Annotated in this window: 62 protein-coding genes and 1 other RNA gene (2 of these 63 cut by a window edge); 39 read left to right on the top strand and 24 right to left on the bottom strand. The window is 66.1% G+C overall.

Features of this window, described 5'->3' with window-relative positions:
• Positions 1-1562, bottom strand: partial view of a TonB-dependent receptor gene (locus RZN05_RS08510; protein ID WP_317226186.1) — the 5' portion only. It extends 1360 nt beyond the left edge of the window; only the first 1562 of its 2922 coding nucleotides appear in the window; the start codon lies at positions 1560-1562; its stop codon lies off the left edge, out of view.
• Positions 1563-1786: 224 nt separating this feature from the next.
• Here RZN05_RS08510 and RZN05_RS08505 point away from each other — a divergent pair, with 224 nt between their 5' ends.
• The 13 genes from RZN05_RS08505 to RZN05_RS08445 all read left to right on the top strand — a co-directional run bounded on the left by RZN05_RS08505 (position 1787) and on the right by RZN05_RS08445 (position 11496).
• On the top strand, positions 1787-1933 hold the full coding sequence (locus RZN05_RS08505; RefSeq protein WP_317226185.1) for a lmo0937 family membrane protein: 147 nt from the start codon (positions 1787-1789) through the stop codon (positions 1931-1933).
• 70 nt (positions 1934-2003) lie between these two features.
• Positions 2004-2648: a histidine phosphotransferase family protein gene (locus RZN05_RS08500; RefSeq protein WP_317226184.1), complete on the top strand. Its 645-nt coding sequence runs from the start codon at positions 2004-2006 to the stop codon at positions 2646-2648.
• Between the two features lie 63 nt (positions 2649-2711).
• Positions 2712-3773, top strand: a complete 1062-nt coding sequence (locus RZN05_RS08495; protein ID WP_317226183.1) for a serine hydrolase domain-containing protein — start codon at positions 2712-2714, stop codon at positions 3771-3773.
• Between the two features lie 70 nt (positions 3774-3843).
• Positions 3844-6165: a chemotaxis protein CheA gene (locus RZN05_RS08490; RefSeq protein WP_317226182.1), complete on the top strand. Its 2322-nt coding sequence runs from the start codon at positions 3844-3846 to the stop codon at positions 6163-6165.
• Complete coding sequence (locus RZN05_RS08485) at positions 6162-6590, top strand: chemotaxis protein CheW (protein ID WP_317226181.1); 429 nt, start codon at positions 6162-6164, stop codon at positions 6588-6590. Before RZN05_RS08490 ends, RZN05_RS08485 begins: the two co-directional genes overlap by 4 nt.
• Positions 6591-6672: 82 nt before the next feature.
• The gene (locus RZN05_RS08480; RefSeq protein WP_135983567.1) at positions 6673-7038 is read left to right on the top strand and encodes a response regulator; all 366 of its coding nucleotides are present in this window, start codon (positions 6673-6675) and stop codon (positions 7036-7038) included.
• A gap of 15 nt (positions 7039-7053) precedes the next feature.
• Positions 7054-8124, top strand: a complete 1071-nt coding sequence (cheB, locus tag RZN05_RS08475; protein WP_317226180.1) for a chemotaxis-specific protein-glutamate methyltransferase CheB — start codon at positions 7054-7056, stop codon at positions 8122-8124.
• Entirely contained in the window at positions 8124-8987 is an 864-nt protein-coding gene (locus tag RZN05_RS08470) for a CheR family methyltransferase (protein WP_317226179.1), read from the top strand. Before cheB ends, RZN05_RS08470 begins: the two co-directional genes overlap by 1 nt.
• A 44-nt stretch (positions 8988-9031) precedes the next feature.
• On the top strand, positions 9032-9733 hold the full coding sequence (locus RZN05_RS08465; RefSeq protein ID WP_317226178.1) for an N-acetylmuramoyl-L-alanine amidase: 702 nt from the start codon (positions 9032-9034) through the stop codon (positions 9731-9733).
• Between the two features lie 80 nt (positions 9734-9813).
• Entirely contained in the window at positions 9814-10155 is a 342-nt protein-coding gene (locus RZN05_RS08460) for a hypothetical protein (protein WP_317226177.1), read from the top strand.
• 42 nt (positions 10156-10197) lie between these two features.
• An RNA gene (gene rnpB, locus RZN05_RS08455) (RNase P RNA component class A) lies at positions 10198-10583 on the top strand.
• Positions 10584-10642: 59 nt separating this feature from the next.
• The gene (locus RZN05_RS08450) at positions 10643-11179 is read left to right on the top strand and encodes a J domain-containing protein (protein WP_317226176.1); all 537 of its coding nucleotides are present in this window, start codon (positions 10643-10645) and stop codon (positions 11177-11179) included.
• Positions 11176-11496, top strand: coding sequence for a (2Fe-2S) ferredoxin domain-containing protein (locus tag RZN05_RS08445; protein ID WP_317227591.1), 321 nt, complete (start codon positions 11176-11178; stop codon positions 11494-11496). Before RZN05_RS08450 ends, RZN05_RS08445 begins: the two co-directional genes overlap by 4 nt.
• Positions 11497-11499: 3 nt before the next feature.
• On the opposite strand, the gene RZN05_RS08440 is transcribed toward RZN05_RS08445, so the two are convergent.
• From RZN05_RS08440 to RZN05_RS08390, 11 genes are all read right to left on the bottom strand, one after another.
• Positions 11500-11907, bottom strand: coding sequence for a SufE family protein (locus RZN05_RS08440; protein WP_317226175.1), 408 nt, complete (start codon positions 11905-11907; stop codon positions 11500-11502).
• A 25-nt stretch (positions 11908-11932) separates the two neighbouring features.
• Positions 11933-12181, bottom strand: a complete 249-nt coding sequence (locus RZN05_RS08435; RefSeq protein ID WP_317226174.1) for a hypothetical protein — start codon at positions 12179-12181, stop codon at positions 11933-11935.
• Between the two features lie 15 nt (positions 12182-12196).
• Positions 12197-12472, bottom strand: a complete 276-nt coding sequence (locus RZN05_RS08430) for a hypothetical protein (RefSeq protein WP_317226173.1) — start codon at positions 12470-12472, stop codon at positions 12197-12199.
• Positions 12473-12496: 24 nt separating this feature from the next.
• Positions 12497-12622 (bottom strand): hypothetical protein, encoded by a 126-nt coding sequence (locus RZN05_RS08425; protein WP_317226172.1) that lies wholly within the window; start codon positions 12620-12622, stop codon positions 12497-12499.
• A gap of 38 nt (positions 12623-12660) precedes the next feature.
• Positions 12661-12927, bottom strand: a complete 267-nt coding sequence (locus RZN05_RS08420) for a hypothetical protein (RefSeq protein WP_317226171.1) — start codon at positions 12925-12927, stop codon at positions 12661-12663.
• Between the two features lie 10 nt (positions 12928-12937).
• Positions 12938-13261 (bottom strand): hypothetical protein, encoded by a 324-nt coding sequence (locus RZN05_RS08415; protein WP_317226170.1) that lies wholly within the window; start codon positions 13259-13261, stop codon positions 12938-12940.
• 23 nt (positions 13262-13284) lie between these two features.
• On the bottom strand, positions 13285-13575 hold the full coding sequence (locus RZN05_RS08410; protein WP_317226169.1) for a hypothetical protein: 291 nt from the start codon (positions 13573-13575) through the stop codon (positions 13285-13287).
• 29 nt (positions 13576-13604) lie between these two features.
• Positions 13605-13979, bottom strand: a complete 375-nt coding sequence (pspC, locus tag RZN05_RS08405; protein WP_317226168.1) for an envelope stress response membrane protein PspC — start codon at positions 13977-13979, stop codon at positions 13605-13607.
• Between the two features lies 1 nt (position 13980).
• Positions 13981-14253: an envelope stress response membrane protein PspB gene (gene pspB, locus RZN05_RS08400; protein ID WP_317226167.1), complete on the bottom strand. Its 273-nt coding sequence runs from the start codon at positions 14251-14253 to the stop codon at positions 13981-13983.
• Between the two features lie 3 nt (positions 14254-14256).
• The gene (gene pspA / locus RZN05_RS08395; protein WP_317226166.1) at positions 14257-14925 is read right to left on the bottom strand and encodes a phage shock protein PspA; all 669 of its coding nucleotides are present in this window, start codon (positions 14923-14925) and stop codon (positions 14257-14259) included.
• A gap of 104 nt (positions 14926-15029) precedes the next feature.
• Positions 15030-15176, bottom strand: a complete 147-nt coding sequence (locus RZN05_RS08390) for a hypothetical protein (RefSeq protein ID WP_317226165.1) — start codon at positions 15174-15176, stop codon at positions 15030-15032.
• A gap of 136 nt (positions 15177-15312) precedes the next feature.
• Between RZN05_RS08390 and pspF the strand changes: the two genes are divergently transcribed.
• Complete coding sequence (gene pspF / locus RZN05_RS08385) at positions 15313-16350, top strand: phage shock protein operon transcriptional activator (RefSeq protein WP_317226164.1); 1038 nt, start codon at positions 15313-15315, stop codon at positions 16348-16350.
• Positions 16351-16442: 92 nt separating this feature from the next.
• Positions 16443-17057 carry a superoxide dismutase gene (locus tag RZN05_RS08380; protein ID WP_317226163.1) on the top strand — a complete coding sequence of 205 codons (615 nt, stop codon included), beginning with the start codon at positions 16443-16445 and terminating at the stop codon, positions 17055-17057.
• Positions 17058-17256: 199 nt separating this feature from the next.
• Here the strand turns inward: RZN05_RS08380 and RZN05_RS08375 are convergent, their stop codons facing one another.
• From RZN05_RS08375 to mtaB, 3 genes are read right to left on the bottom strand one after another with little or no spacing between them, the layout of a single operon-like run.
• Positions 17257-17880 carry a septation protein A gene (locus tag RZN05_RS08375; protein ID WP_317226162.1) on the bottom strand — a complete coding sequence of 208 codons (624 nt, stop codon included), beginning with the start codon at positions 17878-17880 and terminating at the stop codon, positions 17257-17259.
• Positions 17877-18827 (bottom strand): signal recognition particle-docking protein FtsY, encoded by a 951-nt coding sequence (gene ftsY, locus RZN05_RS08370; RefSeq protein WP_317226161.1) that lies wholly within the window; start codon positions 18825-18827, stop codon positions 17877-17879. The genes RZN05_RS08375 and ftsY overlap by 4 nt, the downstream gene beginning before the upstream one ends.
• Positions 18824-20017, bottom strand: coding sequence for a tRNA (N(6)-L-threonylcarbamoyladenosine(37)-C(2))-methylthiotransferase MtaB (gene mtaB / locus RZN05_RS08365; RefSeq protein ID WP_394804795.1), 1194 nt, complete (start codon positions 20015-20017; stop codon positions 18824-18826). The genes ftsY and mtaB overlap by 4 nt, the downstream gene beginning before the upstream one ends.
• Before the next feature lie 29 nt (positions 20018-20046).
• Here mtaB and RZN05_RS08360 point away from each other — a divergent pair, with 29 nt between their 5' ends.
• The gene (locus tag RZN05_RS08360) at positions 20047-20625 is read left to right on the top strand and encodes a DUF924 family protein (protein WP_317226159.1); all 579 of its coding nucleotides are present in this window, start codon (positions 20047-20049) and stop codon (positions 20623-20625) included.
• Here the strand turns inward: RZN05_RS08360 and RZN05_RS08355 are convergent.
• A complete protein-coding gene (locus RZN05_RS08355) occupies positions 20600-22225 on the bottom strand; it encodes a putative bifunctional diguanylate cyclase/phosphodiesterase (RefSeq protein ID WP_317226157.1) in 1626 nt (541 codons plus the stop codon). The two genes, RZN05_RS08360 and RZN05_RS08355, sit on opposite strands and share 26 nt — an antisense overlap.
• Positions 22226-22493: 268 nt before the next feature.
• Between RZN05_RS08355 and ffh the strand changes: the two genes are divergently transcribed.
• The 8 genes from ffh (at position 22494) to RZN05_RS08315 (ending at position 28588) form a co-directional block, all read left to right on the top strand.
• Complete coding sequence (ffh, locus tag RZN05_RS08350; RefSeq protein ID WP_317226156.1) at positions 22494-23978, top strand: signal recognition particle protein; 1485 nt, start codon at positions 22494-22496, stop codon at positions 23976-23978.
• Between the two features lie 33 nt (positions 23979-24011).
• Positions 24012-24503, top strand: a complete 492-nt coding sequence (gene rpsP, locus RZN05_RS08345; RefSeq protein ID WP_317226155.1) for a 30S ribosomal protein S16 — start codon at positions 24012-24014, stop codon at positions 24501-24503.
• Between the two features lie 57 nt (positions 24504-24560).
• Positions 24561-24710 (top strand): hypothetical protein, encoded by a 150-nt coding sequence (locus tag RZN05_RS08340; RefSeq protein WP_317226154.1) that lies wholly within the window; start codon positions 24561-24563, stop codon positions 24708-24710.
• A gap of 30 nt (positions 24711-24740) precedes the next feature.
• Positions 24741-25232: a ribosome maturation factor RimM gene (gene rimM / locus RZN05_RS08335; protein ID WP_317226153.1), complete on the top strand. Its 492-nt coding sequence runs from the start codon at positions 24741-24743 to the stop codon at positions 25230-25232.
• Complete coding sequence (locus RZN05_RS08330) at positions 25229-25951, top strand: metallophosphoesterase family protein (RefSeq protein ID WP_317226152.1); 723 nt, start codon at positions 25229-25231, stop codon at positions 25949-25951. Before rimM ends, RZN05_RS08330 begins: the two co-directional genes overlap by 4 nt.
• A 223-nt stretch (positions 25952-26174) precedes the next feature.
• On the top strand, positions 26175-27029 hold the full coding sequence (locus RZN05_RS08325; protein ID WP_317226151.1) for a hypothetical protein: 855 nt from the start codon (positions 26175-26177) through the stop codon (positions 27027-27029).
• Positions 27030-27180: 151 nt separating this feature from the next.
• Positions 27181-27762 (top strand): glycine-rich domain-containing protein, encoded by a 582-nt coding sequence (locus tag RZN05_RS08320; protein WP_317226150.1) that lies wholly within the window; start codon positions 27181-27183, stop codon positions 27760-27762.
• Position 27763: 1 nt separating this feature from the next.
• Positions 27764-28588: a TIGR04222 domain-containing membrane protein gene (locus tag RZN05_RS08315; RefSeq protein WP_317226149.1), complete on the top strand. Its 825-nt coding sequence runs from the start codon at positions 27764-27766 to the stop codon at positions 28586-28588.
• On the opposite strand, the gene RZN05_RS08310 is transcribed toward RZN05_RS08315, so the two are convergent.
• A complete protein-coding gene (locus RZN05_RS08310; protein ID WP_317226148.1) occupies positions 28585-29490 on the bottom strand; it encodes an NAD(P)/FAD-dependent oxidoreductase in 906 nt (301 codons plus the stop codon). The two genes, RZN05_RS08315 and RZN05_RS08310, sit on opposite strands and share 4 nt — an antisense overlap.
• Before the next feature lie 85 nt (positions 29491-29575).
• On the opposite strand from RZN05_RS08310, the gene RZN05_RS08305 reads away from it, so the two are divergent.
• The 4 genes from RZN05_RS08305 to rplS are packed head-to-tail and all read left to right on the top strand — an operon-like array spanning position 29576 to position 31320.
• Positions 29576-29830 carry an AbrB/MazE/SpoVT family DNA-binding domain-containing protein gene (locus RZN05_RS08305; RefSeq protein WP_317226147.1) on the top strand — a complete coding sequence of 85 codons (255 nt, stop codon included), beginning with the start codon at positions 29576-29578 and terminating at the stop codon, positions 29828-29830.
• Positions 29823-30200 carry a type II toxin-antitoxin system VapC family toxin gene (locus RZN05_RS08300; RefSeq protein WP_317226146.1) on the top strand — a complete coding sequence of 126 codons (378 nt, stop codon included), beginning with the start codon at positions 29823-29825 and terminating at the stop codon, positions 30198-30200. Before RZN05_RS08305 ends, RZN05_RS08300 begins: the two co-directional genes overlap by 8 nt.
• Positions 30197-30934, top strand: coding sequence for a tRNA (guanosine(37)-N1)-methyltransferase TrmD (gene trmD / locus RZN05_RS08295; protein WP_317226145.1), 738 nt, complete (start codon positions 30197-30199; stop codon positions 30932-30934). Before RZN05_RS08300 ends, trmD begins: the two co-directional genes overlap by 4 nt.
• The gene (rplS, locus tag RZN05_RS08290; RefSeq protein ID WP_317226144.1) at positions 30931-31320 is read left to right on the top strand and encodes a 50S ribosomal protein L19; all 390 of its coding nucleotides are present in this window, start codon (positions 30931-30933) and stop codon (positions 31318-31320) included. Before trmD ends, rplS begins: the two co-directional genes overlap by 4 nt.
• 299 nt (positions 31321-31619) lie before the next feature.
• Here the strand turns inward: rplS and RZN05_RS08285 are convergent, their stop codons facing one another.
• Positions 31620-31997, bottom strand: a complete 378-nt coding sequence (locus RZN05_RS08285) for a VOC family protein (RefSeq protein ID WP_317226143.1) — start codon at positions 31995-31997, stop codon at positions 31620-31622.
• An 86-nt stretch (positions 31998-32083) separates the two neighbouring features.
• On the opposite strand from RZN05_RS08285, the gene soxR reads away from it, so the two are divergent.
• The 3 genes from soxR (at position 32084) to RZN05_RS08270 (ending at position 36153) form a co-directional block, all read left to right on the top strand.
• Positions 32084-32554 (top strand): redox-sensitive transcriptional activator SoxR, encoded by a 471-nt coding sequence (soxR, locus tag RZN05_RS08280; protein ID WP_317226142.1) that lies wholly within the window; start codon positions 32084-32086, stop codon positions 32552-32554.
• 109 nt (positions 32555-32663) lie between these two features.
• Positions 32664-34865 carry a DPP IV N-terminal domain-containing protein gene (locus tag RZN05_RS08275; RefSeq protein WP_317226141.1) on the top strand — a complete coding sequence of 734 codons (2202 nt, stop codon included), beginning with the start codon at positions 32664-32666 and terminating at the stop codon, positions 34863-34865.
• Between the two features lie 259 nt (positions 34866-35124).
• Positions 35125-36153 carry an aspartate-semialdehyde dehydrogenase gene (locus RZN05_RS08270; RefSeq protein ID WP_317226140.1) on the top strand — a complete coding sequence of 343 codons (1029 nt, stop codon included), beginning with the start codon at positions 35125-35127 and terminating at the stop codon, positions 36151-36153.
• Between the two features lie 127 nt (positions 36154-36280).
• On the opposite strand, the gene RZN05_RS08265 is transcribed toward RZN05_RS08270, so the two are convergent.
• From RZN05_RS08265 to RZN05_RS08250, 4 genes are all read right to left on the bottom strand, one after another.
• The gene (locus tag RZN05_RS08265) at positions 36281-38068 is read right to left on the bottom strand and encodes a methyl-accepting chemotaxis protein (RefSeq protein WP_317226139.1); all 1788 of its coding nucleotides are present in this window, start codon (positions 38066-38068) and stop codon (positions 36281-36283) included.
• Between the two features lie 103 nt (positions 38069-38171).
• Positions 38172-39758, bottom strand: a complete 1587-nt coding sequence (locus tag RZN05_RS08260; RefSeq protein ID WP_317226138.1) for a DHA2 family efflux MFS transporter permease subunit — start codon at positions 39756-39758, stop codon at positions 38172-38174.
• Between the two features lie 29 nt (positions 39759-39787).
• Positions 39788-40888, bottom strand: coding sequence for an HlyD family secretion protein (locus RZN05_RS08255; protein WP_317226137.1), 1101 nt, complete (start codon positions 40886-40888; stop codon positions 39788-39790).
• Positions 40881-41327, bottom strand: a complete 447-nt coding sequence (locus RZN05_RS08250; RefSeq protein WP_317226136.1) for a MarR family winged helix-turn-helix transcriptional regulator — start codon at positions 41325-41327, stop codon at positions 40881-40883. Before RZN05_RS08250 ends, RZN05_RS08255 begins: the two co-directional genes overlap by 8 nt.
• Before the next feature lie 74 nt (positions 41328-41401).
• On the opposite strand from RZN05_RS08250, the gene RZN05_RS08245 reads away from it, so the two are divergent.
• The 5 genes from RZN05_RS08245 to RZN05_RS08225 are packed head-to-tail and all read left to right on the top strand — an operon-like array spanning position 41402 to position 45793.
• Complete coding sequence (locus tag RZN05_RS08245) at positions 41402-41842, top strand: GFA family protein (protein WP_317226135.1); 441 nt, start codon at positions 41402-41404, stop codon at positions 41840-41842.
• Complete coding sequence (locus tag RZN05_RS08240) at positions 41823-42584, top strand: alpha/beta fold hydrolase (protein ID WP_317226134.1); 762 nt, start codon at positions 41823-41825, stop codon at positions 42582-42584. Before RZN05_RS08245 ends, RZN05_RS08240 begins: the two co-directional genes overlap by 20 nt.
• 59 nt (positions 42585-42643) lie before the next feature.
• Positions 42644-44467, top strand: coding sequence for a M2 family metallopeptidase (locus tag RZN05_RS08235; protein WP_317226133.1), 1824 nt, complete (start codon positions 42644-42646; stop codon positions 44465-44467).
• Positions 44464-45024, top strand: coding sequence for a hypothetical protein (locus RZN05_RS08230; protein ID WP_317226132.1), 561 nt, complete (start codon positions 44464-44466; stop codon positions 45022-45024). The genes RZN05_RS08235 and RZN05_RS08230 overlap by 4 nt, the downstream gene beginning before the upstream one ends.
• 28 nt (positions 45025-45052) lie before the next feature.
• Complete coding sequence (locus tag RZN05_RS08225; RefSeq protein ID WP_317226131.1) at positions 45053-45793, top strand: SIMPL domain-containing protein; 741 nt, start codon at positions 45053-45055, stop codon at positions 45791-45793.
• 246 nt (positions 45794-46039) lie between these two features.
• Here the strand turns inward: RZN05_RS08225 and RZN05_RS08220 are convergent, their stop codons facing one another.
• Complete coding sequence (locus RZN05_RS08220; RefSeq protein WP_317226130.1) at positions 46040-47221, bottom strand: dipeptidase; 1182 nt, start codon at positions 47219-47221, stop codon at positions 46040-46042.
• A 267-nt stretch (positions 47222-47488) separates the two neighbouring features.
• Here RZN05_RS08220 and RZN05_RS08215 point away from each other — a divergent pair, with 267 nt between their 5' ends.
• The 3 genes from RZN05_RS08215 to RZN05_RS08205 all read left to right on the top strand — a co-directional run bounded on the left by RZN05_RS08215 (position 47489) and on the right by RZN05_RS08205 (position 53649).
• On the top strand, positions 47489-50545 hold the full coding sequence (locus RZN05_RS08215) for a TonB-dependent receptor (RefSeq protein WP_317226129.1): 3057 nt from the start codon (positions 47489-47491) through the stop codon (positions 50543-50545).
• Positions 50546-50626: 81 nt separating this feature from the next.
• Positions 50627-52126, top strand: coding sequence for a tryptophan halogenase family protein (locus RZN05_RS08210; protein WP_317226128.1), 1500 nt, complete (start codon positions 50627-50629; stop codon positions 52124-52126).
• The gene (locus RZN05_RS08205; RefSeq protein WP_317226127.1) at positions 52123-53649 is read left to right on the top strand and encodes a tryptophan halogenase family protein; all 1527 of its coding nucleotides are present in this window, start codon (positions 52123-52125) and stop codon (positions 53647-53649) included. Before RZN05_RS08210 ends, RZN05_RS08205 begins: the two co-directional genes overlap by 4 nt.
• A 76-nt stretch (positions 53650-53725) precedes the next feature.
• On the opposite strand, the gene RZN05_RS08200 is transcribed toward RZN05_RS08205, so the two are convergent.
• Positions 53726-54015 carry the final stretch of a TonB family protein gene (locus RZN05_RS08200; protein ID WP_317226126.1) on the bottom strand. 334 nt of this gene lie beyond the right edge of the window, so the window shows 290 of its 624 coding nt (coding positions 335-624); its start codon lies off the right edge, out of view — the gene reads right to left on this strand; its stop codon occupies positions 53726-53728.

Here is a 54015-nt window from a genome sequence, read left to right as displayed (position 1 = left end):
TTGTTGACGTTGTCGACGAACGACGGCGCGGCGCGGATTTCCGCGCTGCCCGGCGCGAGGGTGAACTGGCTCGGATCGGTGACGTCGAAGCCGAAGCCGATCGTCGGCATGTTGCGGTCGTCGCGGAAGTCGATCGTCTGGCGGGTGTTGTTGCGCCCGAACAGGAAGGTGGTCTGCTCGGTCTGGTCGAAATTGGTGCTCGATTTGCCGGCGAGCACATTGAGCTTGAGCCGATCGGTCAGGTCGAACTTCCCGTAGAGCGAATATTGCGTGAAGCGGCTGCGGAAGCGGTCGTACTGGGTGTCCGAGCGGACATCGACGCCGTCGAACACGCCGTAATCGATGTCGTAGACGGTCTGGCCGAAATTGGCGCCCTGGGTGTTGCTGGTGCCGGCGTTGCGCAGGATCGCCTCGCGGATCGCCGTCTGGGGCTTGCCGAAATTGGGCGAGGCGATTGCGCGCGCGAACGAGAAGCCCTCGAGCCAATTCTCTTCGCGGAACGCCTTGAAGTCCGAATAGAGCACGTCGCCGCCGATCTGGATGCCCGGCGCCGGCTCCCACTGCACCGACCCGGTGACGCCGAGGCGCTCCTGCTCGTGGTGGAAGCGGCCGTAGCGTGGCAGGCGGGGCAGGAAGACGGTCGAGCGATTGACCAGAGCGTAGTTGGTGTCGCCGGCGGCGGGGCGGGGGACACCGGTCGCGCAATTGGTGAGCGTCGTGCCCTGCGCGGGATTGAGGGCCGGCGACGGGACCGCCGCGCCGACCGGGGTGCAGAAGCCGCCGTCCTGCGTCGCCGGGTTCCAGCCGCCCGAGCCGAACTGGTCCTCATAATAATTGCGGCGGGTAAAGGCGGCGGAGGCGAGCACGCCGATCCGGCCGATCCCGGTATCCCAGGTGTTCGAGACGAGGCCGCTGAACTTGGGATCGATATTCTTGGCGAGCGTGTTGTACCCGGCCTGCGCGCCGAGCGCCAAGGTGAAGTCCTTGTAATCGAACGGCCGTGCGACATTGAGGTCGACCGTCGCGCCGAGCGAGCCTTCGATCGTCTCGGCGTCGGCGGTTTTCCGCACGACGAGATTGTTGAACAGCTCCGAGGCGAAGACGTTGAAGTCGAAGCCGCGCCCGGTGTTGGTGCCGCGGTCCGAGGTGGTCGCGCTCGAGATCGCCTGGGCTTCCATCCCGTTGATGCGGACGCGCGTGAAGCTGCCCGAGAGGCCGCGCACGGTGATCGCGCGGCCTTCGCCGCCGGCGCGGTTGATCGACACGCCGGGGACACGCTGGAGCGATTCCGCCAAATTGTTGTCGGGGAAGTCGGCGATGTCCTCGGCCTTGATCACGTCGACGGCGGAGGTTTCGCTGCGCTTGGCGTTGAGTGCGCTGCCCAGGCTGGCGCGGAAGCCGGTGACGACGATCTCGCCTTCCTGATCGATCTGGGGCTCGGCCGAGACTTCCGCGGGCTCCGGCGTGTCGGTTGTCTGCGCGGCGGCCGTGGTGGCTGCCAGCAATGCCAGCGGCGAAGCGCCGCAAATCAGCAGGACGTGTTTGAACCTTGAACCCAGCATCGACCTCTCCCTTTGCCGTACCGGTGCACGCGTAGTGCCCGGTCTCATTTTTCGTAACAACGTCCCATTATATGCAAATTGTAATAGTCTGAGCAATGCGATTGTGGGGCGGCTGCGATTTTTCGGATCCGCGCCGTCCACGCTCGATCGGACGTGGACAAACCTGGCGGAACGTTTCGCCCCCGTGCCACGTTTGCCACCCATAAGAAGAGGGAGTGCCTGAGATGCTTTGGACCATCGTCGTCATCCTGGTCATCCTGTGGCTGCTGGGGTTCACCTTCCATGTCGGCGCAGGGCTGATCCACATCCTGCTGGTGATCGCGCTCGTCATCGGGCTGATCCAGCTCTTCACCGGGCGCCGCGTCGTCTAGCGCTCCGGGCGCAGCTTGCGGCGACGCCGCGGCTGCGCCAAAGAGGCTGGGTTAACCGGAGCCAAAATCCTTGAACATCAGCCCGACCGATTTCGCGAGCCTGCTCTGTTCGAGGCTGTGCCACGACCTGTTGAGCCCGGTGGGCGCGCTCAACAACGGGCTGGAGCTGCTCGCCGACGAGCATGATCCCGAGATGCGCGCGCGCTGCCTGGAATTGCTCAGCGAGAGCGCCAAGGCATCGGCCAACAAGCTCAAGTTCTTCCGCCTGGCGTTCGGCGCGGCGGGCGGCTTTGGCGAGACCGTCGACACGCGCGAGGCGCAGGCGGCGATCGAGGGGCTGTTCGGCGAGAACCACCGCGTCAAGGTTGGCTGGATGGTCGAGGATCCGGTGCTGCCCAAGCAGGCGATCAAGGTGCTGCTCAACCTCGCGCTGATCGGCGGCGACGCGCTGATCCGCGGCGGTCAGCTCGATATCGGCGCCGAGATCGTCGACGGCGTGATCGAGATCGTCGTGCGCGCCGAAGGGCCGCGGATCGTGCTCGATTCCGAGCTGCGCGGTGCGCTGGCCGGCGGGCAGGACGACATGCCGGTCACTCCGCGCGCGGCGGCGGCGTTCCTTGCCCATGCGCTGGTAGTCCAGGGGGGCGGAACGTTGCAGGTCAGCCCGCCGGATTCCGACGTGCTGCTGTTCGGGGCGAGTTTTCGCGTCGGCTGATTCTGTATTGGTTGAATAATACAGTATGGCGTGCCATCCTTGCTTCGATAGCAGGGGGTGCGGATGAAGGCGTTTGTGGCGGCGGCGTTGATCTGGGCGACGCCCGCGGCGGCACAATCCTATCATGACATCGTCGCCGCGGCGGAGGGCTTCAACGGGATCGCGCTGGTCGCCAAAGGCCGGCACGTCGAGATGATCGAGAGCGTCGGCTCCGCCGACGCCGAGCGGGGCATTCCGGTGACCCCGACGACGCGGTTCGAGACGGGATCGGTGTCCAAATGGGTCGCGTCGATCGTCGTGCTCAAGCTGGTCGACCAGAAGAAGCTCGATCTAGACGCGCCGGTTTCCCGCTATCTGCCCGACTATCGCGCCGATACGGGTGCGCGGCTTACGCTCCGGCGGCTGATGAGCCATTCGAGCGGGCTTCCCAACGAGATTCTCAAGGCGCGCCAGGCCGATCCGGCGATTCGCGGCGTAGAGCGCGAGCAGATGGACGCGGTGCGGACCTATGCCAGCGGCGATCTTGCGTTCGAGCCCGGCACCGCCTGGGACTATTCGCATTCGAACTGGCTGGTGGTGAAGGCCGTGGTCGAGCGCGTGTCGGGATTGCCGTATGCGCGACTGATCGACCGGCTGCTGGTGCGACCGCTCGGGCTCAAGGACAGCGGCATCTATCGCGGCGACTCGGCGCAAACCGCCGGGATGGCGGTGGGCTATGCGAAATTGGGGCCGGCGCCCGAGCGCAAGCCCAATCCGACGCCGGATTTCCTGGCGATGGCAGGAGGGTATTACACCAGCGCGCCCGACATGCTGAAGCTGATGGAGGCAGTGCTCGGCGGCACGTTCCTGAGCGCGGCGTCGCGCAAGGCGCTGCTCACCGTCGAGATGCCCGACCAGCATTATGCGCTGGGCGGCCGCGTGCGCGTCGAGCCGGTCGGCGGGCATCCGCGGGAGCTGGCGTGGAATGACGGTTCGAACGGCGGCTTCCGGATGGTCGCGCGGCGGGTGCTCGCCGACGGGCACAGCGTGATCGTGTTCAACAATGCCAGCTACGATCATCGCAAGCTCGGCGAGCTCGCGTCGAAGCTGCTCGACGCGAGCTATGCCCCGCGGCTGGCGCAGTGAGTGCGCCGAGCTAACGCCACCTTAACCACCGACGCGCCACAACGGCCCGGCAAATTTGCTCCGGGGCCCCATGGACGACCTGATTCAGGAATTCATCGCCGAGACGCGCGAGACGCTCGAGGCGCTTTCGGGCGAGATCGTCGCCTGGGAAGCGCATCCCGAGGATCGCGCGCGGCTGGATGCGATCTTCCGCTTCGTGCACACGGTGAAGGGAAGCTGCGGCTTCCTCGACCTGCCGCGGCTCGGCCGGCTGAGCCATGCCGCCGAGGACGTGCTCGCGCAGGTCCGCGAAGGCGAGCGCACCCCCGATCGCCCGCTGGTCAACGCGGTACTCGCGATCGTCGACCGGATCGGCGAACTGGTCGAGGCGATCGATTCGGGGACGAGCCTGCCCGACCAGGGCGACGAGCTGCTGATCGGGGCGCTCGCAGAAGGCGCGCAGGAAATCGTCCAGACGAGCGGGCCGGGGCTGCACCGCGCACCCGCGCGCAGCGTGCGGCTGGGCGTCGACCTCCTCGACCGGATGATGTCGGGCATGTCGGATATGGTGCTGGCGCGCAACGAGCTGGCGCGGCGGCTGCGCGGCGGCGACATCGACCCAACGATCGAGGCTGCCCTGGAGAGGCTCTCGCTCACCGTCGGCGAGATGCGCGACACCGTGACCCGGACCCGGATGCAGAAGATCGACGCGCTGTTCTCGGCACTGCCGCGGATGGTGCGCGACACCGCCGCGGGGCTCGGCAAGTCGGTGCTGCTGAACGTCGAGGGATCGGACGTCGAGCTCGATCGCGAGATGATCGAGATGATGCGCGATCCGCTGGTCCACATCATCCGCAATTCGATCGACCACGGCATCGAAAAGCCGGCCGAGCGCCGCGCCGCGGGCAAGCGCGAGAACGGCCGGCTGGCCGTCTCGGCGCGCCAGTCGGGCAACCAGATCATCATCGAGATCAGCGACGACGGCCGCGGGATCGACACTGAGAAGCTGATCCGCAAGCTCGTGGCCAATGGCCGCGACGAGGCCAAGCTGCGTGCGCTTTCCGAGCGCGGCAAGCTCGAGCTGATCTTCGAGGCCGGGCTTTCGAGCAAGGACGAAGTCAGCGACGTCTCGGGCCGCGGGGTGGGGATGGACATCGTCCGCGCCGCGATCGAGCAGATCGGTGGCCGCGTCGAGCTCGACAGCACGACGGGCAAGGGGTTGCGCCTCGCGATCCATGTGCCGCTGACGCTGTCGATCATCTCGGCGATCGTCGTCGGCGCGGGCGGCCAGCGCTTCGCGATCTCGCGCCAGGCGATCGAGGAAATCGTCACCGATCATGGCGACGCGATCCGGATCGATACGATCGGCGGGGCGGAGGTGCTCAGCGTGCGCGGACGGCGGATGCCGCTGCTCAATCTGTGCGAAGTCCTGGGTATCCAGCGCGCCGTGCATGACGGGCCGCGGATGATCTCGATCGTCAATATCGGCGAGGGGAGCTATGCGCTCGCCGCCGACATGGTGCTCGACAACGAGGAGCTGGTGATCAAGCCGGCCTCGCCCGCGGTGATGTCGACCGGGGTTTATGCCGGGCAGACGTTGCCCGATTCGGGGCTGCCGATGCTGCTGCTCGACTGCGCCGGGATCGCGAATGTCGCCGGGCTCGATTTCCATCGCGACGACGAGCACGTCGAGGACGAGGCGCAGGAAGCGGAGGCCGAATCGGGCATTCCCGCGCTGCTGTTCCAGGATCTCGACGGCACGCGCCGCGCCGTGCCGCTCGCCGCGGTCGACCGTGTCGAGCAGGTGGAAGGGGATGCCGTGCGCTTCGCCGCGGGCCGCTACCGCGTGACGATCGACGACCGCATCCTGCCGCTCGCCGCGCAGGGCGATGTCGAGGGACGCAGCCGGCTCAACGTGCTGCGCCTCAAGGACGGCATCAACGAAGTCAGCTACGCGATCGACGAGGCGCTCGACATCATCACCTTGCCCGAGGAACTCGTCCCCGCGCGCGAGCCGGGGCCGATCGCGGGTGTCGCGCTGGTCGAGGGCGAGCAAGTCGAGCTGCTCGACATCCTCTGGGTGTTCGACGAGCATGCCGACCGCGAGTCCGAGGAAGCCGCGCCGCTCTGCCTGATCGCGGGCGACAAGGACGGCTGGATGGCCTCGTTCGTCCGCCCGCTGCTCGAGACCGCGGGGTATCGCGTCGTCACCAAGCTGGCGACCGGCGAGTTGCCCGCGGTGGTGCTCTCGACGGATGCCGCGCCGGCCGAACTCGCCGCGACGGCGCCGGTTGTCCGGCTGCGCAGCCGCCGCGCCGCGGCGGGGGCGGGCGACGACAGCATCTATCGCTATGACCGCGCGGGGCTGCTCTCCGCGCTCGAGGCCCGCGTGGCCGGGAAGGGCCTCGCATGAGCCATCTCTATCTCATCGCCCAGGTCGCCGGCCGCGCGGTCGCGATCGATTCGGACCAGGTCGAGTCGGTGGTCGATATCGGCGAAGTCACCCAGGTGCCGCTCGCTTCGCAGCATGTCCGCGGCCTCGCCGCGCTGCGGAGCCGCGTGGTGACCGTGGTCGATACGCACAGCGCGCTCGGGCTCGACAGCGCCCATGAAGCGCGCCGCGCCGTCATCACCCATGTCGAGGGGCATCATTATGCGATGCTGGTCGACGCGCTGGACGACGTCGCGCCGTTCGACCTGCTGCCGCTGGCCGGGGGCGTCGCGCTCGATATCGCGTGGCAACGCGCGGGGCGCGGCATCGTCGAACGCGACGGCGAGCCGATCCTGGCGATCGACCTTGCCGCGCTGGTGCCGGGCTATTCGACGTCGCTGAACTGATTTTGTCCGATTAACGCGGCGCTTACACCTGTTGCCGCACTATGATGAAGAAACCAGACACCTGGCTATCGGGGAACAGGGAATGAAGACTTGTCTTGTCGTCGACGACTCCAAGGTAATCCGCAAGGTCGCGCGGCACATCCTCGAGACGCTCGATTTCGAAGTCCGCGAAGCCGGCGACGGTCGTGAGGCACTGGATTCGTGCATGGCGGCGACGCCGGACGTGGTGCTGCTCGACTGGAACATGCCCGTGATGAGCGGGATGGACTTCCTGCGCGCGCTCAAGGATTCGGGGCTTCCCCAGCGTCCCAAGGTGGTGTTCTGCACCACCGAGAACGGCATGGCCTATATCCGCGCCGCGATCGAAGCGGGCGCCGACGAATATGTCATGAAGCCGTTCGATCGCGAGACGCTCGAGAGCAAGCTGCAGATCGTCGGCGTCGCCTGAGCCCGGGAGGCCGGCATGGCCGTAGCCCTTAGTTCGATCCTCTCCGATACCCGCGGCGGGCCGCCGCCGGCGCAGGTGCTGATCGTCGACGATTCGGTCGTCGCGCGATCGGTGCTCGGCCGGATGGTCGACGGCACGCGCCGCTTCCGTGTCGCGGCGGCGCTGAGCGACGTTCGTGCCGCGCTCGCCTATCTCGAGCATCACCGCGTCGACATCGTCCTGCTCGACATCGACATGCCCGGGATCGACGGGCTGACCGCGCTGCCCGACGTGCTGGCGGCGGGCAAGGGCGCCAAGGTGCTGATCGTCTCCTCCTCGGCCGACGAAGGTGCAGCCGTCACCGTCCAGGCGCTGGCGCTCGGCGCGGCCGACACGCTGGTCAAGCCGGGGATCGGGACGTTTGGCGGGCGCTTTGCCGAAGTGCTCGAGGATCGACTGTCGCGGCTGGTCGATCATCATGTCGAGCCAATGCCTTATGCGCCGGCCAGCTTCGGCGTGGAACACGCACCGTGCGAATTCGACATCGTCGCGATCGGCGCCTCGACCGGCGGCATCCATGCACTGAGCCAGTTGCTCCGCGCGATTCCCGCAAGCTTCCAGATCCCGATCCTGGTCACCCAGCATTTGCCGATCTCGTTCATGAGCTATTTCGCGGCGCAGCTCGCGGTGCTTGGCGGACGCCCGTGCGAAGTCGCGACCGATCGGATGCGGATCCGCCCGGGCCGGATCATCGTCGCGCCGGGCGATGCGCATATGCGCGTCGTCCGCATGTCCGAAGGCTGGGCGGTGCGGCTGAGCGACGAGAAGTCGCTGAGCGGATGCATGCCCTCGGTCGATCCGATGTTCGAATCGATCGGCGAGGTGTTCGGCAAGCGCGCACTCGCCGTGGTGCTGAGCGGGATGGGGCGCGACGGCGCCGAGGGCGCGAAGCACCTGGTCGCTGCGGGCGGCCGCATCCTGGTGCAGGATCGCGAGAGCTCGGTGATCTGGGGCATGCCCGGCGCGGTGGCCAATGCCGGCCATGCCAGCGCGGTGCTGCCGCCCGACGAGATCGGCCGGCTGGTCGCATGGCAGGGGAGGGCTTGATGCACTTTCCCAGCGCCGTCGCACCGACCAAGTCGGGCGCGATGAACATGATATCGGCGCTGCTCGAGCAGCGCACCGGGCAGCAGATCGCTGCCAACCGGGCGTGGCGGATCGAGACCGCGCTCAAGCCGCTGCTGCGCGAGAGGGGGCTCGCCTCGCTCGACCAGCTCGTCGCCCAGCTGGTGGCGACGCGGACCGGGGATTTAGGGGATCAGGTCGTGGATGCGCTGTTGAACCAAGAGACGAGCTTCTTCCGCGACGCTGCGGTGCTCGACATGATCGCCGAGGCCACCCAGGCATTCCAGGCCGAGGCGCCCGGGCGGAAGATCCGCTTGTGGTCGTCGGGCTGCTCGACGGGCCAGGAGCCGCTCAGCCTCGCGATGCTGTTCGACGAGAAGGGCATGGGCGAGGGGCCGAGCGCGCCCGAGATCGTTGCGACCGATGTCTCCCCCACCGCGCTCGCGCGTGCGCGCGCCGGCCGCTATTCGCAGTTCGAGATCCAGCGCGGGCTTCCCGTCCGCCGGATGATGACCTGGTTCGATGGCGCGGGAGGCGACTGGGTCGCCAGGCCCGAGCTGCTGCGCCGCATCCAGTTCCGCCAGCACAACCTCACCGCCGATGCGCCGCCCGCCGGCAAGTTCGACGTGGTGCTGTGCCGCAACGTCATGCTCTATTTCTCGCAGGACGTGCGCCGCGACGTGTTCGACATCCTCGCTGCGGCAGTGCGGCCGGGCGGGCTGCTCGTGCTCGGCGCGGGCGAGACGGTGATCGGGCTGACCGATCGCTTCAAGCCGTGCGACAAGTTCCGCGGCTTCTATCGCGCGGTCGAGGCCGTGCCGGCACAGCGCGCCGCGTTCGGCTGAAGGGTCTTGCCGGGCGCGGTCACGGGCTCGTACGGTTGCTCGCGATGACCAGCGGCCTTTCCATCAACGACGCGCCGTCGCCCAATTTCGATGCGCGCGAACTGCCCGTATCGATGATCGTGCTCCATTATACCGGCATGGAGAGCGGCAAGGCGGCGATCGACCGGCTGCGCGATCCCGAGGCCAAGGTCTCGGCGCACTATCTGGTCGATGAAGACGGTACGATCCTCAAACTGGTCGACGAGCGGCACCGCGCCTGGCACGCCGGGCGGTCGCACTGGCGCGGGGTGACCGACATCAATTCGGCGTCGATCGGGATCGAGATCGTCAATCCCGGCCACGAATTCGGCTATCGCCCGTTTCCCGAGGCACAGATGGGCGCACTGATCCCGCTGGTCGCCGACATCAAGGAGCGCCACGGCATCACCCGCGGCAATGTCGTCGGCCATTCGGACGTGGCGCCCGCGCGCAAGCAGGATCCGGGCGAGCTGTTCAACTGGCATGCGCTGGCGCGGCTGCGGCTGGCGCTGCCGCGGCCGACGAGGAACCTGGTCGATCCGGGCTGGCCCGACGCCGGGTTCATGCTCGCGCTCGAGCGCTTCGGCTATGACGTGCGCGACGAGATTGCGGCGGTGACTGCGTTCCAGCGGCGCTTCCGCCCCGAGATGATCGACGGCGAGATCGACATGGAATGCCGCTGCATCCTGCTCGCGCTGCTGCTGCCCAAGCCGCAGGGGGATGACTGATGATGGTTTTCGGCGCGTTACTCACGTCCGGTTAGCGAAATGAAATTATAGGATGATCTATGGGAGCCAAGGAGGTTTCCATGATCAATACTGGTCTAGGACCGGCAGGCGCCACATACAGCCCCGTCCGAGTGAAGCTGTCAGGTGTGGTTCGCGGCGACAGCAACGGCCCCGATGCGAATGCGTCGATCAATCTGCCGAGCGTGGCCGACGCGACGGCCGCGCTGCATCGTACCGCACGAGTCAATGCGACCGAGAAGCTGCTGAATGTGTCGACCGATTATCGTCGCGCGGCGATTGCGTCCGGGCCGCTCCAGCCGCTGTGGCGGATCGACGTCGAGGCTTACGGCACAGTCATGGCGATGCCCGAGGAAGCGGCCAAGCCGGTCGAAGCGCCTTCGCCGGAGGGCGACGCCGCCTGATCGGCCTTGCGGCGCGCCGGGTTTGCGCTAGAGCGGTCGCCGCCAGAGGGTCGGGCGGCCGCGGGTGCGAAAGCACGCGAGGAAAGTCCGGGCTCCACGGAACCACGGTGCCGGGTAACGCCCGGCGAGCCAGCTTGCTGGTTTAGGGAAAGTGCCACAGAGAGCAGACCGCTCGCTGCCCCGGACTTGCTCCGGGGTAAGGGCAAGGGTGAAAGGGTGCGGCAAGAGCGCACCGCGCGACGGGCAACCGAAGCGGCATGGCAAACCCCACCGGGAGCAAGACCGAATAGGGGCGGCATATGGGCCTGGTTCCGGCCCGTCGCCCGGGTTGGTTGCTTGAGCGGCGGAGCAATCCGTCGCCTAGAGGAATGGCCGCACATCGCGTTTCGGCGCGAGGACAGAACCCGGCTTATAGACCCTCTGGCATTTTTCCCCTCCGCAAGAGCGCGGGGTGGCCTTTGCGCCGCCGCCACCCTATCTGGCACCGATGGCACGTGCGACACGATCCTCCGACTGGGGCTTCCCGCGCTGGCGCGAATATGGCGCCGAGCGCGAGGCCGTGCAGGTGCGGCTGTGCGACCGGCACGGCTGCGAGGAGCCGGGCGATCGCCCTGCGCCCAAATCGCCCAACAGCCCCGATCGCTGGTATTTCTGCGAGACTCATGCGGGCGAGTACAATCGCAACTGGAATTATTTCGAGGGACTGACCGCCGAGGAGGCCGCGCAGCGCGAGGCCGACGAGCGGCGCGACGCGGGCGGGTTCGCCGAATCGAAGCATAATGGCTGGGCGGGGCCGGGCGACGGCACCCGCTCGCGCGACGAGATGCGTGCGCTCGAAGTGCTCGACCTCGAGGTCGATGCCGACTTCGACGCGGTGCGGATGGCCTGGCGTCGGCTGGCCAAGTCCAATCATCCCGACGTGAAGCCCGGCGACGCCGAGGCGGCCAAGCGCTTCCAGGCGATCCAGGCTGCGTATGAAGTGCTCAAGGCCGCCGAGGAGCGGCGGACGTGGAAGCCCGATTGAAGGCTTCGGTGCGCTCCAACTGGTCGAACGCCGTCCTGGTCTGCGCGAAATGCTCGAAGAAACTCGACGGCGGGTTCGGGCCCAAGGGCAAGGCGCCGCTCGCCAAGGCGCTCCGCAAACATCTCGGATTGAAGAAGGGCCGCAAGGGCGCGGCGGGGATCGTCGAGGTCAAGTGCCTCGGCGTGTGTCCGCGCGGCGCGGTGACGGTGGTCAACGGCGCGCAGGCGCGTGAATGGCTGCTGGTGCCCGAGGGGGCGGATCTCGACGGGGTGGCGGCAGAGCTGGGGCTTGCTTCCAACGGGGACAGGGCGGTCTGATCGTCACTCGGCGTAGCGCGCGGCGGTGTCGCGGATCAGGGCGATCATGTTGGGGATGCCCTGGGTGCGGTTCGAGCTGAGCTGGTTCTTGAGGTCGAACGGCGCGAGCGCGGCTTCGATGTCGGTCGACCGGATCTCGGCGGGGCTGCGATCCTGCACCGTCAGCAGCACCAGCGCGATGATGCCCTTGGTGATCGCCGCGTTCGAATCGGCGAGGAGGTGGAGCGTGCCGTCGTCGCTGCGGGTCGGATAGACCCAGACGGCGGCGGAGCAGCCGCGGACGAGCGTGGCGTCGGTCTTCAAGGGCTCGGGCATCGGCTCGAGCGCGCGCCCCAGGTCGATCAGCAGGCGGTATCGGTCGTCGGCGTCGAGGAATTCATATTCGTCGCGGAGGTCGGCCAGGCTGGTCATGGCCGACCCGCTAGCCGGGTGAACCCTAGAGGTCCACCCCGGCGGCGATCGCCTCGAGCTTGCGGATGCGTTCCTTGAGGTCGGCGACTTCGATGCGCGAGGCGGCGGAGGGCATGGCCGGCTCGCCGGGCGAAGCGCCGTGCTGCTGGGCGAGTTGCTCGCGCTTGAGCGCCAGCCAGCCGCGCCAGCCCGAGAGCCCCGCCGCGGTCACCATCGCCAGTCCGGCGAGGCCCGAGGCCGAGAGCGTGATGTAGAGATTGGGATCGACGGTCATGTGCTTGCTCCCTGATCAGGGGTTTTGCTTGTCGCGCAGCGCTTCGATCTCGCGGTCGAGGCGCAGGCTGGTGGTCTCGCTGTCGGTGATGACCCGCTCGAGGACCTGGACGCGCTCCTTGAGGGCGCGGACCTCGTCGCGGAGCCTGGCGGCGTCGGCGGCGGCAACCGGGTCGGCGCCGTGGTAGCGCTCGTTGCCATTGCTGTCCTTGTGGATGCCCAGCCGCGCCTTGATGACGCTGCCGATCGTGACGATGACGATGATTGCGACAACCATTTCGAACGGGTTCATCACTTTACTCCTTGTGGGGTGCCATCAGGCGCCCAGCTGCTGTTCCCGGGCAAGCTTTTCCGCGCGGCGAACCGGACGGTCTCGGACTTCGGCAAGGGCAATAGCTCCCCCGCACAGTGCCGTCAGCACTGCGAACACGACGATGATCATTTTGTGGTCCTTGAGTAAGCCGCGCCGAAGCGGGCGGTTTAGTTGAGCGGCGCGTCGCGCAGCTTGTCGATTTCATCCGCAACGGCGATGCCGCGGTCGGTCACGATCCGTTCGAGAACCCGGACCCGCTGCTCGAGCCGCTCGGTCTGGGCGGCGTATTGCGCGGCCTTTTCGGCAACCATCTGCGACTCGATCTCCATCTGACGCTCCTTGAGCCGGAACCAAGGCTTGACGAAGACACCGCCGAGGATCGCCAGCAGCCCGCAGGAGATGCCGAGGATCGGGATGAGCAGGGGGTTGATCATGGAAATCTCCTCAGTTGCTCTTGCCGCGCAACTGCTCGATCTCGCGGTCGAGGCTGTGCGCGCTGTCGGTGACGATGCGCTCGACGTTCGCCAGCCGGTCCTTGATCGATCCGAGCTCGGCGCGGAGCTGGGCGTTTTCCTGGCTGAGCAGCTTCACCCGCTCGATCGTCTCGTCATTGTGCTTGGGGTAGAGCGCCTGGCCCCAGCTGCCGTCTAGCGGATAGCCGTTCTTGATGCGCAGCCAGGTGGTGATCACCCATCCGCCGATTGCTAAGGCCACGATCACCGCGATCATCGGGAAGATTTCCTGGATGAAGGGAAGTTTGTCGACCATTCTTCTATTCCTTGTCCTGGCGCTCAGCGCAGCGCGTCGATGGCGCGGGCAGTGCGCTCGGCGGGATCGGTGGCGATCCTCTCGAGGACTGCGATCCGCTCCTCGAGCCGCGAGATCTGGCCGGTGAGGCGCGCATTCTCCGTGGAGAGCAGCTCGATCTTGCGGTCGGCGGCGGGATCGCCCTTGTGGCTCACGCCCTTCCACTCATTCTCCACCGGATAGCCGTGCTTGGCGCGGATCCAGTTGTTGATCACCCAGCCGATGGTCGACATCGCGATGATCGCGAGGACGAAGCCTGGTCCACCCCAGTTCATGGTCTTTCCTCCCTGTTGACAGCCCCGCCTCAGCGGAGGCTGTCGATCTCGTCGGCGAGCCGGGTGTTGCGGCTCGTATAGTACATCTCGATGTCGGCGAGCCGGCGATCGATGTCGCGGAAGGTCGAGCGGACCTGCGCGGTCGAGCGGCTCGGGTTCGAGCGGACGCCCTGCCAGAACTTCGCTTCCTCCGGCCCCTGGTACAGCCCGGCTGGCTTGGTCGGTGCGAGCCACGCGATCAGGAAGTAGATGAAGATCGACGTGCCGCTGGTCGCGAAGGCCAGGAAGACCATGCCCACCCGGAGCCAGATCGCCTCGATGCCGGTATAGTCGGCAAGGCCGGAGCAGACCCCGAGAACCTTGGAATTCTGCTTGTCGAGATAGAATTTCGTACGGGCGGACATCTCAGTTCCTCCTCGAGATATCGAAGGGGCTCTGCTCCGAGCGCGAGGCCGAGAGCGGGCGGAAATCGGGGTTGTCGGCGGCGATGATGCGTTCGACGGTGAGCAGGCGCTCTTCGAGCTGCTTGGCGGTGTAGTAGAGCTCGTCGAGGAGCTTCTCGTCCTCGCCGGTGATCGTCGCGGCGGTCTTCCACCGGGTGATATAGTGCATGATCACCCAGGGAAGTCCGACGAACAGGATCCCGACGATGACGATGGGCAGGAAAACCTCTTCCATCGCTTACGCTCCCTTGTTCAGCCGCGCCTTCAGCGCTTCGAGCTCGGCATCGACCTTCTCGGACGAGCGCAGCTCGGCGATCTCCTCCTCGAGCGTCTTGGGCGCAGCGCCCAGGCCTGCCGCATCGGCGCGGCCCTCGGCGAAATCGACCCGGCGTTCGAGGACATCGAAGCGCGAGAAGGCGTCCTGCATCTTCGACCCGTTGGTCATCTCGCGCAAGCGGGTGCGGTTGTTCGCGCTCTCCAGCCGGGCGACCACCGAGTTCTGGCGAACCCGTGCCTCGCGCAGCTTGTTCTGGAGCTTGGTGATGTCCTCTTCCGAAGCCTTGAGCGCCTCGTCGAGCACGCCGATCTCCTGGCTGAGCTGGTCGCACATGTCCGCAGCCTTCTGCTTCTCGACCAGGGCGGCCTTGGCGAGGTCCTCGCGGCCTTTGCTCAGCGCCAGCTCGGCCTTCTCGGTCCAGCTCTCCTGGAGCTTGTCGAGCTTGGCGATGTGGCGGCGCATTTCCTTCTGGTCGGCGATGGTGCGGGCAGCGGAGGCGCGAACCTCGACCAGCGTCTCTTCCATCTCGAGGATGATCATGCGGATCATCTTGGCCGGGTCCTCGGCCTTGTCGAGAAGGTCGGTGACGTTGGCGGCGATGATATCGCGGGTTCGCGAGAAGATACCCATTCTAACACTCCTTCGTATTAGGGACCGCCGGGAGGGATCTAGGGGGTGACCCTCCCGGCGGGTTTCCGCTCACCGGGGCGGGTGAGCGGGGAGACTTCGTGGCCTCAGGCGATCGCCGGGCCGACTGCGCCGGCCATCAGGATGGCGCTGGCGAAGAAGGCGACGGTGATGGCGAGGAAGGCGTTGCGTGCATTCTTGGCTTCGTAGGTCATGATCTTGTCCCTGAACCTGGTGTTGTGTCTGCCCGTCATCGGGCTTGCCGACATCTTTGCAGAAGCCGTGCCAATTTACGGAAACCGCAGAAATCCGCCGTTTTTGCCATTCATCAGGCATTCGGGCGCCGAATATCACTTGCCAAGTATTGGGAAAATTCGCCAAAGGTTCGGCATGGAGCGCGCTACTCAAGTCATCGGCCAATCCGGGGCCTTTCTCGATGCCCTCGAGCGCGCCAGCCGCGCCGCGGCGCTGGACCGTCCTGTCCTCGTGATCGGCGAGCGCGGGACCGGCAAGGAACTCGTTGCAGAGCGCCTCCACCGCCTCAGCCCGCGCTGGGACCAGCCGCTGATCGTGATGAATTGCGCGGCGCTGCCCGAGACGCTGATCGAGGCCGAATTGTTCGGGCACGAGGCGGGCGCGTTCACCGGCGCGACCAAGGCGCGGGCGGGACGCTTCGAGGAGGCGCATCGCGGCACGCTGTTCCTCGACGAGCTCGGCACGCTGTCGATGGCGGCGCAGGAGCGGCTGCTGCGCGCGGTCGAATATGGCGAAGTCACGCGGATCGGCTCGTCGCGGCCCTTGAACGTCGATGTGCGCATCGTCGCGGCGACCAACGAGCATCTGCCCGACAAGGTCGACAAGGGGACGTTCCGCGCCGACTTGCTCGATCGGCTGAGCTTCGAGGTGGTGACCCTGCCGCCCTTGCGTGCGCGGCGCGGCGACATCGAGGTCCTCTCCGAATTCTTCGGGCGGCGGATGGCATCGGAGATCGGGCTGGCCGACTGGCCGGGCTGGGGCCCCAACGCGCTCGACACGCTGATGACCTATGACTGGCCGGGCAATGTCCGCGAGCTGCGCAACGTCGTCGAGCGCGCGGTGTATCGCTGGGAGCGCGAGGGGCCGGTCGATTCGATCGAGATCGATCCGTTCAAGTCGCCCTTCCGGCCGAAGACGGCTACGGTTGCGGCAACCGCTTCCACGCCGGCGGCGGCTGCGCCCATGCCGGCCGAGGAGGCACCGCCGACGGCGGTGTTCGACGGCGGCACCGACTTCAAGTCGCGCGTGAACGCGTTCGAGCGGCAGGTGCTGTCGCGCGCGCTGGCGGAGCATCGCTACAACCAGCGCTCGACCGCCGAGGCGCTGGGGCTGACCTATGACCAGTTGCGGCATGCCTTGAAGCGTCACGAACTGCTGGGGGCGGGGGGCTAAAATTTCGCGCTCGGTGCGCTGGCGAAATGAAAACTGCGGAGCCATATGGCGTCCATCGCGTTGCCCATTCGAACCCCGAGAGGAGAACCAACATGGCCTTCGAACTGCCGCCGCTGCCCTATGCCTATGACGCGCTGGAGCCGACGATCGACAAGGAGACGATGACGCTCCACCACACCAAGCACCACGCGGCCTACACTGCCAAGCTCAACGAAGCGGTGGCCGAGGATCCCAGCCTCGAAGGCAAGACGATCGAGGAGCTGCAGCAGCAGATGGGCAAGGCTCCGGCCAAGCTGCGCAACAATGGCGGCGGCTATTGGAACCACGACTTCTTCTGGAAGACGATGGGCCCGAACGGCGGCGGCGCCCCCAGCGGCGCGCTGGCCGAGGCGATCGATGCCAAGTTCGGCTCGCTCGATGCACTCAAGGAGCAGTTCAACACCGCGGGCGCCAACCAGTTCGGCTCGGGCTGGGCGTGGCTGATCGTCAACGGATCGGGCGAGCTCGAGATCACCTCGACCCCGAACCAGGACAACCCGCTGATGGACATCGCGCCGGTCAAGGGCACGCCGATCCTGGGCAACGACGTGTGGGAGCACGCGTATTACGTGACGTATCGCAACGACCGTCCGGGCTATCTCAAGGCCTGGTGGAACGTGGTGAACTGGGACGAAGTCGCGAAGCGCTACGAAGCCGCCAAGGGCTGAGCTTTCTGCGAAAAAGGCAAAAGGGGCGTCGGACGCAAGTCCGGCGCCTTTTTTATTCCCTCTCCCCTTGTGGGAGAGGGAGTGAGCCGATGAAATCGGCGGAAGGGTGAGGGGGAGTGTGTCTTGAGTGACGTCCCCCTCATCCTTCCCACTGCTTCGCAGCGGGCCCCTTCCTTCTCCCACAAGGGGAGAAGGAGTTTCAGCCCTCCGGCGGGATCGGGGTGTCTTCGGGCTTTTCCAGCTGTAGTCCGTGCTTGAGCAGCATCGGAATGTTGAGCATCGCGAAGACCAAAGTCATCGGGATCACCGCCCAGGTCTTGAAGGTGACCCACTGGTCCCAGGTCAGCACCTGGCGCATCGCTTCGTTGAGCACTGCCATCGCGATGAAGAAGCCGGTCCAGTTGATCGTCAGCAGCCGCCAGCCCTTGGCGGAAAGCCCCGGATAGGCGGTCTCGAGCAGCGACTGGAGCAGCGGCTTCCGCGCGATCAGCCCGTAGCCCAAGATCACCGCGAACATCGTGTAGACGATCGTCGGCTTGATCTGGATGAAGGTCTGGTCGTGGAACCACAGCGTCAGGCTGCCGAACACGAGGACGAGCGCGCCGGTGATCCACAGCATCGGCGAGATGTGGCGCGCCTTCCACCAGCTCACCCCCATCGCTACCGCCATCGCTACCATGAAGGCGACCGTCGCGGTCATGATCCGCTGGATCTGGAGGCCGGGGGCATAGCTGTTGACGAGGAAGAACACCGCCAGCGGACCATAATCGATCAGCATGCGTATCCCCGGCGAGAGCGGCTTGCGGGTTGCAGACTCGGTCATGCGGGCTTCCGGGGCGAGAGGAGGTCTTCGACGCCGGCGATGATCCGCGCGACTTCGCTGGGGTCGAAGCCCCGGAGATCGTCGACTTTCTCGCCGACGCCGATCGCGTGGATCGGCAGGCCGTATTTCTCGGCGGCGGCGACCAGGACGCCGCCGCGCGCGGTGCCGTCGAGCTTGGTCATGACGAGGCCGGTGACGCCGGCGACTTCCTTGAACACTTCGATCTGGCTCAAGGCGTTCTGGCCGGTGGTGGCGTCGAGGACAAGGACGACGTCGTGCGGTGCCTCCGGGTTGAGCCGGCCGAGCACGCGGCGGATTTTCGCCAGCTCGTCCATCAGCTCGCGCTTGTTCTGGAGGCGGCCGGCCGTGTCGACGATCAGCACGTCGATGCCGGTGGCGGTCGCTTGCTTGACTGCTTCGTAGACGATCCCCGCGGCGTCGCCGCCCTCCGGGCCGGTGACGATCGGCACGCCGATCCGCTCGGCCCAGGTCTTCAATTGCCCGATCGCGGCGGCGCGGAAGGTGTCGCCCGCGGCGAGCATCACGCCGTAATCCTGCTCGATCAAATTGTTGGCGAGCTTGGCGATCGTGGTGGTCTTGCCGCTGCCGTTGACGCCGATGACGAGGATCACCTGCGGGCGCGGGAATGCCTCGATCTCGAGCGGCCTGGCGACGGGGGCCAGTGCCTTCTCGATCTCCTCGGCGACGATCAGGCGAATGCCGAGCTCTTCGAGATTGCGCTCATACTGCCCCTCGGCGAGGCGGACGCGGACCCGCGCGGCAGTGGCGGGGCCGAGGTCGGAGGCGATCAGCGCCTCCTCGATCTCGTCGAGCGTCGCATCGTCGAGCCGGGCGCCCGACAGGCCGGCGAGGTTGCCGAGCAGGCGGTCGGAGGTTTTCTTGAAGCCGCCGAGCAGCTTGTTGTGCCACGAGGGATTGCTGCTCATGCGATCAGCTTTCCGTCCTGCACGGCCTTGATGGTCACGGTCACTATCTCTCCAACGCGGGAATGCGGCAGGCGGACTTCGGCGAAGTTGCCGGCATGGCCGCGGTCGCCAGGGCGCTCTATCAGCACTTGCTGGGTGCTGCCTATCAGGCTTTGCAGCCAGCGCGCACGGCGCGCCGCGGCAGCCTCGCGGAGGCGGGCGGCACGCTCTTTCACAATTTCCTTCGCAACCTGCGGCATCCGCGCGGCGGGGGTGCCCTCGCGCGGGCTGTACGGGAAGATATGCGGATGGACGACGTCGCAATCGTCGAGCAGCGCGAGCGTGTTGGCGAACATCGCTTCGGTCTCGGTGGGGAAGCCGGCGATCACATCGGCGCCGATCGCGATGTCCGCGCGTGCGGCCTTCAGCCGCTCGACCAGCGCGACGCTCTGCGCGCGGCTGTGGCGGCGCTTCATCCGCTTGAGCACCATGTCGTCGCCCGCTTGTAGCGAGAGGTGGACATGCGGCTGGAGCCGCGGTTCCTGGGTGAGCAAGGCGAACAGCCGGCCATCGATCTCGACGCCGTCTAGCGACGACAGCCGCAGCCTTTGGAGCCTGGGCACATGCGCCAGGATGCGCTCGACCAATTGGCCGAGGCTCGGCGCGCCGGGGAGGTCGGGGCCGTAGCTTGTCAGGTCGACGCCGGTGAGGACGATCTCGGCATGGCTCTCGGCGAGCGCGGCAATGCGATCGATCACCGCGCCCGCCGGCACCGAGCGGCTGTTGCCGCGGCCATAGGGGATCACGCAAAATGTACACCGATGTTCACACCCGTTCTGCACCTCGACGAACGCGCGCGCATGGGTCGAGAAGCTCGCGGCAAGGTGTGGCGCAGTTTCGCGCACTGCCATGATGTTCTGCACCCGCACAGGATCGGCCGCCGCCCATGCCGCGGGTGCGAGCTTTTCGGCATTGCCGAGGACGCGGTTGACCTCGGGCATCGCCGCGAAGGCCTGGGGATCGATCTGCGCCGCGCAGCCGGTGACCACCAGCTCCGCTTCGGGCCGCTCGCGACGCGCGCGGCGGATCGCCCGCCGCGTCTGCTTGACTGCCTCGTTGGTCACCGCGCAGCTGTTGACCACGATCGTGTCGCGCCCCGAAAGCAGCGCACGGATCGACTCGCCCTCCGCAAGGTTGAGGCGGCAACCCATATTGATGATCTGAGGCGAGGAGGCGGGCATTGGCGAGCGATCTAGGGACGGCGGCGGCGGAAGTCCACGCGAAGGCGGAGGAAGTGCTCGGCTTCTGGTTCGACCGGCTGACGCCCGAGCAATGGTTCGCCAAGTCCGACGAACTGGACAGCGAGATCCGCGAGCGATTCGAGGCCATGCGCGTAGAGGTGCTCGAAGGCGGTGCCGCCGGATGGCGCGACGACCCGCGGACCCTGCTCGCCGCGGTGATCCTGCTCGACCAGTTCAGCCGCAACGTCCATCGCGGCACCGCGGAGGCGTTTGCCGCCGATCCCCTGGCGCAAGCGCTTGCGAGCGTCGCGGTCGAGCGTGGCTGGGACCGCGAGATGACTCCCGAGCAGCGCCAGTTCCTTTACTTGCCCTTCGAGCATGCCGAGGACCGCGAGATGCAGGCGGTGAGTCTCAGCTGCTACGAGGCGCTGGGGCTCGAGGAGGCGCTCGATTATGCGCGCCAGCATGCCGAGGTGATCGCACGCTTCGGCCGCTATCCGAGCCGCAACGCCGCGCTCGGGCGCGTATCGACACCCGAGGAAGAGGAATATCTCAGCCAGCCAAACGCTGGCTGGTAACGGCCACTGGGGCGTCGATCGGGCTCGAATGGCGCAGCAGGCGGCGCTCGGCGAGCAGACGGCGCGCGCCGGCGATCGACAGCGGCTTGCCGTAATGCCAGCCCTGCGCCTTGGCGCAGCCGATCGCCTTGAGCCGCTGCTCGATCGCCCCATCCTCGACGCCTTCGGCGGTGATCGGCAGGTTCAGGCTCTCGCCCAGGCTGATGATCGCATTGACGATCGCGGCCGAATCCGCGCTTTCATTGAGCGACATGATGAAGCTCTTGTCGATCTTGATACGGTCGAACGGCAGCGCGCGCAGGTGCGCGAGCGACGAATAGCCGGTGCCGAAATCGTCGAGCGCGAGCTGGACGCCCTGGTTCTTGAGACTGCCGACGATCGACTGCGCCAGCGCGAGATTGTCGAACAATGCGCTCTCGGTAATCTCGACCTCGAGCCGGTTGGCGGGAAAGCCGGTCTCGGTGAGCACCTTGATGATCTTCTGCGCCAGCCACGCGTCGCGGAGCTGCCAGGGCGAGATGTTGATCGAGACGCTGAGCGACGGATCCCAGTCGCGCGCGGCGAGCAGCGCCTGGCGCATGATCGACAGCGACAGGTCGCCGATCATGCCCGTCTCCTCGGCGATCGGGATGAAGAGTTCCGGGCTGATCGTGCCGCGCTGCGGATGCTCCCAGCGCGCCAGCACCTCGAAGCCGTGGAGGCGGCCAGTGATCAGGTCGATCTGCTGCTCGAAATAGGGAACGACTTCCTGACGGGGAATCGCCAGGCGAAGCCCCGATTCGAGATCGTTGCGAATCTGCAGGTCGCGCTCCATCGACTGGTCGAACCAGGCGAAGCGGTTCCGGCCGGTCTTCTTGGCCTGATACATCGCGATGTCGGCAGCGCGCATCAGCGCATCGATCCCGGCACAGTCGAAGTCCGAGCGCGCGATGCCGAGCGAGCATGAGATGTGGAGGCGGAGCCCCTCTGCCTCGAACGGCTGCGCCATGCGACTGACCAGCTTCTCGGCGATCCGCTCGACCGTGCCGGGCTCGGCGGCGTCGAACAGGAAGCCGCAGGCGAATTCGTCGCCGCCCAGCCGCGCGGTGAGCGCGATCGGCGGCATGAAGTGGGCGATCTCGCTCGCGACCGCGCGGAGCAGCGCGTCGCCCACGGCATGGCCGTGCATGTCGTTGATCGTCTTGAAATGATCGAGATCGAGCATCACCAGCGCCATCGCCTTGCGGCGGCGCTGGGCGCGGGTGAACATCGCGGCGCCTTCCTCTGCGAGGCTGCGGCGATTGAGGAAGCCGGTCAGCGGATCGCGGCTGGCGAGCTGCTGCGCGCGCTCCTCGGCGGCGGCGCGGATCTCGAGCTCGTGGCTCAGCGACGCATGGCGGCGCCAGCCGAGCAGGATCAGCGCGACGTTGAGCAGCAGCGCGATCACCAGCGGCTGCGCCACCGGCTCGCCGCCCTGGAGATAGAATTGCAGCGTCTTCGACAGCACGGCGCTGCCGATGCCGACGAACAGCAGGATCGCGGCGATGCTGATCGCACCGGTTAGGAGGTTGGGGCGTGCGGCCCGGCCCTGCATCGTATCTTTCTCTACTTCCAGCGACATTGCCGGTGCCTGCCCCCTCGACGACTAGCGCGTTATTGCCACGGACGCGGTATAGATCGCGTTACGCGGCGTGCTTTCCCAAACCTTACCGGGCGCTGGCGAGGCGAAGGTTGCGCTTTCCGCGATCCAGGGCTATGAGCGCCCCCGACCGTTCCGTGGAACGCGAACATTGGGCACCCCAAGGGGTGACGCCGGCCGACGAGGTTTCGTCCGCCGGCGTGTTTTGCGTTTGGCGGAAGTTGGTCCGGAATTGGAGTGTTTTGGTCCCATGTTCGACAGTCTGAGCGATCGGCTAGGCGGCGTTTTCGAGCGGCTGCGCGGGCGTGGCGCGCTGGGCGAGGCCGATGTCCGCACCGCGATGCGCGAAGTGCGGATCGCGCTGCTCGAGGCCGATGTCGCGCTGCCCGTCGCGCGCGACTTCGTCGAGAAGGTCACCGAACAGGCGGTCGGCCAGAACGTGCTGCGCTCGGTCACCCCGGGGCAGCAGGTCGTCAAGATCGTCCATGATGCGCTGGTCGACATGCTCGGCAGCGACACCGCCGAGCTCGAGATCGCGGTCACCCCGCCGGCGGTGATCATGCTCGTCGGTCTTCAGGGCTCGGGCAAGACCACGACCACCGCCAAGCTCGCCAAGCTGCTCAAGAAGGACGGCAAGAAGGTGATGATGGCGTCGCTCGACGTCAATCGCCCGGCCGCGCAGGAGCAGCTTGCGGTGCTCGGCACGCAGACCGAAGTCGCTACGCTGCCGATCGTCGCGGGGCAGACCCCGGTCGAGATCGCCAAGCGTGCGATGAGCGCGGCGAAGCTCCAGGGCTTCGACGTGCTGATGCTCGACACCGCGGGCCGCCTCCACGTCGACCAGGCGCTGATGGACGAGATGAAGGCGGTGTCCGACATCGCCAATCCCGCCGAGACGCTGCTCGTCGTCGACAGCCTGACCGGCCAGGACGCAGTCAACGTCGCGTCGAACTTCTCCGAACAGGTGCCGCTCACCGGCGTGATCCTCACCCGCATGGACGGCGACGCGCGCGGCGGCGCTGCGCTGTCGATGCGCGCGGTCACCGGCAAGCCGATCAAGTTCGCAGGCATGGGCGAGAAGCTCGACCAGATCGAGCCGTTCCATCCCAAGCGCGTCGCCGGCCGGATCCTCGGCATGGGCGACGTCGTGTCGCTGGTCGAGCGCGCCGCCGAATCGATCCAGGCGGAGGACGCCGAGCGGATGGCCGGGCGGCTCGCCAAGGGCCAGTTCGACATGAACGACCTGCGCAGCCAGCTTGCGCAGATGCGCCGGATGGGCGGGCTCGGCGCGCTCGCCGGCATGATCCCCGGCATGAAGAAGGCGCAGGCGGCGATGGCCTCGGGCGCGGTCGACGAGAAGATACTGCTCCGCATGGATGCGATGATCGGATCGATGACGGTCAAGGAGCGCGCCAAGCCCGAACTGCTCAACGCCAAGCGCAAGATCCGCGTCGCCAAGGGCAGCGGCACGACCGTCCAGGACGTCAACAAGCTGCTCAAGATGCATCAGGAGATGCAGAGCGCGATGAAGCGCTTGAAGAAGATGGGCGGCCTCAAGGGCATGCTGGGCATGCTCGGCAAGGGCGGTCCCGGTGGCGGCATGGGCGGCGTCGGCAATGCGCTGGGCGGCCCCGAAATGGGCGAGATGATGGGCAAGATGGGCGGCAGCCTTCCGGGACTTCCCGGCGGCGCCAGTCTCCCGCCCGGCTTCGAGAATTTCCTGAAAAAGAAGTAACTTGAACTTAGATTGTAAGAAGGAAGATTTGTAATGGCACTTTCCATGCGTCTCTCGCGCGGCGGCTCGAAGAAGCGTCCGTACTACCGGATCGTGATCGCCGATGCGCGTTCGCCCCGTGACGGCAAGTTCATCGAGAAGATCGGCACCTACAACCCGCTGCTCGCCAAGGACGACGAAAAGCGTATCGTGCTCGACGGCGAACGCGCCAAGCATTGGCTGAGCGTCGGCGCGCAGCCGACCGACCGCGTCGCCCGCTTCCTCGACGGCCTCGGCGTCAAGGAGCGCACCGCGAAGAACAACCCGAACAAGGGCAAGCCCGGCGAGAAGGCCGTCGAGCGCGCCGAGGAGCGTGCCGAGAAGGCCAAGGCCGCCGAGGAAGCCGCTGCAGCAGCCGCCGCCGCGCCTGCTCCCGAGCCGACCGCCGAGGAAGCGACTCCCGAAGCCGCGCCGACCGAGGAGGCCGCTGCCGAGGCGCCTGCCGCCGAGGAAGCTGCTGCCGCCGAAGAAAAGTCGGAAGGCTGAGGCACTTGCCGGTTCTCCTGCGTTCTGACGGACGAGATATGTCCAGAGGAGCGCAGGATGGCCAGCAAACCCGATACCGGTCCGGATGCCGACGAGCGTGAAAACCCAGGCGGTACCCAGACCAACCCTGCCGGCGCATCAACCGATGCGCCTGCGGAAGGCGGCGACGATACGCCGCCGGAGCAGCCGGGCTCCCCTGAGGGGTGATGCCCGCTGCGTGCTGACGGGGCGGGCGGCATGAGCGCCGACCGCCCCGTCACGCTCGCCGGCGTGATCGGCGCGCACGGCATTGCCGGCGAAGTGCGCTTGAAAGTCTTCGCCGACGATCTCGCCAGCTACAAGAGCTTCAACGGCGGCGCGCTGACGCTCAAGAGCCTGCGCACGGGCTCGAACGGCGCGATCGCGCGCTTCGCCGAGATCGCCGACCGCAACGCCGCCGAGGCGCTGCGCGGCACCCAGCTCACCGTCCCGCGCTCGGCGCTGCCGCCGCTGGGGGAGGGCGAATATTACCATGTCGACCTGCTCGGGCTGCCCGCCGTCTCGGACGCGGGCGAGGCGCTCGGCACGGTGGTGGCGATCGACAATTACGGCGCGGGCGACGTGCTCGAGATCGAGCGCCCCGGCGTAGAAGGCCGGCCCGGCAAGCGCTTCATGGTGCCGATGCAGCCTCAGGCTGTGCCCGAATGGGATGCCGAACGGCTGGTGATCACCGCGAGCTTCGTCGAATGAGCCGCATTGCGGTTCTTTCGGACATCCATGGCAATCTTCCCGCGCTCGAAGCGGTCGCGGCCGACGCCGCGCTGCGCGGCTGCACCGGCTTCGTCAATCTGGGCGACAGCCTGTCGGGTCCGCTCTGGCCCGCCGAGACCGCCGACTGGCTGATCGCCCGCGGCTGGCCGACGATCGCAGGCAATCACGAGCGCCAGCTGCTCGAAGTCCCGCTCGAGCGGATGAACGCCTCGGACGGCTTCACCCGGCCGTTGCTCTCAGCGGCGGTGCTGAGCTGGCTGGCGACCCTGCCCGCGACGCTGGCGCTGGGCGACCTGTTCCTCTGCCACGGCACCCCGCGCAGCGACGTCGAACACTTCCTCGAGACCGTCGAGCCCACGGGCCTGCGCCGCGCCAGCGAGGCCGAAGTCGCCGAGCGGCTGGGCGGGCAGGGCGCCGCGCTGACGCTGTGCGGCCATTCGCATATCCAGGGGGAGTTTCGGCTGCTGGACGGCCGCCGGATCGCCAATCCCGGCAGCGTCGGGTTGCAGGCGTTTCATGACGACCACCCTCATGCCTATGTCGTCGGGAGCGGCGATGTTCGCGCGCGCTACGCGATCGTCGAGGATCGCGATGTGGCGTTCCATGCCGTCGCCTACGACCACCAGGCCGCCGCTGCGAAGGCGGCGGGGGAGGGGCGCGAGGATTGGGCGCGGGGGCTGGTTACCGGTTGGGTCTGAGTGGGCAGCCGCGGGATTAGGTCGCAACGCATCGCGGCTGCCGCTCTCTCGAGCCAAAGCAACGGGTTTGAGCCAGTGGGGACATTTATTTGTATCGAATTAGCCACCATTTTGCGTGATGAATTGTGAATTACTGCTCTGAAATAGTGTGAACTATGCGGGAGTCGGCTCGGACGATTGCGGAAACGTTTCCGTCGCTGATACTTATCGGAGGGGGAGGCCAATGCTTAGCATTTCGCAGTGGTGGGTCGGACTTGCGGTTGAACTTCAAGCAGCGCTTATTGGCGCTGGCGCCACGGCGGGCGCTGCGATTTTCGGTGTCTTGGCCGTCATCGCTCAAGTCAGATCGCAAGGTCGGCAATCACGCGCAGCTATCGCGGAAACTGAGCGAAGAAAGATCAACGCGGCGCTATATGAGGACGCGGTGTTGATCTGCCGTGGCCTCGCGGACGCGTCAATCGGGTTAAGCACCAAGCTTCACATTATGAACATGGAGATTGAAGTGGCCGCACGGGCGGAAGCCGCCGCGCTGGCCTACAATCTTCCGACCGCCCGCTTTCCCATGTTGAGCGCGCTATATGGTGAGTTCACGGATTCAGCCCTACGCTTCATATTTCTGATCGAGAATCGGCGTGTCGTTGATCCGCGCATTTTGATCTTCCGCACTGCCATGAGCACCGTCCTGCACGACAGCCGCAAATTGATGTTCTCGGACTTCGTCCTGCACGTCATGCCCGCACTACCCACGGACAGTCCCGATGGCGGGATATTTCCTTACAAGCCGCCGAGCGTTGAGGGTGCGCGGGCTATCCGCGCATACAGCGACCAACTGATCCAGGCGGTGGATGACACCACTGCCTACACGGAAGATTTCCTAACGGAGATGCAGAACGTCTTGCTTGGCGATCTTTACGGGAACCACCTCGAGCCTCGACAGCCTCTGGACCCAGCGCGGAAGGCGGTAACGTTGGACCGGGCCCAGGAACTGGAGGCCTGGTTTACGACCAACACTGCCTGGGGCGTTGAGGCAGCAAGGGTAGAAGCCGAAACGCGTCAGCGCTTTCTACCGAGGCAATGAAGCAACATGGGCACGAGTCTGGATGAGCTTTGTCGTCATGTCGTGAACATCTAGAAGCTGTCCCTGGAATTCCGACGCTTTGGCACTCGCCCGATTTCGCTAGAGGATTTGTCACAAATCCTAAATATCCACCCACTACGTAGGCATTCGAATGCGAAAGGCCCCTGGTCCTGCCGCTGAAGCCCCGGACCACCCGATCTGGTCGGCGCTCTCTTATTACACCTTCGGTCCCGAGGACGCCTCGCTCCCCTTTGCCGAGCGGCTGGCGCGCGACAATGGCTGGTCTCGGGCGCATGCCGAGCGGGTGATCGAGGAATATCGGCGCTTCGCCTTCCTCGCGGTCACCGCGGGGCATCCGGTGACGCCTTCCGATGCGGTCGACCAGGCCTGGCATCTCCACCTCACTTATAGCCGCGACTATTGGGAGCGCTTCTGCCCCGGCTTGCTGGGGCGGCCGCTGCATCATGGCCCCACGGCGGGCGGCGCGGACGAGCAGCATCGCTATTTCAGCCAATATGCCGAGACGCTGCGCAGCTATGAGCGCGTCTTCGGCCGGCCGCCCGCGGATCTGTGGCCCGACGCGGCGCAGCGGCTGAACGAGGACCACAAGGCGCGCCGCGTGCATCCGCGCGACGCGTTGATCGTGCCCCGCAGGGTGGTGCGGATCGTGTCGCTGACCGCTGTCGCGATGCTCTTCGCGCTCGCACTCGGGGCGCTCTTGCTGAGGAGCTGATATGTCGCTCGGACCCTTCGACCTTACCGGCGGGCCGTTTCTCCTGCTGTACGGCGCGCTGCTGGTGGTCACGATCATCGCCGGCCTGGTCCTGCCGCGCTGGCTGCGCCCCGCGGGCGCCGCGCCGCGCAGGACCGATCCCGAACCCCTCGCCTTCCTCGCCGGCGGGGCGTTGCGGCTGGCCGAAACGGTCACCGCCCAGATGCTCGAGACGCGGCAATTGGTGATCGACAACAAGAAGTTCCTCGCCGGCAATGGGGGCGGCGGCACCCCCGCCGAGCGCAGCGTGCTCGCATTGCCGCAGCCGGCGAGCTGGGTGCAGGTTGCGGTCGCCGCGGGCGGTCATGCCGGCGCGGTGCGCGCGCGGCTGGTGGCGGACGGGCTGCTGATGGACGGCTGGACTGCGCTCCAGCTCCGCTTCTGGCAGACCTCGCCCTATTTCCTGCTGCTCGCCTTCGGCTGGACCAAGCTGCTGATCGGCGAAGCGCGCGGGCGGCCAGTCGGTTATCTGACGATGCTGCTCATTCTGACGGCGGTCCTCGCGCTGATCCGCTTCGCAGTGCTCGACCGGCGGACGCGCGCCGGGCACGACGTGCTCGCCGAGGCGCGTGCGCGCTCCGAGCGGCTCCAGCGCGCGCCGGCGAGCGGCGAGGCCGGCATGGCGGTCGCGCTGTTCGGCACGGCGGTGCTGGTCGGCTCGGGCTGGGAGGACTTCCACAGGATGCGCACGGCCGATAGCGGATCGAGCGGCAGCGATGGCGGGAGCAGCGACGGCGGCGGCGGAAGCGGTTGCGGCGGCGGGGGCTGTGGCGGCTGCGGGAGCTAGCGCCGCAGCGGGCGGCGTTCGGCGAGAAGGTTGCGGATCGTCGTCGCGGCGACGCCGGCCTCGCCCATCGCGTGGCTGATCTGGTCGAGCCCCTTGGCGACGTCGCCCGCGGCGAACAGCCCGGGAACCGAGGTGCGCTGGTGGTCGTCGACTTCGAGGCACCCATCCTCGGCGGCGCGCGCGCCTGCCTCGATCGCCAGCCGCGAGCGGATGCGCGAGCCGAGCGCGGGATAGACGCTGTCGAACGCCATGCGGCCATGCGCGGTATCGAAGGCGAGCTGGTCGCCCTCGATCGCATAGCCGCCGCACGGGCCGTCGACCCGGGCGATGCCGGCAGCGTCGAGCGCTTCCACGCAGGCATCGTCGAGCGCGTGCTCGGCGTTCGGGGCGATCAGGGTGATGTCGTTGGTGTAGCCGCGCAGGAAGATCGCCTCGCGCATGCCGTGATCGCCGGTGCCGATCACGCCGACGCGCTTGTCGGTGACTTCATAGCCGTCGCAGATCGGGCAGTATCGCAGGAGCCCGCGCTGGAGCGCCTCGGTGTGAAGCGCGTCGTCGATCTCGGGCCGGTGGTTGACCACGCCGGTAGCGAGTAGGACGGAGCGGGCGACGACGGCGCGGTCGCCGACGCGGACGACGAAATCCTCCCCGTCGCGGCGCAGCGCGGTGACTTCGGCAAGCTCGCGCTCGGCGCCGTATTTCTCGGCCTGTTCGAGCATCCGCGCGAGCAGTTCCTTGCCCGAGATGCCGTCGGGATAGCCGGCATGGTTGTGGGTGCACGGGATCAGCGCGGCGCGGCTCGACCCGCAGTCGAACAGGCGGATCTTGAGATGGAAGCGCGCGAGATAGATCGCCGCGGTGAGTCCCGCCGGTCCCGCGCCGATAATGATGCAGTCGTCCATGAGATGCCGAAGCGCGCAAGGAGGCATCGCGGTTCCTTGACCCGAAAGTCTCGCGTATATACATGATGTATATACGGAGGCGGCGGTGACCAAGGAATATCGCGCTAAGACATTCAAGTCGGGCAATTCGGTTGCGCTGCGCTTGCCTAAGGGACTCGGAATCCGTGAAGGCGAGGAAATGGTCTTGCGGGAGGACCGCGGCAAGTTCGCGTTCGAGCCTGCGTCGAAGGAAGGGCGCAAGATCGATCTGACTGGCATCTACGGTTCGATACCGGGATTGGCGCGCATGCCGACCGACGAAACGGATCGCGATTGGGGCGACGGCTTGGGACGTGATTGATCCGCGCTATCTGCTCGACGCCAATTTCTGCATCGATTTGCTGGTCGGTCGATCACCGCGCGGCGCTGCACGCGTTCAGCAATGCCTGGACGGCGAGTTGATCACCTCGGCTGTCGTTTATGCCGAAGTCATGATCGGCGCAGCGCAACGCGGTCAGGCGGAACTGGCGGCGGCGCTGTTCCGGCAGATTCCGGTGTTGCCGTTCGACAGCAAAAGTGGGGATGTCTATGCAACGCTACCCTTCAAGCGGGGCAATTTCGATCGCCTGATCGCTGCCCACGCCCTGGCACTCAACCTTACGCTAGTTACCGGCAATGGGGGCGATTTCATCGACGTCCCCGGCTTGCGGATCGAGAACTGGACCAAATGACTTTCGTCGCCACCGTGCTCTCCCTGTATCCCGAGATGTTTCCCGGCCCGCTCGGCGTCTCCCTCGCCGGACGGGCGCTGCGCGAAGGGCTGTGGAGCGTCGACGCGGTGCAGATCCGCGATTTCGCCACCGACAAGCATCGCAGCGTCGACGACACGCCGGCGGGGGGCGGGGCGGGGATGGTGATGCGCGCCGACGTGCTCGCCGCGGCGCTGGACAGCGTGCCCGCCGGCCGCCCCGTGCTGGCTATGACGCCGCGCGGGCGGACGCTCAGCCAGGACCGGGTGCGCGCGCTCGCCGCGGGGACAGGCGTTACCATCCTGTGCGGCCGATTCGAAGGGATGGACGAGCGGATCTTCGAAGCGCGCGACATCGAACAGGTCTCGATCGGCGACTATATCCTCTCGGGAGGGGAAATGGCGGCGCTGACGCTGCTCGACGCTTGCATTCGGCTGCTTCCCGGCGTAATGGGCGCGGCTTCCAGCGGCATGGACGAGAGCTTCGAAACGGGGCTGCTCGAATATCCGCAATATACCCGTCCTGCTGAGTGGGAAGGGCGCACGATTCCCGAAGTGCTGCGATCGGGGGATCATGCGAAGATCGAGGCATGGCGAAGAGCCCAGGCGGAGATCGATACACGGCTACGGAGGCCGGACCTTTGGGAGCGCCATGAGGGCGCTCGGGTCCAACCTCCCTCTGGTGCGCGGCGACGAAACGGGAACGACAAGTCATGAACGTCATCCAGACGCTCGAAGCCGAGCAGATCGCCAAGTTCAACGAGACCAAGAAGATTCCGGAATTCCGCCCGGGCGATACCCTCCGCGTCGGCGTGAAGGTCGTCGAAGGCGAGCGCACCCGCGTGCAGAACTATGAAGGCGTGTGCATCGCCCGTGCCAATCGCGGCATGGGTTCGAGCTTCACCGTCCGCAAGATTTCTTTCGGCGAGGGCGTCGAGCGCGTCTTCCCGCTCTATTCGCCGAACATCGATTCGATCGAAGTCGTCCGCCGCGGCGTCGTGCGTCGTGCGAAGCTCTATTATCTGCGTGGCCGCACCGGCAAGTCGGCGCGTATCGCAGAGCGTCGTGACCCGCGCCCGACCGAGGTTGCGGCCGCCGAGTAACGGCTCCGGCAGAACGCCAGCAAAAAGGGCGCGGTGGCGATTGCCATCGCGCCCTTTTCGTTTGTCAAAGGTCATTTCCCGTCCCGCAGTGTGTCGCGTAGCGAGCCTGCGCCATCCTGGCCGCGCATCACCGACGAGCAGCATTGCTGCACGACGCTTCGGGAAGCCTCGGGCAATCGTTCGTCCGCTAGAACGCGGTCGAATTCGTCCTTGAGGTGATCCGCGCCCCGCTCGAGCTCGCGCGGGTTCCAAAACCGGTGTGCCTGCATGTTGCCCGGCACAAAGAACGTCAACGCGGCTTACGCATAGCTGACGATCTCGAATTCGGTGCCGTCGAAATCGAGGAAATAGAAGCGGCGGCCGGGGTCGTAGTCGGCGTGTGCGAAGGGGACGAGCCCGGCTTCGGTCACGCGGCGCTCGATATCGTCGAGATCGTCGACCAGGATGCCGATATGGTTGAGCGGGCGTCCCTTCGCGAAGATGTCGGCGTCGGCACCGCCTGCGGGGGTGTAGACGGCAAGATAGGTGCGTTCGTCGCCGACATGGATGACGCGGCCGTCGTCGCGCGCCGGGCCTTCCCAGCGGACGTGCCAGTCGAACAAGCGGTTGAGCAGCGCCGCCATGCGCCCGGGGTCGCTGACGGTCAGGTTGACGTGCTCGATATAGGGCTGCGGCATGGAGTTCCCTTCGCGGTTGGAGGCCATGCCGAGATCAGCTACAACCTCAACCTAGATTGAGGTCAAGTACCAAAATCGGAAGGCAGATGAACCGGGGTAACGAGCTTCTGACGATCGGCGAGCTGGCGGCGCGCACCGGGCTGTCGGTGTCGGCGGTGCGCTTCTACGAGGCCAAGGGGCTGGTCCATCCGATCCGAACCGCGGGCAACCAGCGGCGTTTCCTGCGCGCCGATATACGCCGCGTCTCGTTCGCGCTGATCGCGCAACAACTGGGATTCACGTTGCCGCAGATCGCCGCCGAACTCGCCAGGCTGCCCGAGGGCAGGGCACCGAGCGCGGCCGACTGGAAGCGGATCAGCCAGGGCTTCCGCGACGTAATCGAGACGCGCGTCGCCCAGCTCCAGCGCACGCTCGACGATCTCGACGGCTGCATCGGCTGTGGCTGCCTGAGCCTGCGCAAATGCGCGCTCTACAACGCCGATGATCGCGCCGCAGCCAACGGGGCGGGGCCGCGCTTCATCCTGGTTTCGCGAAAGGTCGCGCTGGGGCTGGATTAGCGGCCTTTACCCCGCCCCCTGTGCCCGCGATAAGGCGTGTGCCCCGCGTTCGTCGGGCGCGACTCCGGAGAGAATTGGAATGCGTAGATGGTTGCTGGGATTGTCTTTGATGGCGCTGGGGCCCCCGCTGATGAGCGGTGAGGCGGCAGCGCAGATCAAGGACCTCACGCTCGAGCGCGTCTATGCCAGCCCCGACCTGGCGGGCAGCGCGCCGCTTCAGCCTAAGCTCTCGCCCGATGGCAAGTATCTGACCTTGCTGCGAAACCGCGCCGACGAGAAGGAGCGTTACGACCTGTGGGCGATGGACACCGCCACCGGGCAGTGGCGCATGCTGGTCGATTCGAAGAAGGTCGGGACCGGCGCCGAGCTTTCCGAAGCCGAGAAGATGCAGCGCGAGCGCGACCGCTCGATCGTCGGCAAGACCGGCATTGTCGGCTATGATTGGGCGGCGGACGGCAAGGCGATCCTCGTGCCGCTCGACGGCGAGCTGTATCTCGCCTCCCTCGACGGCAACGTCACGCGGCTGACCCAGGAAAAGGGCTCGAAGCTCAATCCGGTGATCAGCCCGGCAGGCGGCTATGTCAGCTACGTCAACGACCAGAACCTCGTCGTCGGCAAGCTTGGCAGCGGCACGCCCGGCAAGATCACCCAGGACGGCACCGGTACGGTCCATTGGGGCGAGGCCGAGTTCGTGGCGCAGGAGGAAATGAACCGCTTCACCGGCTATTGGTGGTCGCCGGGCGACCGCTACCTCGCGGTCGAGCGCTATGACGAGGCGCCGGTGGGCGTAGTCACCCGCACTGCGATCGGCGCGTCGGGCACCAGCACCTATCAGCAGCGCTATCCCAAGGCGGGCACGCCCAACGTGCTGGTCGATCTCTATGTGATGGACCCGGCGGGAGCGAACAAGGTCAAGGTCGATCTCGGCAAGGAGGCCGACATTTACCTGACCCGTGTCGATTGGGCGCCCGACGCCAGCGCGCTCTACGTCCAGCGGATGAACCGCGAGCAGACCGTGCTCGACATGCTCAAGGTCGATCCGGCCACCGGCACGTCGAGCGTGCTGTTCAGCGAAAAATCGGGGCCCAAGAGCTGGGTCAATTTGTCGGATGACTTCCACGCGCTCGACGACGGCAGCCTGATCTGGTGGTCCGAGCGCGACGGCCACGGCCATCTCTATCGCTGGAAGGCAGGAAAATGGACCCAGCTGACCAAGGGCAATTGGGAAGTCGCCGAAGTCGCGGGAATCGATGAAGCCAAGGGCCGCATCTTCTTCCTCGGCAACAAGGACGGGGTGCTCGAGCGGCATCTCTACTCGGCCGACGTGACTAAGCCCGGCGCCGTGACGCGGCTGACCGAGGCAGGCTGGTGGAACAAAGTGGTGATGGACGGGAAGGCGAGCCGTGCGATCGTCACGCGCTCGAACACGAACCAACCGTCGCAGGTCTATCTCGCCGATGCTTCGGGCGAGCGGATCGCCTGGGTCGAGGAAAATGCGGTCACCAAGGCCGAGCATCCCTACCACGCCTATCTCGCCAGCCATCGCGAGCGGAAGTTCGGGACGATCAAGGGCCCTGATGACTCCGATCTCCACTGGGAGATGGTCACCCCCGAACTCGAGCCGGGCAAGCGCTATCCGGTGTTCTTCCAGCATTATGGCGGGCCGCATTCGCAGACGGTGAGCAAGGCGTGGGGCGGAGCGCTCCAGCAGTATCTCGTCGACCGCGGCTATATCTGGTTCCAGATCGACAATCGTGGCTCGGCCAATCGCGGCAAGGCATTCGAGGACGCGATCTACCACGCGATGGGATCGGTCGAGGTCGAGGACCAGGTCGCCGGGGCGAACTATCTCAAGACGCTCGATTTTGTCGACCCCGCCAAGATCACGACCTATGGCTGGTCGTATGGCGGCTATATGACGCTTAAGATGCTCGAAGCCGCGCCGGGCGTGTTTGCCGCGGGCGTCGCAGGCGCGCCGGTCAGTCGCTGGGAACTGTACGATACCTTCTACACCGAGCGCTACATGGGCGACCCGACCAAGGTGCCCGAGGCGTACAAGAAGTCGGACACGATCGGCGAGGCGGCGAAGATCGCCGATCCGATGCTGCTGATCCACGGCATGTCCGACGACAATGTCGTGCTCGACAACAGCACCGCGATGGCAGCGACTCTGCAAAAGGCGAAGGTGCCGTTCGAGATGATGCTCTATCCAGGCCACACCCACCGCGTGAGCGGTCCTGGGATCAGCGAGCATCTGTGGACGACGATTCTCAATTTCCTCGATCGCCATACCGAGCATGGCAAGCGCTGAACGCATTCCGGCCGTCTTTAACAAGACGGCCGGACTTTCCGAAAATTATACGAATTACCCCTCGCCACGCAGCTTTCGGTCTGCTAGGCGGCCGAAATGCTTCGAAAACCGCGCACTACTCCGCGAATTACGACCCGCGCCTGACGGCGCGCGAAGCGTCTTGCTTCGAGGCATCTGGAATGCGCTGGCATTCCTTCTCATCTACCACCAATGAACCGCTCGTCGCCCGTTGCGCGACGATCCTGATGGAAGGACGAAAATGGGCTACCGTGTCGTGGTCGCAGGCGCCACCGGCAATGTCGGGCGTGAAATGCTGAACATCCTCGCCGAGCGGGAATTCCCGATCGACGAACTCGCCGTGCTTGCCTCCGCGCGCAGCCAGGGCGACGAGATCGACTTCGGCGAGACCGGCAAGAAGTATAAGGTCCAGAACATCGAGCATTTCGATCCGACCGGCTGGGACATGGCGCTGTTCGCGATCGGCTCGGAGGGTTCGAAGCTCCACGCCCCGCGCTTCGCCGCGGCGGGCTGCACCGTGATCGACAATGCGTCGCTCTACCGGATGGACCCGGACGTGCCGCTGATCGTCCCCGAAGTGAACCCCGAGGCGATCGACGGCTATACCAAGCGCAACATCATCGCGAACCCCAACTGCTCGACCGCGCAGATGGTGGTGGCATTGAAGCCGCTCCACGATGCCGCCAAGATCAAGCGCGTCGTAGTAGCGACCTACCAGTCGGTCTCCGGCGCGGGCAAGGCGGGGATGGACGAGCTGTTCGAGCAGTCGCGGAATATCTTCGTCGGCGATCCTGCCACGCCGAGCAAGTTTACCAAGCAGATCGCGTTCAACGTGATCCCGCACATCGACAGCTTCCTCGACGACGGCTCGACCAAGGAAGAGTGGAAGATGGTCGTGGAGACCAAGAAGATCCTCGATCCCAAGATCAAGGTGACCGCGACGTGCGTGCGCGTCCCCGTGTTCGTCGGCCATTCGGAAGCGATCAACATCGAGTTCGAGGACGAGATCTCGGCGGCCAAGGCCAAGTCGATCTTGCGCGAGGCGCCGGGTATCATGCTCGTCGACAAGCATGAGGACGGCGGATACGTCACCCCGATCGAATGCGTCGGCGAGTACGCCACCTATATCAGCCGCGTCCGCGAGGATTCGACGGTGGATAATGGCCTGTCGCTGTGGTGCGTGAGCGACAACCTGCGCAAGGGCGCGGCGCTCAACGCAGTGCAGATCGCCGAGCTGCTCGGCCGCCGGCACCTCAAGAAGGCGGCGTAATCTTCGCTCTGGCGAACGCCGGAGCCTCGTGCGGCAAGCGCGCGGCTTGAGATCCCGGCTTTCGCCGGGATGACGAAGGAAGAAAGCGCCCGGTGCCGTAACGGCACCGGACGCTTTCGTTTGTCGGTTATTGCGCCGTCGCCGGTCCTGCGACTTCGAAGGCGCCGCGCGGCTTGGTGCGGCGGTCTTCCTGGACGCGGAAGGTGCGGGCCTGGGTGGCGAGGCGATCGACCTGGTCGGACAGGTTGCGCGCGGCCGCAGACGTCTCCTCCACCATCGCCGCGTTCTGCTGGGTCGAGCGGTCCATCGCGCCGATCGCGGTACTGATCTCGCCGATCGCCGATGACTGCGCCGAATTGTCGGTGGCGATCCGCGCGACCAGGCCGTGGACCTCGCCGACGGTGCCGACGATCTCGGACAGGGCCGTATCGACCTTCTCGATGGCATCGACCGCCGAGACGATGTCGGTCTGGGTCGCGGTGAGCTGGTCGCGAGCCCGCGCGGCTTCCTCTTCCGAGCGCATCGCCAGTGCCGAGACGAGGTCGGCGACGACCGCGAAGCCACGACCCGCCTCGCCGGCGCGACCGGCTTCGACCGCCGCGTTCATCGCGAGAACGCGGGTCTGGAACGCGATCTTGTCGAGTCCTTCGATGACCGAGTCGATGCCCTTGGCCCCCGCGGCGACGCGGCTCATCGCCTGCACTGCGTCGTCGGCGACGGCGCGGCCGTCCGAGACGGTGGCGATCGCGCCATCGGCACGCTCGACCGTGCTGCTCGCGGCGGCAGCGGTCTCGCCGACGCGGCCGTTCATCTGGGCGACCGCGGCGGCGGTCTCCTCCAGGCTCGCGGCATTGCTCTCGGTGCGGCGGGCAAGATCCTCCGAAGCCGTGGCGATCTCGGTCGCGCCGCTGCGGATCGTGTCGGTGCTCTCGAGCACGGTGCCGACCAGCGTCGAGAGCGCGCCCATCGCTTCGTTGAAGTTGGTGCGCAGCTCGGCATAGCTCGCCGGGAAGCGCGCATCGAGCGACACGGTCAGGTCGCCCTGCGAGACGCGGCGCAGCGTCTCGTTGAGCACGGTCATAGCGGTCTGGCGCTCGGCGTTAGCCGCCTCGCTGCTCGCCTCGATCCGGACGCGCTCGACTGCGGCGTCGCGGAAGGCGACCAGCGCCTGGGCCATGCGGCCGATCTCATCGCTGCGATCGCGGCCGGGAATCTCGGTGGTGGTCGAGCCCTTGGCGAGATCCTGCATCGCCGCGTTCATGCTGCCGAGCGGGCGGAAGCTCGCGCGGTTGACCGCGAAGATCACGGCGGTGATCAGCAGCGTCGCCAGCAGCACGCCGATCGCCATCGACCAGCGCAGCGCCGAGACAGCGGCCAGCGCCTCGTCCTTGGGAATGCCGACATAGAGGACGCCGATGACGTTGCCGGCCTTGTCCTTGATCGGATCATAGGCGGTATAGAACGGGCGGCCGAGGATGTCGGCGCTGCCGCGGAACGGCTTGCCCTGGCCGAGGACGGTGTCGCGCGCCTCGCCGGCGGCGAGCGGGGTGCCGACCGCGCGGCTGCCGTCGGGCTTGGTCACATTGGTGGTGATGCGGGTATCGCCGCGGAAGATCGTCGCGGTGCCGCCGACCAGTTCCTTGACCAGATCGACCGGCTGGGTCCAGTCGTTGAGCTTCTTGTCGCCGACATAGAGCGCGTCGCCCTCAGCGCGGAATTCGCCGCCATGCCCGTGCAGCACGTTCCAGGCGACGCGCATGTTGGTCTCCTGGCGCTCGGCGGCCTGGCGGCCGGCATCGGCGGTGATAGAACGGTCGGCGATCACGAAGATGGTGAGTGCGAGCGTCAACAGCGCGGCGATGGTGAGCACCGTCGTCTTCGTGGCGAGTGACAGTGCGTTGAACTTGGCGAGCATTCGGACCTCGAACGGAAAGCGGGCGCCGAAACGGCGCGAGGGTTTGCTTTCCTTATAGAGGGCCTGGGAAGGGGGTGCGCGCCTCTTGTCCGATTAATGTCGATCAATGCCCCGCGGCGGCAGGGTCGGGGTTGGCGGCCGGACCCTTGGGCCGCTTGAGGAACACCACCAGCGGCACCGACAGCGCCGTGACGATCATCATCGCCCAGAAATCGTTGAGATAGCCGATCATCATCGCCTGGCGGTTGATCTCGGCATTGGCCATCGCGAGCACCGTCTCGCCTGATCCGCCGAGCATCTGGAGCAGGTTGGGGTCCATCGTGTCGAGATTGGCCGCCGAGATGTTTGGGGCCAGCGCGGCATGGCTCGCCTGGATACTGCGCGCCAGGATCGTCGTCACTACGGAGATGCCGACCGACGCACCGATGTTGCGCGAGAGGTTCATCAGCGATGACCCTTCGGTGCGCTGGTGCGGCGGCAGCGTCGCGAACGCCATGCCGTTCAAGGGCATGAACACCAACCCCATGCCGAGCCCCTGGACGAACCCCGAAACGATGATGGGCCAAGTGCCCATCTCAAGCGACCAATGCGTCATCTGCCACAGCGAATAGGCGGCGAGAGCCATGCCGATGCCCACCACCCAGCGTGCATCGACTCCGCGCTGAGTAAGCTGCGCCGAGATCGCCATCGTCAGGATCACGCCGACGCCGCGCGGCATCAGCAGCATGCCCGTGTCGAATACCGAATGGCCGTAGAGCGTCTGGAGCATCGGCGGCAGCAGCGCCATCGTCGCCATCATCACCACGCCGATCACCAACATGAAGAAGATCGCCGTGACGAGGTTGCGGTTCTTCCACAGGTCGCGCTCGAACATCGGGTTCTTGCCCGTCGCCATGTGGACGGTGAACATCCACAAAGCGATGCCGGCGACGAGCATCTCGACCCAGATCTCGGTCGATCCGAGCCAGTCCTCACCCTGGCCGCGATCGAGCATTAGCTGAAGCGCCGAGATGCCCAGCGCCAGCAGCGAGAAACCGAACAGGTCGAAGCGGCGCTTGCGCACCGGGCGCGAGGGGAGCAGCCACCACAGGATCGCGATGCAGATCACGCCCAGCGGCAAGTTGACGTAGAACACCCAGCGCCAGTTGAAATTGTCGGTCAGCCAGCCGCCGAGCACCGGCCCCATGATCGGCCCGACCATGATCCCCATGCCCCAGATCGACATCGCCTTGGCCTGGCGCTCGGGCGGGTTGATGTCGAGCATCACCGTCTGGCTGAGCGGGTTCATGAACGCCGCCGAGATGCCCTGGAGGATACGGAAGGCGACCATCTGCTCCAGATTTTGCGCCATGCCACACAGCGCCGAGGCGATGATGAAGCCGACGGTCGAGATCAGGAACAGGTTGCGCGAACCGATCGCATCGGACAGCCAGCCGGTGATCGGGATCGCGATCGCCGAAGCGACGATATAGCTGGTCAATACCCAGGTGACGGTGTCGGCGGTCGCGCCGAGCGAGGTCTGCATGTGCGGCAGCGCGACATTGGCGATCGTCGTGTCGAGGATCTGCATGATCGTCGCCAGCATCACGCCCAGCGTCAGCAGCCCGCGGTTGCGGACGGGAAGCGCGGCGACGCCTTGCCGAGGCGCAGAAGGCGCAGCGGCAGGCTGGGCAGGGCGGGCGGTGGCCATTGGATCAGACAATCACTTGGCGCGGTATATCACTTGCACGGCCCCTGCAGGTCGACCTCGACGTCTGACGAAAGGCCGGCGATCAGCGCGCGCGAGCTCTTCTCGTCGATGAAGAGGCGCACCGGCACGCGCTGGGTGACCTTGACCCAGTTCCCGTTGGCGTTCTGCGCGGGGAGCACCGAGAATTCCGAGCCGGTACCTGCGCCGATCGAGGCGACATGGCCCTTGAGCTTGAGCCCCGGATAGGCATCGAACGACATCTCGGCACACTGGCCGACGCGCATCTTGTTGAGGTCGGTCTCCTTGAAGTTCGCCTCGATCCACGACTGGTCGCTGGTGACGATGGTGAGCGCTGGAAGCCCGGTCATCATCTGCTGGCCGACCTGGAGCCGCTGCGACTGACTGACCACGCCGTCGGCGGGGGCATAGACCTTGGTGCGGCTGAGGTTGAGCTGCGCCTGGTCGCGCTGGACGCGCGCGGCGGCGATCTGCGGGTTCTCGCCGGGCACCGCGGCGCCGGTGGCGAGCTTCGAGCGCGCCTCGGCGGCATCGGCATTGGCGCGCTGGAGCGTCGCGCGCGCCTGTTCGAGCCCGTGCTCGGACTGCTGGAGCCGGGCGCGGGTGGTGAAGCCGCTCTTCATCAACTCGGCCTGGCGCTGATAGTCTTCCTGCGCCGCGACGATCGAATCCCGCGCCGCCTGGATATCGGCGCCGGTGCCGGCGTAGCTGGTCTTCAGGGTCTGCAGTTCGACCTGGGCGTTGGCGATCGCAGCGTCGGCCTGGGCGACGGCGATGCGATAGGGGGCCGGGTCGATCTCGAAGAGCAAGTCGCCCTTCTTGACGCGCTGGTTCTCCCGCACCGCGACGTTGACGATCCGCCCGGCGACCTCGGCCGATACCGATACCTTGTCCTGCTGGACATAGGCATTGTCGGTCGAGGCATAGCGCCCCGAGGTCAGCCAGAAGAAGCCGACCACGCCGATCAGGAGCAGCGGCACGCCGAACATCAGCAACGGGCGCAGCAATCCGCGCTTCGCCTTGGGCTCGACGGCTTCGACTTCCGTCTCGGGAGCGGGTTCGACCGCCACCGTGTCGGGTGCCTTTTCGATTTTGGGGTCAGCCTCAGCCATTGGCGGCCTCTTTGCTCTCTTGCGTCTGGAGTACGTTGGAACGGATCAGGGCGAGCGCGGCGATCAACTGGTCGCGTTGCGTCTGGTCAAACCCGTGAAGCGCAGTTTCGATCATCTCGCTCGCCACATCGTGAAGCTCGGTGAGCACGGGACGTGCCTTGTCGGTCAGGTAGATGCGCCAGGCGCGGCGGTCGGCGGGATCGCGGCGGCGCTCGACCAATTCGGCTTCCTCGAGACGGTCGATCATCCGACAGCAGGTGATCGGCTCGACTTCGAGCAACTCGGCGAGCTGTCCCTGGTTTAACCCCTCATGCCGTTCGAGCATCTTGAGTGTCCGCCATTGCGGGCCCGTCGCACCGCTGCTGCGCGCGCGCTCGTCGAAACGGCGACGCATCAGGCGCGACACATCGGCCATCAGGAACCCTAGATTCTCGGTCATAGCAGGCATATAGTAAGCAAGCTTATGAATTGCAACTAAAGATTGTGCAACGCAGCAATCGTATGGAGGTGCGGATGGTGGAAATGAGCGGCGGGTGCCAGTGCGGGCGAATCCGCTATCGCGCACGCGTGGACGACGATGAGGCGTATCTCTGCCACTGCCGGATGTGCCAGCGCGCGACCGGCGGCGTCTCGATCGCGTTCAAGAATCTGCTCAAGACCGATGTGACTTGGGAAACGCAGCCCGATCGCTATGCATCGTCGCCGATCGCCGAGCGCGGTTTCTGCACGCGTTGCGGCACGCCGCTTACCTATGAAGCGCACGCGCACGATCGCATGGACCTTACTGTCGGCAGCTTCGACGACCCCTATGGCTTCAAACCGACCGAGCATTCGGGATGCGAGAGCTGGCACCGCAACTGGCTTGACTCCAGCCATCTGCCGGCGTCACGGACCGACCAGAATACGAGCCTGGTTCAGCGATGGATGGATAAAGTTGGCAAGCTTCCCGACTGAGACGCACCGTTTCACAAGCTTCGACGGCGTCGAACTCGCCTGGACCGAAATGGGTGAGGGGCGGCCGGTGGTGCTGATCCACGGCTATTTCTCGACCGCCGAAGTCAATTGGATCAAATACGGCCATGCCGCGAAGCTCGCGGCGCGTGGCTTTCGGGTGATCATGCCCGATCTGCGCGGACACGGGCTCAGCGATCGTCCGCACGATCCCGCCGCCTATCCGCCGGATGTGCTGATGCGCGACGGGCTGGCACTGATCGAGCATCTCGGGCTGACGGACTACGATCTCGGCGGCTATTCGCTCGGCGGACGGACGACGCTGCGGATGCTGGTCCACGGCGCGCAGCCACGACGCGCGGTGCTGTGCGGGATGGGGCTGGCGGGGCTGACCGACACCAAAGGACGCGGGACCTATTTCAAGCGCGTGCTAACCAATCTGGGGACGTTCGAGCGTGGCAGCTCCGAATGGCTGACCGAGGCGTTCCTCAAGACCACCAAGGGCGATCCGGAGGCGTTGCTGCTGATCCTGCAGACCTTTGTCGATACGTCCGAGGCCGAGATCGCCGCGATCGACCTGCCGACCTTGGTCGTCACCGGCGCCGAGGATTTCGACAACGGCTCGGCGCAGGAAGTCGCCGACTTGCTCCCCGACGGACGCTTCGTCGAGATTCCGGGCAACCATATGAGCGCCGTCACCCGGCCGGAACTGGGCGACGCGATCGCGGAGTTCCTCGCCGCTTGACGGTCGTCTGGAGGACGCGCAATCGTCGCGTCATCCAAAGATCCTCAAGGGCTTACCATATGATCCGTACCGGCATTTCGATGCTCGCGCTCGCTGCGTTCCTGGCCGCGCCCGCGATCTCGCAGACGGCGCCGACGACCGGCGCTCCCACCGCCGCCGATGCGCAGGCGTTCCTCGACCGCGTCCAGAAGGACTATACCGAATTCAACCTCGTCGCGTCGCGCGTCGCGTGGATCAACGCGACCTATATCACCGACGATACCGACGCGCTCGCCGCCGATTACGGCGCGCGCGGCACCGAGATGGCGGTCAAGTATGCGCTCGAGGCGGCCAAGTATCAGAACGCGCCGGGGCTCACCCCCGGGCAGAAGCGCCAGCTCACCATGCTGCGCAGCGCTATCACCTTGCCCGCGCCGACCACGTCTGGGGCCGCGCAGCAGCTCTCGGACATCTCGACTAGGCTCGGCTCGCTCTACGGCAAGGGCAAGGGGACACGCGGCGGCCAGCCGATCAACGGCAGCGACATCGAAGCCGCGATGAGCGAGAGCCGCAATCCAGCCGAGCTCCAGGAAATGTGGACGAGCTGGAACGACAATGTCGGCGCACCGATGCGCGGCGACTATGCCAAGATGACCGCGATCGCCAACCAGGGCGCCAAGGATCTTGGCTTCGCCGATACCGGCGCGATGTGGCGCTCGAACTACGACATGCCGCCCGAGGAGTTCGCCAAGCTCACCGACAAGCTCTGGGCCGACGTCAAGCCGCTCTACGTGGCGCTCCACACCTATGTCCGCCGGAAACTCAACGAGAAATACGGCGACGCGGTCCAGCCCAAGACGGGGCCGATCCGCGCCGACCTGCTCGGCAATATGTGGGCACAGGAATGGGGCGGCATCTACGATGTGGTCGCGCCGGCGGGGGCGGGCGATCTCGGCTATGACGTTGGCGAGCTGCTCAAGGCCAAGGGCTATGACTGGAAGAAGATGGTCCAGACCGGCGAGGGCTTCTATTCCTCGCTCGGCTTCGAAGGCCTCCCCGAGAGCTTCTGGCAGCGCTCGCTGTTCCTCAAGCCCGCCGACCGCGAAGTGCTCTGCCACGCCTCGGCCTGGGATATCGACGAGAAGGACGATCTGCGGATCAAGATGTGCATCAAGGTGAATTCCGACGACTTCGTCACGATCCACCACGAGCTCGGCCACAATTACTATCAGCGTGCGTACAAGGCGCAGCCCCAGCTCTACCGCAACGGCGCGAACGACGGCTTCCACGAGGCGATCGGCGATTTCGTCGCGCTCTCGATCACCCCCGATTACCTCGTCCAGATCGGGCTGCTCGACAAGGCGCAGGTGCCCGGCGCCGACAAGGATACCGGACTGCTGCTGCGCCAGGCGATGGACAAGGTCGCGTTCCTGCCCTTCGGCCTGCTCGTCGACAAATATCGCTGGCAGATCTTCTCGGGCGCGATCCAGCCCGGCAGCTATCAGGCCGGCTGGGACAAGCTGCGGCTCGACTATCAGGGCTTGAAAGCCCCGGTCGCCCGCGACGAGACCAAGTTCGACGCAGGCGCGAAGTATCACGTCGCCGGCAGCGTGCCGTACACGCGCTATTTCCTGGCGCGGCTGCTCCAGTTCCAGTTCTACAAGGCGGCATGCGACCAGGCCGGCTGGAAGGGGCCGCTGCATCGCTGCTCGTTCTACGGCAACAAGGAAGTCGGCGCGCGGCTGAACAAGATGCTCGAAATGGGCGCATCCAAGCCCTGGCCCGACGCGCTTGAGGCATTCACCGGCACCCGCGAGATCTCGGGCAAGGCGATGGCTGAGTATTTCGCGCCGCTCAAGAAGTGGCTCGACCAGCAGAACAAGGGCCAGCCGCAAGGGTGGTGAGGCTGGTGCTAGCGCTGGCGCTCGCTCTGGCCCCGGCTTCGGACGGGATCTCGGCGTTTGCCGGCGGGCGCGTGACCTCACCCGACGGCAAATGGGCGGTCTGGGCGATGGCCGCCGATTCAGATACCGAGCGCGAAGCTGCGGTGGCGCGGCTCAACGGGCCAGGCGTGCGCAACCGCGAACTGATGCGCTTCGCCCGGCATATCGACGTGATCTGGCCGCAGGCGTCGGGGCAGGTGCTGCTGGTCCAGCGCACCGCGCACTTTTCCGCGGTCTATGCCTTCACGCTCGGCGCCGCGGAACTGGGCACCGATCGCCTCCAAAGCGATATCGACCGCGGCATGGCGCGTGGCCTGCCGCGGCTCGACAGCATCGAGAACAGGCTGATCGGCTTCGGCCGCCGTGGCGCGGAGACGTGCGTGCTGGTCGAGGAGTCCGGGTTTCCGCCGGGGCGCCGAGAAGGCAGCTTCCTCGCGCGCCGCGGCGCCTTCCGGCTCGATCTCGCCGCGCGGCGAGCCGAGCCGATCGCGGATTGTCCGGGTGCCCGGATCAGCTAAGGCAGGCTCGAAACAGGGAGATTCGAACATGATGAAATATGCACTTGCGGTTGCGCTGCTCGGGGCTCCCCTGGCGGCACAGGCCCAGACGGGGACTGCGCCGGTATCGGTCGAGATCGTCTCGACGGGTCAGGTGAACGTGCCGGCGCAGCGCTTTCGCCTGTCGGTTACACTCACCGCCAAGGGCAAGGACGAGGCGGCTGCCGGTGCCGCGCTGGCGGCGAACAAGGCCAAGCTGACGCAGGCGCTCTCGGCGATCGGCATCGGCGAGGCCAAAGGCGATATCGGCACGACCAACTCGCTGATGGGGCTGGTCTCGACCTTCGCTGGCACCAAGTCGAAGCCGAGCTTCAGCCTCGAGACGCTTGACGAAGACAGCGAAGCAACTCCGCAGTCGACTGCAACCGAGACGCTAGGCTTCGACGCGCCGACCCGCGCCGCGGTCGAGCGCGCCAAGGCGCCGATCGAGGCGAACGGCGGCAAGCTCGACGACGATGTGCTGCCGTTGCTCAACGACTATGTCGCGCCGACCCGCGCCGCCAAGGCCGCGGCGATCAAGAAGGCGCAGGGCGAGGCCGATGCGTATGCCGCGACTTTGGGCCTCAAGCGCAGCGCGATCGTCAAGGTCAGCGAGAAGCAGGATCCCACCGCCGGCGCGCTTGCGCTGATCGGCGAGTTGGTAACGATCGTCGCGCCGAAGAAGGAAGGCCAGGCCGATCAGGTCACCGTCAACGCCAGCCTCGTGGTGGAATTCCAGCTCAGCCGCTGAAATGGGGCACTTTAAGCCCTCCCCCTTGATGGGGAGGGTGGGGTGAAGGTGACCTCTCCGCAGGTGTTGGAGCTTGAGGAGAGGTCACCCTCACCCTCCCCGCCTTGCGGGCGCGGGCCCCTCCCTCTCCCATCAAGGGAGAGGGATTGTCCACGATCTACGAGCGTTCGATTGGATTGCCTGCGGACGTTAGTCGGGCAGCGCGTCGGGATCGTGTTTTCGTCCGCGATCCCCTGAGCGCACGGCTTACCGCCCCTTCTTTGCCTCCGCGGTCCGCAGCAGCCGCAGCACGTTCCCGCTCCACATCTTCTCGATATCCGCCGCCGAATAGCCCGCCTGCACTAGCCGCTCGGTCACCTTGGGCAGCGCGTCGATATCCTCGAGGCCCTTGACCCCGCCGCCGCCGTCCCAGTCGGCGCCGAAGCATACGTGATCGACGCCGGCGACCTGGATCAGGTGGAGCACCAGCCGCATATAGGTCTCGAAATCGGCGTCCTGCACCGGCGAGGTCGCGTCGAGCGCGCGGATCTTCCGCACCAGCTCGGTCTGCTCGGCGGGTGAGAGTTTGCCCATCTCCTCGGCCTGATCCGAAAGCACGTTGCGCTCGGGCGTCGATCGCATCGTGTTGAGATAGGCCGCATTGGCGCAGATCGCTCCGCCCGACGCGGCGAGCTTGCGGATCCGCGCATCATCGAGGTTGCGCGGATGGTCGAAGATGGCCTTGGCGCCCGAATGCGACAGGATCACCGGGGTCTTCGAGAGCGCGATCATCTGGTCGAGCACGTCATCCGAGGCGTGGCTCGCATCGAGCACCAAGCCGAGCCGGTTCATCTCGGCGACCCACTGCCTGCCCAGCGGGCTGAGGCCGTTCCATCTGGGCTTATCGGTCGCCGAATCGGCGAACTGGTTGTTGCGGAAGTGGACCGGCGACGCCATCCGCACGCCGCGCCTGTAAAATTCGCCGAGCAGCGAAAGGTCCTCGCCCAGCGGATAGCTGTTCTCGATGCTGATAAAGCCGAAGCGCTTGCCCGCCTTGTCGAGCCGTGCGGCATCACTCGCCTGAGTCGCCAGTCCGATCCGCGCGGGGAACTTCGCCAGGGTGGTGTGGATCTCATCCGAGCGGTTGAACGCGAACGCCTTGGCCGCTGCATAGCCTTCGGGAGTGAGCGGTCCCTGCGACGTATAGATGACGAAGAACCCGCCATCGAGATCGCCTTCGTCCATCCGCCCGAGATCGACCTGGACCAGATCGTCCTCGTATTTGTGCCGGTCGCCGAAGCTCCAGCCAGGGCGGCTGAAATAGACTGGTGTGTCGAGATGCGTGTCGAGCGTCAGCAGGCGCTGGTGGAGATTCCCGTCTGGGGTGGCTGCATGCGGCGTCGCACAGGCGCCGGTGGCGAGCAGGGCAAGCAGGATGAGCTTCTTCATTCGGGCACCTCGCAGGAACGACATTGGTGGCCAGCATGACGCGACGGGACCGTACCGTACAGCCCGCTCGAACCGCAAACGCCATAGCTGGCAGGAATAGGCGGCACCGCGTGCAAAAGGCAGGCGCAAATATGAAATCCCTCCTTGTGTATGAAAAATGTTAGCGCTAATAAAATGACACCGTTGGCACCCGTTAGAGGCGCTTCGGCGGGAGCGGGAGGGGACACGGTGTAGCCGATGCCTCTCGTCCTAGGATGAGGAGGGGATATGGCTGAGCTTTCTATCGGTCGTTCTGGGTCGCGCGCCAAGCCGATCCGCTACGGTGTTTCCACGCTTGCGCTTGCCGCCGCCGGATGGGCGATGCCGGCCTTTGCCGCAGACGATCCGCCGGTGGTCGTGGCCGCACCGCAGGATCAACCCTCCGAAACCCCGGCCTCCGAGGACCAGGACACGATCGTCGTCACGGGCATCCGCGCCTCGCTGACCAGCGCGCGCAACATCAAGCGCAATGCCGACCAGATTGTCGACTCGGTCACTGCGCAGGATATCGGTGCGCTCCCCGATCGCTCGGTCTCCGAGGCGCTCCAGCGCATCCCCGGGATCACCCTCCAGCGGACCAACGAGAATCGCGATCCCGCGCGCCTAGCGGCCGAGGGCGGCGGCGTGTTCATCCGCGGGCTTTCCTGGGTGCGCTCCGAGATCAACGGCCGCGACGTCTTCTCGGCGAACAACGGGCGCGGGCTCGCCTTCGAGGATGTCTCTCCAGATCTGCTCGCCGGGATCGACGTCTACAAGAACCCCTCAGCCGAGATGGTTGAGGGCGGCGTCGGCGGCATCGTAAACCTGCGTACCCGGAAACCCTTCGACCAGGACGGCCATCTCATCGCTGTGTCGGGCGACTACAACTACGCCGACATGCGCGAGAAGGGCTATTGGTCAGCCAACGCGCTCGTCAGCAATCGCTGGGAGACCGGGCTGGGCGATATCGGCATTCTGCTCTCGGGCAGCATCAACAATATCGGCAACCGCACCGACAGCATCCAACTGGGCACCTACACCGTCCGCGCCAATGCCGGCGGGCCCGCTGGTTTCCAGAACATCCTCGTGCCCTCGTCGCTAGGCTGGCGGCGGATTGACTGGCAGCAGAGGCGCGTCTCGGTCGACGGCTCGATCCAGTGGCGCCCGAGCCCCGACATGACCTTCACTGCCGAGGCGTTCCTTTCCTCGGCGGATCCCAAGGATATGGAGCATGCCGAGGGCGTCTATTCGCTCCCCGACTATGAATCGAGCTACCAGGTCAATGGCGACAAGGTGCTCGAGGTCGGCAGCTATACCAACGCCAATATGGACTTGGACACGCGCTACGGCGCCTCGCATAAGGTCACGCGCGACTATTCGCTTAACTGGCGCTGGGAGCCGGGCGAGCATTGGGCATTCAGCGCGGACGTCCAGCGGATCACCTCCGAAGCCGATGTGCTGAGCTTCACGGCGTTCACCGAATTCGGCATTGCGCCGGGCTTCTTCAACGCCAACCGGCCGACCCTCGCCTTTGACCTGCGTGGAGACTCGCCGAGCGTGCGGGTGACCGAGAACGGCGCCTCGCTCGCCAACCAGAACAACTACTGGTGGGCCGCGGCGATGGACCATCTCGAGGACAACCGCGCCGGCGAATGGGCCGAGCGGTTCGACGTCGAGTACAAGTTCGACGACGACAGCTTCCTCAAATCGTTCCGCGCCGGCATGCGCGCCACCGATCGTGAGGCGGTCACTCGCCAGACCGGCTACAATTGGGGCCTGCTTTCGCAGCAATTCTGGGGCGCGGCGGGCAGCGCGCCGCCAATCTTCCTCAACCAGACCGGGTTCGACACCTTCGTCAACAACAACGGTACCCCGGCCGATCCCTCGGACGATTTCACGCAAGCCGGCGTACGCAATCCCGGGCTGCCGGGTCAGGCCGAGCAGTTCAACTATAACGACTTTTTCCGTGGCAAGATCGGCGTGCCCGGCGTGGGCTGGTTCCCCTCGGTCGATCTGATGACCAACGGCACCGCGAATGCGTATGACTATCTGCGCGCGACGCAGAGCTCGGGCTGGGGCTGGGCGCCGCTGACCGAGGATAGCTACGAGAACGCCAATCCCGGATCGGACAATGTGCTGGGCGGCATCGCCCGGCAGAGCGAGAAGACGCTGGCGGGCTACGCGATGTTGCGCTTCGGTTCGGGGATCGTCGACGGCAATATCGGCATCCGCGTCGTGCGCACCCGCAACGAGGCGCTGGGCTATCTCAGCCTTGGCACGATAACGTCGAGTTGCCAGGCAACGCCTGCGGCGCCCGCTTGCGCCGGTCTTACACAAGCGCTCGCTTTCTCGAACAACGGCGCTGGCGGTCGGCTGTCCGACGCCACCTACAAGAACAGCTACACCGACGTGCTGCCGACGCTCAACCTGCGGATCAAGGCCACCGACGACCTCCAGCTGCGCTTCGCGGCGGGGAAGGCGATGGTGCGTCCCAACTTCTCTCAGCTCCGGCCCTATGCTTCGCTGAGCTTCGGGCTCAATCCAGCCGGCACGGGGTTGCTGCCGCAGCCTCTCGGCCTCACCGGCCAGGCAGGCAATCCGTATTTGAAGCCGACCAAGTCGACCCAGTTCGATTTCAGCGCGGAATATTATTTCGGCCGATCGAACAGCCTGACCTTCGCGGCCTTTTACAAGGACATCAAGGACTACATCATCTCGGGCAATGCGAACGAGACCTTCACCAGCAACGGCCAGACGCTGACCTTCAACGTCACGCGCGCCGTCAATGGCGAGAAGGGGAGGATCAAGGGCGTCGAGCTGGCGTACACCCAGTTCTTCGACATGCTGCCCGGCGCGCTGGGCGGGCTCGGTTTCCAGGGCAACGTCACCTGGGTCGACAGCACCGGCGGCGCCAACCAGCCGGTCAATACGCTCGATCCCAACCAGATCAACAACGCCAACGATACCACCCTGCCGCTCGAGGGGCTCTCGAAATGGAGCTACAATGTCGCAGCGATCTACGAGAAATACGGCATCTCGGCGCGGCTGGCGTATAATTGGCGCTCCGAATACCTGCTGACCACGTCCGCTGCCAACCTCAACGCGCCGGTATGGTCGGAGGATTACGGCCAGCTCGACGGCTCGATCCTGTTCAGCATCACGAACAACGTGAAGATCGGCGTGCAGGCCACCAACCTGCTCAACACGCGCACGTTCCTGGATGTCGGCGGTGCCGTCCGGCATCCGCGCTACAGCTGGACCGATACCGACCGGCGCATCGCCGGCCTGCTCAGGTTCACTTTCTGATCCCAGAAACTGGGCGGTGTTCTTCAAGGGGCACCGCCACTCTTTCTTGTCCGATGCTTCGCGCCTAGCCTCAGGAGCGTCATGACCGAGTCCGCGATCCGATCCATTGTCATCGTCGGCGGCGGCACCGCCGGGTGGATCAGCGCCGCGGTACTCGCGCGATTTCTCGATCCCGCCCAGTGCAGCATCACCCTGATCGAGTCCGAGGAGATCGGCACGATCGGCGTCGGCGAGGCGACGGTGCCGCTGATGCAGCACCTCAACGGACTACTAGGGATCGACGAGCGCGAATTCGTCAAGGCGACGCAAGGCAGCTTCAAGCTCGGCATCGAGTTCCGCGACTGGGGCCAGATCGGCAACGTGCATTTCCACGGCTTCGGCGACTATGGCGACGCGATCGAGGGTGTCGCCCCGCACCATCACTGGCGCAAGCTCCACAGCCTCGGCGATCCCGCGTCGATCGACGACTACAGCCTGCCTTATGCGATGGCTCGCCGCGGCCGCTTCATGCCCCCGTCGAGCAATGCGGACTTCTACCGCTACGCCTTCCATTTCGACGCCTCGCTCTACGCCCGCTCCCTGCGCAGCCACTGCGAGGCGCGGGGTGTGCATAGGGTCGAGGGCAGGGTGGTCACCGCCGAACGCGACGGCGAGACAGGCCACATCGCCGTGGTGCTCACTGCCGATGGCCAGCGCCACGAAGCCGATCTGTTCGTCGACTGCTCGGGGTTCCGCGGGCTGCTGATCGAGGAAGCGCTGAACACCGGCTATGAGGACTGGCGCCACTGGCTTCCCTGCGACAGCGCGGTGGTAGCCCCCAGCGCGCCGACAGGCCCGCCGACGCCCTTCACCGTCTCCACCGCGCGTGAGGCCGGCTGGCAATGGCGCATCCCGCTCCAGCACCGGATGGGCAACGGCTATGTCTATTCGACGCGCTTCACCGAAGACGACCGAGCACGCGACCTGTTCACCGCCAACGTCCCCGGCAAGCTGCTCGCCGATCCGCGCGTGCTGCGCTTCACCACCGGGCGGCGGCGGAAGTTCTGGAACGGCAATGTCGTCGCGATCGGCCTCGCCGGCGGGTTCATGGAGCCGCTGGAATCGACCAGCATCCAGCTGATCCAGACGGCAATCGCGCGCCTCGTCGAGTTTTTCCCAGACCGCAACTGGGACTCGCGCATCGCCGACGAATATAATCGCGTCACCGTGAGCGAGTTCGAGCGGATCCGCGACTTCCTGATCCTGCATTACTGCCTCACCCGCCGCACCGACGCGCCGCTGTGGGACTATTGCCGCACGATGCCGCTGCCCGACACGCTCGCGCACAAGATCGACGTGTTCCGCGCCAGCGGCCGCGTGCCGCTGCTCGCCGAGGAATCGTATCAGGAGCCGAGCTGGGTCGCGATATTCCTCGGCAACGGCGTGCTTCCCGATCGCTATGACCCGCTGGTCGACCGGATCGACCCCGAACGCCTTCGCGCCGGGCTCGCCCAGCGCCACCGGCTGCTCGTCCGCGCCGCGGAAGCCGCGCCGCCGCATGAGGTATTTCTCCAGCGCTGCTGCCCGGCTGAGGCCGCATGACCGCCGACCCCGTCCGATCGATCCTGATCGCCGGCGGCGGTACCGCGGGGTGGATGGCCGCGGCGGCGCTTTCGAAGCTGCTCGCCCAGCACCACTGCCGTATCACCCTTGTCGAATCCGACGAAATTGGCACCGTCGGCGTCGGTGAGGCGACGATCCCGCCGATCCAGCTGTTCAACAAGCTGCTCGGCGTCGACGAGCGCGAATTCGTCGCCGCTACGCAGGGCACGTTCAAGCTGGGCATCGAATTCGTCGGCTGGCGCCGCGAAGGGCAGCGCTATTTCCACCCCTTCGGCCGCTATGGCGACGATTTCGGCCCGACGGCCTTTCACCAGCACTGGCTGCGCGCTCGCGCGCTCGGCAACACGACGCCGCTCGACGCCTGGTCGCTCAACCACCAGGCCGCCTATCGCGACAGGTTCGAGATCCCCACGCCGCAATCGCCGAGAGTCTTCTCGACCTTTTCCTGGGCCTATCATTTCGACGCCTCGCTCTACGCGCGCTACCTCCGCTGCCTCGCCGAGGCCCGCGGAGTCGAGCGCATCGAAGGCTGGATCGCCGATGTCGTCCTTCGCCCCGGCGACGGCTTCGTCGACCACATCATCCTCGCCGACGGCCGCACGCTTGCCGCCGACCTGTTCCTCGATTGCACCGGCTTTCGCGGCCTGCTCACCGAAGCCCTCGGCACCGGCTATGACGACTGGACCCGCTGGCTCCCGTGCGACCGCGCGCTCGCGGTGCCATGCGCACGCACCGGCGACCCCGAGCCCTTCACCCGCTCCACCGCCCGCACCGCTGGCTGGCAATGGCGCATCCCGCTCCAGCACCGCACCGGCAACGGTCATGTCTATTGCAGCGGGGCGATCTCCGCCGACGAAGCCGCCGCCACGCTGCTCGCCAACCTAGCCGGCGCGCGCGAAGGCGATCCGCGCCTCCTGCGCTTCACCACCGGGCGGCGGCGAAAGGCGTGGCACCGCAACGTCGTCGCGCTCGGCTTGGCGTCGGGCTTTCTCGAGCCGCTCGAATCGACCAGCATCCACTTGATCCAGACCGGGATTTCCAAGCTGCTGTCCTGGTTCCCCGACCGACACTGCGACCCGCGGCTCGCGGACGAGTATAACCGGCAGGCCGATGCCGAGATGGAAGCGATCCGCGACTTCCTGGTGCTCCATTACTGGGCCAACGAACGCGACGAGCCGTTCTGGCGCCAGTGCGCCGCGATGACGATCCCCGACAGTCTCGCCGCCAAGGTCGCGATGTTCCGCGCTAACGGCCGGCTGATCGAGCGCCCGCATGACCTGTTCCACGAAGCTAGCTGGCTCGCGGTGCTGCTGGGGCAGGGCGTCGACCCCGCCGCGCACGATCCGCTCGCCGACACGCTCGCGCCGCAGGAACTCGCTGCGGTGCTCGCCGGCATGTGCCAGGTGATCGACCAGGCCGCGGCCGCGATGCCCAGCCACCAAGCCTTTATCGACCGCCACTGCCGCGCTGGTGCGCGCACGGCGATGCCGTTGGCGCGCTAGGGTGAGGTGACTTTCCCCGTAGCCTCCGTTCGTTTCGAGCGAAGTCGAGAAACGGGTTGAGGGGACCGGCAGGCGATCACTTCTGGCCGGGAGTGAATTCTATTCGCTGCGTTCGAACTACCGGCCAGATTTTGTCCGCTTTGTCTTTCGCCGGAGGGTACCGCTGTAGCTTTGTCATAGCCGCACAGGCGCTAGTGTCGAACGCCTGAAAGCCGCTCGACTGCTGCACGGAACAGCGCTGGATCTGGCCCTGCTCGTCCACGAAATAAACCAGTTCGACAGTGACGGACTTACGCCCCTCCGGCAGTTTCGCCACTTCGAGCACGAGATCGGCGGGCCATTTCGGTATGCCGGCGGGACTGTCGA

The sequence above is a fragment of the Sphingomonas sp. HF-S4 genome (genome assembly GCF_032911445.1).
Lineage (GTDB): Bacteria > Pseudomonadota > Alphaproteobacteria > Sphingomonadales > Sphingomonadaceae > Sphingomonas > Sphingomonas agrestis.
The sequence above is the reverse complement of the archived record's forward strand: the minus strand, read 5'-3'. Positions and strand labels throughout refer to the sequence as shown.

What these genes read in the sequence shown, in the direction of transcription:
- RZN05_RS08505 (WP_317226185.1), top strand. Translation starts at nt 1,787, where the DNA reads ATGCTTTGGACCATCGTCGTCATCCTGGTCATCCTGTGGCTGCTGGGG.
- RZN05_RS08495 (WP_317226183.1), top strand. Translation starts at nt 2,712, where the DNA reads ATGAAGGCGTTTGTGGCGGCGGCGTTGATCTGGGCGACGCCCGCGGCG.
- RZN05_RS08490 (WP_317226182.1), top strand. Translation starts at nt 3,844, where the DNA reads ATGGACGACCTGATTCAGGAATTCATCGCCGAGACGCGCGAGACGCTC.
- RZN05_RS08485 (WP_317226181.1), top strand. Translation starts at nt 6,162, where the DNA reads ATGAGCCATCTCTATCTCATCGCCCAGGTCGCCGGCCGCGCGGTCGCG.
- RZN05_RS08480 (WP_135983567.1), top strand. Translation starts at nt 6,673, where the DNA reads ATGAAGACTTGTCTTGTCGTCGACGACTCCAAGGTAATCCGCAAGGTC.
- cheB (WP_317226180.1), top strand. Translation starts at nt 7,054, where the DNA reads ATGGCCGTAGCCCTTAGTTCGATCCTCTCCGATACCCGCGGCGGGCCG.
- RZN05_RS08470 (WP_317226179.1), top strand. Translation starts at nt 8,124, where the DNA reads ATGCACTTTCCCAGCGCCGTCGCACCGACCAAGTCGGGCGCGATGAAC.
- RZN05_RS08465 (WP_317226178.1), top strand. Translation starts at nt 9,032, where the DNA reads ATGACCAGCGGCCTTTCCATCAACGACGCGCCGTCGCCCAATTTCGAT.
- RZN05_RS08460 (WP_317226177.1), top strand. Translation starts at nt 9,814, where the DNA reads ATGATCAATACTGGTCTAGGACCGGCAGGCGCCACATACAGCCCCGTC.
- RZN05_RS08450 (WP_317226176.1), top strand. Translation starts at nt 10,643, where the DNA reads ATGGCACGTGCGACACGATCCTCCGACTGGGGCTTCCCGCGCTGGCGC.
- RZN05_RS08440 (WP_317226175.1), bottom strand. Translation starts at nt 11,907, where the DNA reads ATGACCAGCCTGGCCGACCTCCGCGACGAATATGAATTCCTCGACGCC.
- RZN05_RS08435 (WP_317226174.1), bottom strand. Translation starts at nt 12,181, where the DNA reads ATGACCGTCGATCCCAATCTCTACATCACGCTCTCGGCCTCGGGCCTC.
- RZN05_RS08430 (WP_317226173.1), bottom strand. Translation starts at nt 12,472, where the DNA reads ATGAACCCGTTCGAAATGGTTGTCGCAATCATCGTCATCGTCACGATC.
- RZN05_RS08425 (WP_317226172.1), bottom strand. Translation starts at nt 12,622, where the DNA reads ATGATCATCGTCGTGTTCGCAGTGCTGACGGCACTGTGCGGGGGAGCT.
- RZN05_RS08420 (WP_317226171.1), bottom strand. Translation starts at nt 12,927, where the DNA reads ATGATCAACCCCCTGCTCATCCCGATCCTCGGCATCTCCTGCGGGCTG.
- RZN05_RS08415 (WP_317226170.1), bottom strand. Translation starts at nt 13,261, where the DNA reads ATGGTCGACAAACTTCCCTTCATCCAGGAAATCTTCCCGATGATCGCG.
- RZN05_RS08410 (WP_317226169.1), bottom strand. Translation starts at nt 13,575, where the DNA reads ATGAACTGGGGTGGACCAGGCTTCGTCCTCGCGATCATCGCGATGTCG.
- pspC (WP_317226168.1), bottom strand. Translation starts at nt 13,979, where the DNA reads ATGTCCGCCCGTACGAAATTCTATCTCGACAAGCAGAATTCCAAGGTT.
- pspB (WP_317226167.1), bottom strand. Translation starts at nt 14,253, where the DNA reads ATGGAAGAGGTTTTCCTGCCCATCGTCATCGTCGGGATCCTGTTCGTC.
- pspA (WP_317226166.1), bottom strand. Translation starts at nt 14,925, where the DNA reads ATGGGTATCTTCTCGCGAACCCGCGATATCATCGCCGCCAACGTCACC.
- RZN05_RS08390 (WP_317226165.1), bottom strand. Translation starts at nt 15,176, where the DNA reads ATGACGGGCAGACACAACACCAGGTTCAGGGACAAGATCATGACCTAC.
- pspF (WP_317226164.1), top strand. Translation starts at nt 15,313, where the DNA reads ATGGAGCGCGCTACTCAAGTCATCGGCCAATCCGGGGCCTTTCTCGAT.
- RZN05_RS08380 (WP_317226163.1), top strand. Translation starts at nt 16,443, where the DNA reads ATGGCCTTCGAACTGCCGCCGCTGCCCTATGCCTATGACGCGCTGGAG.
- RZN05_RS08375 (WP_317226162.1), bottom strand. Translation starts at nt 17,880, where the DNA reads ATGACCGAGTCTGCAACCCGCAAGCCGCTCTCGCCGGGGATACGCATG.
- ftsY (WP_317226161.1), bottom strand. Translation starts at nt 18,827, where the DNA reads ATGAGCAGCAATCCCTCGTGGCACAACAAGCTGCTCGGCGGCTTCAAG.
- mtaB (WP_394804795.1), bottom strand. Translation starts at nt 20,017, where the DNA reads ATGGGTTGCCGCCTCAACCTTGCGGAGGGCGAGTCGATCCGTGCGCTG.
- RZN05_RS08355 (WP_317226157.1), bottom strand. Translation starts at nt 22,225, where the DNA reads ATGTCGCTGGAAGTAGAGAAAGATACGATGCAGGGCCGGGCCGCACGC.
- ffh (WP_317226156.1), top strand. Translation starts at nt 22,494, where the DNA reads ATGTTCGACAGTCTGAGCGATCGGCTAGGCGGCGTTTTCGAGCGGCTG.
- rpsP (WP_317226155.1), top strand. Translation starts at nt 24,012, where the DNA reads ATGGCACTTTCCATGCGTCTCTCGCGCGGCGGCTCGAAGAAGCGTCCG.
- RZN05_RS08340 (WP_317226154.1), top strand. Translation starts at nt 24,561, where the DNA reads ATGGCCAGCAAACCCGATACCGGTCCGGATGCCGACGAGCGTGAAAAC.
- rimM (WP_317226153.1), top strand. Translation starts at nt 24,741, where the DNA reads ATGAGCGCCGACCGCCCCGTCACGCTCGCCGGCGTGATCGGCGCGCAC.
- RZN05_RS08330 (WP_317226152.1), top strand. Translation starts at nt 25,229, where the DNA reads ATGAGCCGCATTGCGGTTCTTTCGGACATCCATGGCAATCTTCCCGCG.
- RZN05_RS08325 (WP_317226151.1), top strand. Translation starts at nt 26,175, where the DNA reads ATGCTTAGCATTTCGCAGTGGTGGGTCGGACTTGCGGTTGAACTTCAA.
- RZN05_RS08320 (WP_317226150.1), top strand. Translation starts at nt 27,181, where the DNA reads ATGCGAAAGGCCCCTGGTCCTGCCGCTGAAGCCCCGGACCACCCGATC.
- RZN05_RS08315 (WP_317226149.1), top strand. Translation starts at nt 27,764, where the DNA reads ATGTCGCTCGGACCCTTCGACCTTACCGGCGGGCCGTTTCTCCTGCTG.
- RZN05_RS08310 (WP_317226148.1), bottom strand. Translation starts at nt 29,490, where the DNA reads ATGGACGACTGCATCATTATCGGCGCGGGACCGGCGGGACTCACCGCG.
- trmD (WP_317226145.1), top strand. Translation starts at nt 30,197, where the DNA reads ATGACTTTCGTCGCCACCGTGCTCTCCCTGTATCCCGAGATGTTTCCC.
- rplS (WP_317226144.1), top strand. Translation starts at nt 30,931, where the DNA reads ATGAACGTCATCCAGACGCTCGAAGCCGAGCAGATCGCCAAGTTCAAC.
- RZN05_RS08285 (WP_317226143.1), bottom strand. Translation starts at nt 31,997, where the DNA reads ATGCCGCAGCCCTATATCGAGCACGTCAACCTGACCGTCAGCGACCCC.
- soxR (WP_317226142.1), top strand. Translation starts at nt 32,084, where the DNA reads ATGAACCGGGGTAACGAGCTTCTGACGATCGGCGAGCTGGCGGCGCGC.
- RZN05_RS08275 (WP_317226141.1), top strand. Translation starts at nt 32,664, where the DNA reads ATGGCGCTGGGGCCCCCGCTGATGAGCGGTGAGGCGGCAGCGCAGATC.
- RZN05_RS08270 (WP_317226140.1), top strand. Translation starts at nt 35,125, where the DNA reads ATGGGCTACCGTGTCGTGGTCGCAGGCGCCACCGGCAATGTCGGGCGT.
- RZN05_RS08265 (WP_317226139.1), bottom strand. Translation starts at nt 38,068, where the DNA reads ATGCTCGCCAAGTTCAACGCACTGTCACTCGCCACGAAGACGACGGTG.
- RZN05_RS08260 (WP_317226138.1), bottom strand. Translation starts at nt 39,758, where the DNA reads ATGGCCACCGCCCGCCCTGCCCAGCCTGCCGCTGCGCCTTCTGCGCCT.
- RZN05_RS08255 (WP_317226137.1), bottom strand. Translation starts at nt 40,888, where the DNA reads ATGGCTGAGGCTGACCCCAAAATCGAAAAGGCACCCGACACGGTGGCG.
- RZN05_RS08250 (WP_317226136.1), bottom strand. Translation starts at nt 41,327, where the DNA reads ATGACCGAGAATCTAGGGTTCCTGATGGCCGATGTGTCGCGCCTGATG.
- RZN05_RS08245 (WP_317226135.1), top strand. Translation starts at nt 41,402, where the DNA reads ATGGTGGAAATGAGCGGCGGGTGCCAGTGCGGGCGAATCCGCTATCGC.
- RZN05_RS08235 (WP_317226133.1), top strand. Translation starts at nt 42,644, where the DNA reads ATGATCCGTACCGGCATTTCGATGCTCGCGCTCGCTGCGTTCCTGGCC.
- RZN05_RS08225 (WP_317226131.1), top strand. Translation starts at nt 45,053, where the DNA reads ATGATGAAATATGCACTTGCGGTTGCGCTGCTCGGGGCTCCCCTGGCG.
- RZN05_RS08220 (WP_317226130.1), bottom strand. Translation starts at nt 47,221, where the DNA reads ATGAAGAAGCTCATCCTGCTTGCCCTGCTCGCCACCGGCGCCTGTGCG.
- RZN05_RS08215 (WP_317226129.1), top strand. Translation starts at nt 47,489, where the DNA reads ATGGCTGAGCTTTCTATCGGTCGTTCTGGGTCGCGCGCCAAGCCGATC.
- RZN05_RS08210 (WP_317226128.1), top strand. Translation starts at nt 50,627, where the DNA reads ATGACCGAGTCCGCGATCCGATCCATTGTCATCGTCGGCGGCGGCACC.
- RZN05_RS08205 (WP_317226127.1), top strand. Translation starts at nt 52,123, where the DNA reads ATGACCGCCGACCCCGTCCGATCGATCCTGATCGCCGGCGGCGGTACC.